Below are 57,671 nucleotides of genomic sequence, written 5' to 3'. Positions count from 1 at the left end.
TCCCGACCCAGACTCGCGTCACTTGCCGACTGGGACGCCACCGGGCGAATGGCCATGGGGCCCATCCAGGCGCTCTGGTAGAGGCCATCGCTCACCCGAACGCGCCAGTAGTAGATCGTGCCCCAGGTGAGCGCCCCGGAAGGCGGCTGCCAGGTCGTTCCGGACTGCCATCCCGAATCCGAGCAGGTGCCGGAGGCCGCGTCCGTCCCGGTGCAGAGCTGGAACTGGAAGGTGAGGGGATTGGGCGCGTTGTCGGGGTCGGTGCCACTGGCGGAGAGGGTCGGGCGCAGGCTCGAGACCTCGGTGCCGTTCGGCGGCGCGACGCCGGTGACGGAGGGCTGCGCGGCGTCGAGAGTGACCGGCGTGGCCATGTAGTCGACGCCCCAGGCCGAGAACCAGGCGACGCCCGACTGCTTCATGTCCCAGCGGATCTCGTATGTCCCGGCCGGGAGCGGGTCGATCGTGGCCAGCAGGTCTATCGTGCCCCCGGGGCTGACCGCGTTGGGCAGGTTGGTCTCGGCGCCATCCTGGTCGTAAAGGACGCCGTTCTGGTAGACGTGGTACGACAGCTTGAAGGCGCTGTTCGCCGCCCAGGTCGACTGACCGCTGTTCTTGACCCTGACCATGACCGTGCCGGGAGTCGTCGCCGTCGGCTTCGTCACCCACTGAGCGGCGCCGTTCGGGTACGAGTACTGGGCGCCGTTCGAGGACCAGTTGATCTCCAGCTTCGGCCGGAGGTCCGACGGCGGGTCGGCCGGATTGCACCAGCAGTTGGCCGTGTAGAACGCCTTGCGCGCGCTGTCGTTCGTCTCCGACGCCGTGACCGCCAGACCGAAGTTGGCGTATGCGTTGTGTGTCCACAGGTGGACCAGATCACGCAGGCGGTCGTCACCGTTGCCGATGAACTCCCATTCCGGAAGACAGGCGGAGTTGCCCTGGTCACGCGCAAAAGTCCCCTCGGCCACGACCGAGCCCATGGTCGCCCCGGGCCAGGTCATCGTGTAGCCGTCCCAGGGAATCAGCACCTGCCGCAGGTACACCGGATACGGCGTGCATCCCCCCGCCGAGTCATAGTTGTAGATCTTCAGGTGGGCATTGGTGATGTGGGCGTTCGTGAGCTCGGAGCGACCCGGGAAGTTGAGATAACCGCGCTGCACGTCCGTCAGGTACTTGCCGGCGTAGAACGCCGGAAGAGTCGAATAGTTCGTGGTCGACTGCAGAGAGGAGATGTAGGTGTCGTCACCGCCGACGTACACCGAGTCGCCGATGACCGCGGGATCGACCCGGACGGGAAAGACCCGCTCAGGATCACCCAGCCACGCGGAATCAAGCTCGACCCGCAGGATCTGGCCGCCGTCGTCGCCTTCGATCAGGCTGTAGGCGACGCCGTCCGAGGTAGCCGCCATACCGTCCTTCGTCCGCGAATCCTCCATCCAGCCGGGAGGAATTGCGCCGCGGGCCTTGCCGGCGGCGTCTTCCAGCACGACCTGGCGGCCGTCGACGCGGGCCGTGAGGCCCTCCATCTCCAGCGGGAACTCCCAGACCGTCGGCGCATCGGCCGACCGCAGGACGATGACCTCCTTCATTCCGCCCGCGACGGCACCGAGTTCCAGGTCAGCTGAGTCCCGGATGTCGGCGAAGGTCGCCTTGGGACCGTCCACCTGTGCCCGCGACGACGCGGCGTTCGCCAGTCCGAACGAGAACGACGTGCCCTCGCCCAGCTCGATGCGGCCCAGCCGCGGATCTTCCGCGTCCTGCGCGACCTCGACGAGATGCTCGGTCGAGGTCGAGCGGAGTCGGCCCTCGTCGGTCTGCTCCAATGCGGTGTCGATGTCGACCCACGCGCCGGAGGCGTCCTTGAAACGCTGCGGGCCCATCGATGACTCGGTCGTGAGTGTTCCGTCCGGGTTGCGGAACTCGCGCGTGCTCTCAGCGCGCCGTTCCACCAGCTCGCTCCGGCCCGCCTGCGGCTTGCCGTCACGGTTCGGGGCGCGGTCGGGCCGCACCGTTCGGGACTCGCCGAACTCCGCCCTTACCTCGCCTCCAGGCCGCGCGGCCGCGGATGAGGTCGCGGAGCCACTGACCGAGGCCGGCGGCGGCGACGGCTTGAGGGAGGCCTTCGGATCCGTGAGGCGCACATCGCCGAGCCCCGGGGTGGTCGGCACCGCGCCGGCCAGATCCGGCACCGCCCGATCGACTGCCGTTGGATCGGGAGCTTCGACCGCCTGGGTCGCCTCCGTGGGTACCTCGTGGTCGCGGCCGTCGGCGGAGCCCGAGCTGCTCTCCGGGAGATCCATGTCCCGGAACGGGTTCTCCTGCGAGATGGGGCGGCGTCCGTGGTCACCGGTGCGTTCGACGACGACCATCGCGACGACCATGATCACGGGGATCAGCAGGAGCGCCACCATCCGGAGCCGCCCTGGGCGCGTTCGACGGCGTCGGCGGCGGCTCGCGCTCGGGTGTGGGTCGGGCCGGGAGTTCGGGTCGGGGGCAGGTGCGGGCAGGTGCCGGCCTGGCATGGAGGGCTCCGAGATCCGAGAGGATGTCCGCGGGTGGGAGACATCTGCGATTGGGCACGGTGACGGGCCGTGCCGGGTGACAACGCGGGCACGGGTACGGGCCCGTAGCCGTCGCGGCGGCGGATCCGCGACGGCTACGGGTGGCCGGGACGGGCGGGCTCGTGGTCGCCCCGGCCGGCCGCGGGCACGGCGCGGCCGTGTGGGCACAGCGGCAGCGCCGTGGCCGCCCTACCGGAGAGGGGAACTCCGGTAGGGCGGCACGCGTGAGGACAGGCCTGCCACGGGAAACCCGAGGATTCCAGCAGGCGAACTCGATATGACGGGTCGGGAAAGAAGATCCGGCGAGAGGCGCCGGCGACCTGTCCGGAGCCGAGAACGCGGCAGATGACTCCGGGCAGCACAAAGTACGGTGGATGACGGGGTACGGGTGACGGAAATCCAGGCGCGGCCACCGCATCGTGAGCCAGCCGGTGATTACATGAAGCGCCAGCGCGTTCCAGCGCATGACTCCGCGCCAGTCAGCCGAACTCGCCGGCTTCAGGTAGCGGACCGATTGCGTCAGGCAGCATCGCACACTTGTCACAGAGCTGACAAGGAATCACACAATAACCGGTTCGCTGGACTGGGAGTTGACACTCAACAGCGGGCTCGCTATTTCGCGAGCGCGCTTGCTCTTCCCCTCGCGCCGTCGGGTCGCCTGGCCAGGGGTTTGGAGCTGGCCTCTCGAGCATCGGCTCGATGACCTCCGGACATCGAGCGCGCCCCCGACGAGATGGCCGGACCAGTCCACAGTAGAACGATCAAGGTGGCGGCAACCCCGGAGCACATGGGCTGCCAGCAGAACAGGCCTTCCCGTACAGGTGTGAGGCAGATTACAGAATCTCGCTAAATCTCCCGTTTCGGGAGCAAAGACCACCGACTTCAGGTCACCATTTGTCTCGCACAGCGCACGCACAGCACACATACAGGGCGCAGCGTGCCCATCCCGGGCGTTCCGGTGCCAGGATCGCCACCGCACCTGGGGACTACGGAGAGCGATGAACTGACGAGGATCGGATCCGCCTCGCATCAGAGGCCGTACCGGCTCGGCCCTCAGGCCGCCGCGCGGTTGCCGTCACGGCCGCGTGGCACCCGCCTGGTCCGGCGGTCAGCACCCGTCACTGAACGCCGGACCAGGTAGTGGGGCCGCGAGCCGGAAATTCCCCACGCTCCCCCTGCTTTCGATGCGCGGTGTTCCACGCATCGAATGTGCCGAGCCCAGGAGCCGCGTCCCGGTGAAACGTCATCGCCGAGCCCGTCAATCACCACCTGAAGGCCCTTCCGCACACGAACCAACATCCGAGATCATTGCAGGCCGCAATTACCGAAAGTCACCGGATTCGCCAGGTGATATCGCGGCGCCCTCCGTAGGGAGCGGAGTCTTCACCAAGGTCAGCAGGCCTGGATCGATCCCGCCGACCACGGTTCTCCCAGCGATCTCCTTGCCGGAATCCCCGCCGACGCCCAGACGATTTCGACGGCGCGCGGGTGCGCATCGCGGCAGCAGATCCCGCGGCATGTTCAAAGGAACCTCGGGCCGGCACCGGCGTCCCCGAACGCCCGCGCGGCCCGCACCGGTCGCTTCACCGGAGCCGAAACGAGCCAGAGCCGCACCCAGCGAGCCGGCGCGAGCCATCTGGCGTTCCGGTCTGGTGCGCACGACGGTGCTGCCCACCGCGGTCGCCGCCAGCCTGCTCTTCTTCTGCACCGCCGCCACCCCCGAAACCAGCGGCGACACCGGCGACCAGCTCGACACCACCAAGAACCCACCCGCCCGCGCCGGCGACTGGAAACTGCCCGACCTCGTCCCCAACACCCCACCCGAAACCAACCCCGCGGACCTCACCACCGACGAACTCGCCCAGGACGCCACCTCCGACAGCGACAGCCCCACCACCAGCATCACCCTCACCGACAGCGCCAAGAAGATCCCCACCCAGCTCCTCGCCGCCTACCAGAAGGCCGCCCAGCAACTCGCCGACGACAAACCCAGCTGCAACCTGCCCTGGGAACTACTCGCCGCCATCGGCAAGGTCGAGTCCAACCACGCCACCGGCCGCAGCATCACCACCGACGGCACCGTCACCAGCCCACTCATCCTCGGCCCCCGCCTCAACGGCACCGGCGGCAACGCCCTCATCCGCGACAGCGACAACGGCGCCCTCGACCACGACACCGTCTACGACCGCGCCGTCGGCCCCATGCAGTTCATCCCCACCACCTGGGCCGGCTCCGGCCGCGACGGCAACGGCGACGGCATCAAGAACCCACACAACATCCACGACGCCGACCTCGCCGCCGGCCACTACCTCTGCGCCCGCGACCGCGACCTCGACGACGCCGCCGACCTACGCGCCGCGATCCTGTCCTACAACCCCTCCGACGCCTACGTCCGCACCGTCCTCACCTGGCTCAACGGCTACCGCCAGGGCGGCGCCACCCCCACGGCCAGCGGCATCGGGACCAGCGGAACCGGAACCACGGGGAGGGCACCGGCCAACCACACCGCCGCGACGGCATCCGGCGGGAACGCCGCCAGCCCGACCGCCTCCACCGAGCCCACCCTCGGCGACATCCCCATCGTCACCATGACTCCAAGTCGAGCGCCTGCGGCGAGCAGCCCTCCCTCCCCCACACCCACCCCGGGCCCAGCCGTCCCCGCCGCGACGTCGTCTCCACCGACGATTGATCTTGCGCCAGAGGACTGTGATCCCATGCGGGCGGCCGACCTCGCCGTCGCCTTCACGGATCTCGACCCGGACACCGCCGGCGCCGAGGCGCTCGACCTCACCACCGCGCGCCTGCCCTGGCTGAACACCACCGTCACGGTCGAGGCCACCGCGACCACCGCGGGAGGCGTGCCTGTCGCGTCTGTCGCGACAACGCTTCAGGCGACCGACGACGCGCTCGCACCCATGGTGCTCGCCCGGATTCCGGGCGCAAGCCTCGCAACGGCAAGCCTGCCCCAGGACATGCTCATCCTCACCCTGAAGATCAGATCCGATGACCGGGACTGCCCGGCAGACTTCCGCGTAAGCATCCGAAACGTCCGGCCTGGCGCGTTCGCTTCCCACCTGCCGGAACCATCTCCAACAGTCTCGCCAACGCCGAGTGAGCCGGCGACACCGGCGACCACGCCGCCCGAAGCCGAGGCGCCTGCCACCGAGGCGCCGGGCATCACATCCGCCGAACCAACGCCCTCGCCGTCCGCCCCGCCGACGCCGTGAGCCCGCGCCATACCCGCGGAAAACCGGCTAACAAGCTGTCCCTTCAGGCCACAGCGTCGGCGTGCGGGTCGGTGACCGGCAGGCGCAAGGTCTGATCGCCGAAATCGGCGATCAGGTCGGGCACGCGGGCCACCCTGATGCCCATGCGGGCGGCGATGTCCTTCTGGATCAGCCCGGTCTGCCTGCGAGCCTCGGCGAGCTGGTGCCCCGCGCCTCGGCCAGCAGCCGGCGGGCCCCGGCCTCGATCTCTGCCGGCGTCGCACGGGCCGCGTACAACTCGGCTTCGAGCGTCTCCCGGTCCTGCAGAACGGGCATGATCGCTCCTGATCCCCGATGGTGTCGGCGATAGCCGGGTCGTAGTTCAGGCCGCGTGAACCGCCGGTCTCGGTGCCGTTGACCTGGGCCAAGTTTTCCTGAACGCGACCTACGCCTACACCGCGCGGGGCACCCTGGCCACCCGCGTCGAGGGCAGCACCACCACGACCACGACGTTCGACGCGTTCGACAAACTGATCTCCGACACCGCCGCGGGCACCACCACCAGCTACGGCTACGACGGACTCGGCCGCCTCGCCGTCCGCAACGGCACCCGGCTGATCTACGGCGGCCTGGAACACGAACCCGTCACCGACGGCACCTCCGCCTACTCCCGCGACCCCGACGGCGACCTCACCTCCGTCGGCGTCGCCAGCGGGAACTACGCCACCCTCACCAACACCCACGGCGACCTCGCCGCCGCCTTCCCCACCACCGGCGCGTCACTCGCCGACAACCGCTCCTACGACCCGTTCGGCACCCCCCTGACCACCGGCCTGGCCACCATCCGCACCGGCTACCAAGGCTCGTGGACCGACCCGACCACCGGCAAGGTCTCCGCCCAGGCCCGCTGGTACACCCCCGCCACCGGCGGCTTCACCTCCCGCGACCCGATGGACGTCCCCTTCGGCGGCTCCGCGTCCATCAACCGCTACACCTACGCCGGCGCCAACCCGCTGGCCTACAACGACCTTTCGGGCTACCTCGGCTTGCCGAGCGGGTTGCAGAGCCTCCAATCCGCGCTCGAGGGCACGGTCGGAAAAGCAGGCGACTTCCTTGCCGAGGGCACTGAAAAAGTCGGACGAACCGGCATCCACATCGTCGAGGAAACAGCCGGTGTCGTGGGCCGAACCGCCAGCACGGTCGGACGCGTCGCCGCCGGTGGAACAGTCGCCGTACTCACCCTCGGCTTCGTCGTCCTCATGGCGACCCCCGTCTCCGACCTCCCCTACGAACCCGCCACCGACCCGGCCGTCCGTGAAGGCGCCGGAGGCGGAAACGGTGGCGGCGGCGCCGGAGGCGGAAACGGCGGCGGTGGTGGCGGTGGCGCTGGTGGCCTCCCCGCCAGTGGCGGCGGCGGCGGAGGCGGCGGCGGCGGCGGTGTCACGGTTCTGGAAAAGACCGCGCAAACCGTCAACCTCGAATGGCTCAACGTCCCCCTCCTCTCCGCCACCAACCCCACCAACATCCCCGTCGACCGGCCCGCACGACCCAACCCCAACAGCGGCGGCCCCGGCCTCCACGCCGACCTCGGCGCAGGCACCAAAACCCCCTACACCATCCCCCAATGCGCCCCACCCCTCCGCTGCATCGGCGACACCCCACCCCCCACCACCGGAACCGGAACCAAAACCGACCCCGACAGCACCCCGCTCCCCGACACCGCCGCCGACGGCGTCACCGACAACACCTGCGCCACCACCCCCGCCGCCAGCGGCCTCGTCGACACCTGCCGCCAGGCACTCCCCGACCAGACCTGCACCCAGACCGGCAACCCCCACACCGACCGCTACGACCTCGGCAACACCCGCATCTGCCAACACGGCACAGACAGCCTCGCCGATGCCCTCGCAGATACCCACACCACCAGCTGCAACCCCGACGAAAAATGCTATACATCATATAAATTTTCACTTGATGCGCGAGGCGCGGTCGGCAGAGGAGATGCACCGGATTACCAGATCGCGCACGCTGGGGCCACTGAATACCGCGCCGTCGGTGGCGGCGAGAGGGTCTGGGCCGACGGTTTGGATCAAAATACGGGTGAACTTCTCGATGCAAAATTTATCGGAAATCCTGGTCGCAGTCCGTTCATCCCGGGGTCAGGTATCCCCGATTTTATTCGCAGTCAGATTGCAACCAAGACTGACGATGAATTCAGGAGATACTCCGCCGTAATCAATGATTCCTCTAACCCCTTGACGGGGCTGCGAGTGATCACCAATGCGCCGGGTGCGGTACCCTACTTCCAGGGATTGATGCGAAAATATAATATACCTGGGTCTGTGGTCGTGAGATAGGAGTATGTCCGTGACGTACCTTGCCGTCTTTGAGAGCGATGCCTGGCATTTGGAGCGAGATGCTCTGGCGAGAGCCCTTGCCAGTGACTGGCCACAGGCTCAGGTGAAGCTGGCTTCCCCGGGAACCATCGGGTCCGAGGTGCGTGATGTGGAATGGGTCTACCGCTCCGAACTGGGCGAGCTGGAGGGATATGCTCACGCGAACGGCAAGGGGATTTACCTGGAGGGCCCCATCGAAGTCGTGGCTGATTTTGTGGTCTGGTATCGCAGACTAGTTCCCGACGAGGAAAAGATTATCTTCTGTGACGATTCCTACAGTTTCGACGGGGCGGTTCCGATGAATGCGTCGAGGGGAGACATTATTGCAATTTCGGGGTAATTGGCTCCGATTCGAGGGGTGAGATAAAATCCCGAGAGGCCCCGCAGGAGAATCCTGCGGGGCCTCTCGCGTGCCTACCCGGGTCATCGAAAGGTGCGGTCTCTATCGAACCCGGGGCGGTTCAGTATGAGCAGCCACAATGTACATGGCGGGCAGGAGTAGCCAACCCGCCACCCCCGACGAAGGGTCTGTAAAGTTACCGGTGTAACTGTGGCGAATCGGACTACTTGCGACCTGCGGTAAGCCGGCCGTCGAACGCGACGTCGAAGGCGTTGAGAGCGCCCTTCCAGCGGATCACCCAGCGTTTGCGGCCCTGCCCGGTCGGGTCGAGGCTCATGACCGCCATGTAGACGCACTTCAACGCGGCGGTCTCGTTCGGGAAGTTCCCGTACACGCCAACCTTGGCCGATCGAAGGGCGATTCGTCTCGGTAGTCCGCGACGCCAACAATACTTGCAAGCCGCACGTTATTTTCTAGATGAATGGAGGTGAGTAGACGGTATGAGCGCTTCAGGCGTAGGGCCATTCGAGAACGACTCGGCGATGGATCTGCTCGATGAGCTGCGAGGACTCGACGAGGGCGAGGTAATCGACGCGCTGCGTGAGGCGTTGTCGTCCGCGACCGAAGTCGAGCCCGGAGGCTACCTTGATCGTGACTTGGGCGAGCCGGCGGTAGCTGCTTCGACCGTTGCTTTGGCGAAGGTCAAGGGAAGAGACAGCGTCCTCGAAGCGGTAAAGCTTTTGGACGCGTTCCCCGAGATTCCGTCCTCCTTCTTCTCGCTGGTTGTTTCGGCTCTTTCCAGGGTGCTGCAAGAGGATTCCGAGGCCTATGGCCTGTGGGTCGATGAAGGTCGCGGAGACGAGTGGAAAGCTGAAGTGGAACGCCTCCTGAATGAAGCCAGAGATGTCACCCAAGGGACATCAGGCTGACGCCGTCCTGGTCTTTCTGCTGCCTCATCTCGTCATGATTGGCGCAGAAAATCAGAAGCCCCACCGGATTCTCCGGTGGGGCTTCTGGCGCGTCTGACGGCAACGTCAGCGGACCACGGCACCTGGACAATCAACCAACAGCTCCCGATCTACATCACGCGGATGGGAGTCACTCACGACCGGCGGGCGAAATAGTCCCCCGTGCGGATGGCCTCGGACCTGTGCCGTCAACCGGTCACGAGCCACACATTACCGGCGGCACCGGAAAAGCCCCGCTCCGCCGCGGCCGGAACCGATCCCGCACAAGCAGTGCAAGCGACCGGCGGCCCTGTCTACCCAAGGAACGGGCTCGGGTGCTCGAGGTACTGCGCTCGGAGCGGTTCGTCAACGCCTCCCCCGGGCCCGTCACATCAGCCGGTGGCCCCGCCGCCGCCGCCAAGATCAACCTGAAATGGCTCACGCCCCCTTCCTCTCCGCCACCGACCCCACCAACATCCCCGCAGCCAGACCCGCACGCGCCAACAGCAACAGCGGCGGACCCGGCCTCCAAGCCGACCTCGACAACGGCACCACACAGCCGTTCCAGATCCCCCAGTGCAAACCACCCCTACGCTGCATCGGCGACACCCCCAACAACACCAACCAGAACCCGAACCGCCTCAAAGAACTCGGCAAAGAAGCCCTCAAGGAACTCGGCCGAGAACTCCTCGAAAACCAGGGACCGGACAACTGCGCCGACACCGAACCCGGCGGCGAAGGCCTGTACGGGAACTGCCGGCAAGCGACAACCGACGAGCACTGCACGCAGACCGGGAACCCCCACACCGACCGCTACGACCTCGGCGACACCCGCATCTGCCAACACGGCACAGACAGCCTCGCCGACACCCACGCGGACACACACACCACCCGACCACCCGACACCACCAGCTGCGAACCCAACAGCTTCGACCCCGACACCCCCGTCCTCCTCGCCGACGGCACCACCAAAAAAATCTCCGACATCCACGTCGGCGACCAGGTCTTCGCCACCAACCCCGACACCGGCCAAACCGAACCCCGCACCGTCACCCACCTCATCACCGGCACCGGCACCGGCACCGGCACCGGCACCAAACACCTCGTCGACATCACCATCACCACCCCCACCGGCCCCGCCACCCTCACCGCCACCAACCACCACCCCTTCTGGAACCCCGACACCCACCACTGGGAAAACGCCGACCAGCTCACCACCGGCGACCACCTCCAAACACCCACCGGCCAGCCCACCACCATCACCACCACCCACACCTACCAGCGCGTCGACACCGTCTACAACCTCACCATCGCCGACCTCCACACGTACTATGTACTCGCCGGCAACACCCCGATCCTCGTCCACAACAGCAACTGCAATATCATCGCGAGTGGTATTGATAACTCGGCGGCCCTGTCCTCTCACGGCGTGGGAGATGTATTTAGTGGAGTTTACGATCCCGTAGATGGACGTCTCGTGCTGCGGTTGAGCGTAGATGACGATGTAACCCCCCGGGCTCCGGGTTCAGTTATGAGATTCGGAGGGCACGGTCAGATTCTATTGGAAGACTTCGCAGGGTCCCGATCGGCGATCGGATTTACGGTCCACTTCGAACAGGATGGATTTTCCGTCGGATGGAAATCAAGGAGCGTCAACCGGCGCAACTTCGGGGATCCAATGGCCCCGCCGGGATCGCGAACTGAGATACTGGAAGCAATAGAAGCTACGATGGGAAGGCGGACGTGGAGTCGTTGAATCCTGAGGATCGGATTGTCATTGCGGGGCTTCCGCTCCCAGTAGCTCTCGCTGCCGCAATACTGGAAGGAAGATGGAAGGTGCCCGCACTGGCGGCGATGCGGAATGTATTCTACGAGGAGCCTGATCGGCCAAAATTCTACGACTTGAACGGGATTCGTGCGACCTCCGTGGCATGGCAAAGTGGTTACCCGGGAGTTGAGTTTCAAGAGTTCTATCTCGGCGTCGAAAATTCAGAGAAGCCTCCCGGAAATCTAACCCCGCACCAGTCTCTGATTATCGGTGACCTCGGGCCCGATATGCCTTTCGCGCTCGACTACCGGGCCTCCTGTAGTCGACCGGCGGTTGTTGAATTGACAACCTACGACAACTGGCGCTACGTGGCAGACGATATTGATGAGTTTCTTGAAAAACTTGGACTCGCATCGTAATTATTAGGATCTCTCCATTCGGTTTTGCTTGAAAGGTGGCAGAGGTTTTCGCATGAAGGCCTGTAAAGTTATCGGCTCTGCTGTCTGTAAGTCGGTGGTGACCGTGTATTAGTCGAGCAGGATACGGTGGTGTGATTCCAGTCGAGAGCAAGATCCGGACTGTATCATCGGTGCTCGCCGGCGAGGTGATGGTCATGGAGGCCGCGCAGCGGAACCTGGTGCCGGATACATCGGTGTTGAAGGGGAAGCAGGCGTTTCTGGAGCCCGGGAATCAGGGCCTGGCCGCCGGCGGCCTCGGGCGGGCGTCGTCGCGGGAGGAGACGCTCGCCGCCGAGGTCGAGGAACTCAAGACCGCGCTCGGTGAGGCGCACATCGAGATCCGGGTGTGGAAGAAGTCCGTAGCGCCGGCTGGGCCCTACGCGGACATCGAGGTGATCAGGCTCGACGCCGGGATGTCGACCGCGAGGTTCTGCCGGCTGCCCGACATCCCGCGCTGTTCCTACGCCCTTTTCCAGGCCCGGCAACGTGTGGGGGCGCCGGCGGGGAAGAGCCCGTGGCCGGCACTGTCGTGGACCCCTTGGAGTCGGCCGCAGCGAAGTACGCCGCGGACTGGCCGGCGTTGGGACACCGGAAGATCCACGTGATGATGGCCGTCGGCGACCATCTGGCGTCGGCGTCATCGGTCGAGCGGGCGTTACGCCGCCGTGGGCTGTTCCAACCGGTCGACTTAAGGCTAGGAAAGGCCCGGTGACTCGTTGCGATCTTGAGAATGAGGGGCGACGCCTTGCGCAGCGGCCCTCCGAGGATCCGATCAGCCTTCTTGGCTTGCTGGTAGTTAGGCCCGTAGTGGATGCCGACGCATATTCGGGCCGTCTCCGGAGTCTGATTGCTGCGGCCATCGAGATCTGCATGGCTGCTGACTTTGAGCACGACGACGTCTCGGAGGATGGGCTCCCATCCTGGTTCTTGAATCTGTCGGACGGCAGTGAGGATGAGGCATATGGCGACGCTGTCGGAAGCGCTGGGAAGAGTCGATACCTAGAGGTAAGGGATGACCGTGCCTGGGATGCTGGGGAGTGGATCTATTGCTTCGATCCCGATCTCAGGAAATGGTCATGGTGGGATATTACCGTTGTCGATGACGGGGTCGTCTGCGTCTGGGTTGACACCAAGGGTGAGGCGCACATTCCGTGTGAAGAACTATGGTGGGCGGTCTTCGTTGCTGGGGCTCAGGAGGTTCAAACGATGACGTTGGAGACCTCCAGCATCTGGAGTCAACAGGACAGTGTTGGCCTCCGGAAATAGCGCCGTTCTCTAAAGCATGAGGCCCCACTGGAACTGCTTCCAGTGGGGCCTCCGGGGCGTCCGGGTAGAGCCTTCCCCCCACTCGCCAGACGTTCATCTCGCCCACACAGGCCTCCTCGGAGGGCTATGAGGGTAGGCATCCCGAAACTGCGGACCGATTCATTTTTCCCGGCGCTGCCGGAACCCCGCCGGCGGATCGACATAGCGTTGCACGCGGTGGCGATGGAGGCCTATGTGCGCGGGGTGTCGACCCCTGAAGTCGACGACCTCGTCGCCGCGTTGGGTGTGGACACGCGGGTCTCGGAGTCGGAGGTGTCACGGATCTGCGCCGCTCTGGACCGGGAGGCAGACGCCTGGCGGTCCCGGCGGCCGGAGCACGTCGGGTTCCCGTACGTCTACCTGGACGCCACCTACTGCAAGGTCCGCCTCGACGGCGGAGTGTTTCCCAGGCGGTCGTAATGGCCACCCGCGTGTCCGCGGACGGCCGCCGGGAGGTCCTCGGTGTGCAGGTTGGGGACAGTGAGGGCGAAGCGTTCTGGACCGAGTTCCTGCGGCGGTCTACGCGACCGTGGCCTGGCCGTCGGTCCGAGCGGTGTGCGGCTGGTCCCGAGCGAACAGGCGCTGCGGCGATGTAGGAGTAGACGTACCTTTCCCGCCGCGTTCCAGGCCGACTCAACCGGGTCAGGGATCCGGTCCGCGGCAAGCTGGTCCGCGTGGCCGAGCGGGCATCGGAGCCGGGCCAGACCGCGGCGAATGGGCCGCCGGTGGACGCGGTGTCGGCATTGCGGTGCGCGCACGAGTGGCTCGTCACCGAGCCGCCGCACGACAACGAGATCACCGTCATGGCAGACCGCCTCCCCGTCGGCCCACGGCCACGCCCCCAGCATGATCTCGACGGTGTGGTGACGACGCCGCTGAGCGGCCGAGCAGACAGCGCCCGAGGAACTGCGCCGCAGCCCACGGGCACACACGCTGGTATCGGCGCTTCTGGACGCGAGCCGGCTGGTCCCGGTCTCCTCCGTTGTCAGCCGCTCGGCTACGATTCGGCGCAGCCTTGTACGACATACCACCCTGAGTGACTACAAAAAGTAAACATTCGGCCGATGGTTCGTGGGCCAGCCCGTGGCGGGCCCAGCTGTTCTGACGGGCCCCCTCCGCCGGTCGCTGTCCCGTACTCGACTGACATCAGGTGATCATGACTGACCCCTCATCGCCAGCTTCGCGTCATGCGACGATGTCCGGGCGGTACCTCGCCGGGCTGGCGAACCGTCTCGCCGACCGTCACCGGAAGGAGACGGCGGTCGTCGCCGTCGCCCGCGGCCACGCCGATCAGCTTCGTGCGCAGCTGGCACAGCGGGACACCCAGTTAGCGGAGTGCCAGCTGCAGCTTGGGCGCCTCCAGGAGCGGATCGGGGGACTGACCGCCGACCTCGCGCAGCGGGATCAGCGAGTCGCCGAGCAGGCTGAGATCATCGGTCAGCTGGAGAAGCGGCTGGAGGTCGCCGAGCAGGCGTTGGGGTTCATCTCCCACGAGGCGCTACCGGCGTTGATCGAGGGCACGTATGCGCCCGCGTTGCCGGCGGCCCTCGGCGGCGATGCCAACATCGTGGCCCGCTACGACGGCATCGCCGGCCAGATCGTCGAGCTGCGCGACGCGCTGCGACAGGCACAGGAGGCGCTGCGGATCGGTGAGCGACGGATCGCCGCCTGGGAGGAGGGTGTGCGATTCGTCATAGACCACCAGCTTCCCGCCCTGACCACCGGTGATCTGGTTCCCGCACTGCCGGATACCGCCGGTGACGAGGCGATCGTCGGAGTGCTGGACCGGATCGGCGTGGCCGTCGCGAAGCTGGTGGAGCAGGCCCACGATCGTTTCCGGGACCGCGAGGAGGCCCTGCGGACCGCGACGGTCGGGCTCGCGCGCAACGTGCAGGCCGTGTCCCACCGGGTGCAGGAAGAAGCCACAGCCATGGTGCTGGCGCATCCGACGACACCGGATGTGCTCGAGAGCGGCTACCGCGTGGATCATGCGGCCGCGCAGCAGGCCCGTTACGCGCAGAACCTCGCGGTGCTGTGCGGCGAATCGCCGGGCCAGCAGTGGCAGGAGCCAGTGGCCGTAGCCGACATCGTGACCGCGGCTGCCTCACGGATCATCGCCTATCAGCGGGTGCACGCGTCCGGCGGCCCGGACACCGCGGTTGTCGCTCACGTCGCCGAACCGCTCATCAGCGTCATCGCCGAGCTGTTGGCCAACGCGGCGCAGTCCTCGCCGTCGACGACCGAGGTGCTGGTCGCAATCCGGTCGGTGCAGCGCGGAGTGGTCTACGAGATCGACGACTGTGGCGTGGGCATGGAGGAGTTCCGCCTGAACCGAGCGCGGGAGATCGCCTCGGGACGCCTGCCAGTGCGGGTGGCGGATCTCGGCCAGACGCCGCAGACCGGCCTGGCGGTGGTCGGCGAGTACGTGCGCCGCCACGGGCTGCGGGTCGATCTCAGCGAGTCGGTCTACGGCGGCGTCCGGGCGGTGGTCTTCGTGCCCGACGAGCTGACCGAGCTGTTGACCCCCGCCACACGCCTTACCCGCGGCCACCACCGGGCCGGCTCTGCGGCCGTTGGCACACCCCCGGCACCCGGCGGCGTCTCCCTGCCGGACCCGGCCTCGGTCCCCCCTGGCGACCCGGCCTCGGCCGCGGGGGAAGATCGCCCGTCGAAACCGGTGCTCCCGCGACGCCGATCGCCCCGCCATGCCGCGCTCACCGAGAAGGTCCCGCCGCCCGTCACGCCATCCGCGAGCCCGCCCGCACCGCCGCCGTCAGCCGACGAAGCCGGATCGTTCCTCGCGGCGATTCTGAGCGTCTCGCCGGACGCCGCTTCCGGTGGTGACGTCGCTGACCCGGGCGACTCCACCCCGCCCTCGCCCCCGCTCGCTCCCGCAGAGGACACGGAATGACCCCCGATGCCACCGGTACTCTCCACACCGACCACTGGCGTGGGATCGACGCCAACCGCTGGATGGTGGAGGAAATCGAGACGACGCAGGGCGTACGGCACGCGTTCGTGTTCACCGCCGATGGCTTTGTGACCGCCGTCTCCAGCACCCTGGACCGCGACGGCGCCGAGAAGCTCGCCGCCGCGTGCTCGGCCATGGCGTCCCTGGGCAGGGCGGTTGCCGGAGACCACGGTGAGGGCGGCATTCCCAGCCACGTGGTGTACGAGCTCAACGGCGCCAAGCTGATGTTCCGCGGCGCCGGCGAACGCACCTACCTGGGCGTGATCACCGAGGCCGTGATCGACCCGGCGCTCGTCGCCCACCAGATGACCACGACGGTACGCAAGATCGGCGAGAAGTCGTTGAGCTCCGCCGAGCGCCCGCACTAAGCCGTGGTCGACCCCACGGACTACCTCGGCCCGGTTCGACCGTATGTGCTGACCGGTGGCCAGGCGCGCCCCAGCCGCAACACGGTCCGGCCGGAGACCCTGCTGGTGGCGAACACGGACGCCAGCCTGCCGCCCTCGGCCACGCGTCAGCATCGGTCACTGGTGCAGCTGTGCCGGGGAATGCTGTCGCTGGCCGAGGCCGCCGCCCATCTGAGAATCCCGGTGAGCGTCGCGGCGGTCATGGTCTCGGACCTGGTCGACAGCGGCCATCTCGCCGTGCGCACGGTGGGAGCCGATCCGGACGCCCCGAACCACGAGCTTCTCGAAAGGGTCCTGCATGGTCTCCGTAGCCTCTGATCACCGCAGGGCTGATCGTGACGAGGCGGACCGGTATGTCTCGCCGACGGTGCGCCAGTCGGTCAAGATTCTCGTCTCGGGCCCGTTCGGCGTCGGCAAGACCTCGTTGATCGACTCGGTGAGCGAGATCGTGCCGCTGCACACCGAAGAACAGATGACCCGGCAAAGCCTGGGGGTCGACTCGCTGGCGGGGGTCGAGCGCAAGACGTCGACGACGGTCGCCCTGGATTTCGGTCGGATCACCATCGGGGACGACATCGTGCTGTATCTCTATGGCACTCCCGGGCAACGACGATTCTGGGACCACTGGGCAGGGCTGGCCGAGGGCGCGATCGGCGCCCTGGTCCTGGTCGACACGCGCAGGCTGGAGGAGAGCTTCGAGGTTTTCGACCAGATGGAACTGAGTGACACGCCCTTCGCCGTGGCCGTGAACGTGTTCCCCGATACGCCGGATATCCCGCTGGACGAGGTCGTCGCCGCGCTGGACCTGCCCACCGATACGCCGATGACGTCCTGCCGGGCTCTGGACCGGCAGTCCTCGATCCAGGCGCTGATCACTCTGGTCGAGCACGCGACGGTGTCCTCCCGGCTGACGGGGGCGCATCGATGATTTCCACCCGCCATTCCCTGTCGGACTTCACGGGTCTGACTCCGCTGTCGGAGACCACCACCTGCGCCGACCCACAGGCCGCCTACCGGGTGCTGCGGGAGCGGTGGGGGCAGGTCGCACCGGTGGAGCTCGAACCCGGTGTACCGGCCTGGCTGGTCATGGGCTATTCCGAGATTCTTCACGTGGTGCGCAACGAGCGCCTGTTCGCCCGCAATCCCTCGCACTGGCGGCTGCTGTCCGACGGTGTCGTGCGCCCGGACTCCGGACTGGGACCGATGATGTTCCCGCGGGACAACGCCTACTTCGCGGACGGAGCACGGCATCGCCGGCTGCGGGCCCCACTCGACGAGGGCATCGCGGGCATGGACCAGCACGCCCTCCGGCGCTCGCTGCAGGCGACCTGCCGAGAGCTGATCCACGGGTTCGCGAAACGCGGCGAGGCCGACCTGGTCACCGAGTACGCGTCGGTCATTCCCATGCTGGCGGTCTCCAGCCTGTTCGGAATCTCCACCGAGCACGGCCATCAGCTGCGGGCCGGCCTGATCGCCCTGTTCGGCAGCGGCGAGGACTCGCAGGAGGGCAACCGCACCTTCGAACGCATCCTCACCGAGGTCATGCAGTCGCACGCGGCCAGCCCGGCCGAGGACCTCACCACCGCCTTCCTGGCGCACCCGAACCTGCACGACAGCGACGAGGTCGTGCAGTCCATCGTTCTGATGATCTCGGCCGGCTACGAGACGACGACCTCGTGGATCGCGCAGACCATCCGGCTGATGCTCACCGACCCCCGGTTCGCCGGGCGCCTGCACGGCGGCCGTCTGGGCGTGGATGACGCGCTCGACGAGGTGCTGTTCCGCGACCCGCCCATGGCCAACATGCCCGCCCGGTACGCGCTCGCCGACACCGAGCTCGCCGGGCAGCCCGTCCGTGCGGGCGATGCCCTGATCCTCGGCCTGGGCGCGGCCAACGCCGACGCGCGCATGCACACCGACGACCCCTGGCTGGAGACCGGCAACCGTTCGCACCTGGCGTTCTCCGCCGGCCCGCACACCTGCCCGGCCCTGGACCCCAGCCGTCTGATCACCCGCACAGCCGTCACGACCGTCCTGACAGAACTGCACGACCTCACCCTGGCCATCCTGCCGGATGAGATCGAGCTGTTGCCCTCGCCGTGGACCCGCTGCCCGGCAAGCCTTCCAGTGCGTTTCGCCGCATCCGACGTGCCCATCGTTGAGCAGGAGGTCTCGCATGGCTGACTCGACCGCCATCCCGCTGGTTCCCCTGGACCCCTTCGGCGCCGATCACCACGGCGAACAACGCCGGCTGCGGGAGGCGGGTCCGGTGGTGCAGGCCGAGCTGCCCGGCGGCATCCGCGTGTGGGTGGTCACCGACCACGCTCTGCTCGCCGACCTGGTGGCGGACGAGCGGGTGAGCAAGAACTGGCGGAACTGGAGCGCCATCCAGGACGGGACGATCACCGACGACTGGCCGCTGGTCGGCATGATCAAGGTGACCAACATGGTGACCAGCGACGGCATCACGCACTCCCGCCTGCGCCGACCGGTGACCCGGGTGTTCACGCGCGGCCGGGTGGAACAGCTCCGTCCCCGCCTCAACCAGATCGTCGCCGAGCTGCTGGACGAGCTCCCCTCCCATGCCGGCCCCGACGGATCGGTGGATCTGCGGTCGCATTACGCCTACCCGGTGCCGATGCAGGTGATCTGCGAGCTGCTGGGCGTCCCGCGGGAGTGGCGCGCCGAGCTCCGCCGGCTCGTCGACAGCATCTTCCGCACGGACACCAGCAGCGAGGAGGCCGTGGCCACCGAGCGGCAGCGCCTGGCCCTGCTCGCCGAGCTGGTGCGGCTGCGTCGCGACGAGCCCGGTGAGGACCTCACCAGCGCGTTGATCAAGCTGCGTGAGGAGGATGAGGAGGCGCTGACCACCGAGGAGCTCGTCGACACCATCTGGTTGCTGCTCACCGCCGGCCACGAGACCACGCTGAGCCTCATCACCAACGGCGTACGCGCCTTGCTCACGCATCCGGACCAGAAGGCCATCGCCGTCGCCGGTGACGCCGCGACCTGGTCCAGTGTGGTCGAGGAGGTGCTGCGCTGGGACGCGCCGATCGGGAACTTCCCCGCCCGCTACCCGCTCGAGGATGTCACGATCGCGGGCGTCACGATCGCGAAGGGCGACGCGATTCTCGCCGCGTACAGCGGTGTCGGGCGGGACCCCCGCCAGTACGGCGCCGACGCCGACCAGTTCGACGTCACCCGCGCCCCCCAGCGGCATCTGTCCTTCGGCGGCGGACCGCACCTGTGCCTGGGCGCGCACCTGGCGCGGCTGGAGGCAGGCGTCGCCCTGCCCGCTCTGTTCGCCCGGTACCCGGACCTGCGCCTGGCGGCCGACCCCGCGACCCTGCCGCCGGTTCCGTCATTCTTCTCCAACAGCGCCGCTGTGCTGCCGGTCCAGCTCGGTCAGGCCGCCGTGGCCCCGCCCTTCGTTCCCTGAGAGACGCTCGGGGGACCAGACTCGCAACTGCCCGACGGGACCGCCCGCCTGGTCGACGCACTCATCGAGTGGACGGGCGGTTCCCTCGGCGACGACATCGCGCTCGTCGCCATGGAACGCCTGGATTCGAGACGCGGGGCGAGCACCAGCTGATTCGTTGCCTCACGGGGAGGTACGTGGCCGGCGCCGCTGCGGCCGGGCTACGACGACTGGCCCTCGGTGGAGGTCGGCGTGTCGCCCTGCCGTTGCTGCGGTGGGGCCGTGGTGGCGGTGGCGGCCGGGGCGGGTTTCACCCCGTTGAGGCGTGCCAGGTAGGCGTTGTAGGCGTCGAGCTGCTCGTCGACCCCCAGCGTGTCGACCCGCCGCTCGCGGTTGCGGGCGCGGCGCTCGTCGGTGCGCGCCCACTGCACCGCGAGCACGAGCATCACGATCAGGGTCGGGACCTCGCCGAACGACCACGCGATGCCACCGGCGGTGCCCTGGTCGCCCAGCGGGCTGTCACCCCACGGCCGGACGAGGACGTCGTACCAGCCGCTGCCCAGCACCGTCGTCGTGCTCATCATCGTCAGCCCGAGGAAGGCGTGGAACGGGATGACCGCGACCAGCATGAGCACCCGCCCCGGATGCGGTGGGCGTTTCGGCAGCGGGTCGACGCCGATCAGCACCTCGAAGAAGTAGAAGCCCGTCATGAGGAAATGGGCGTTCATGAAGAGGTGGCCGAGGTGGTTGTTCATCAGGTCACCGAGCAGCGAGCTCAGGTAGATCACGTAAAGGCTGCCGGCGAAGTTCGCCGTGACGAACAGCGGGTGGGTCAGGATCCGGGCCGGCCACGAATGCAGGGCGGCGACCAGCCATTCCCGCGGCCCGCTGCGGTAGGGCGCGGGTGCGGTCCGCAGCGCCCGCAGCGCGAGGGTGATCGGCGCGCCGAGAACCAGCGGTATCGGCGCCAGCATGGTGAGGATCATGTGCTGGGCCATGTGCACGCTGAGCAGCACCGGCCCGTAGCGCCCAAGGCCGCCGGACGTCACCACGACGACCAGCAGGAGCCCACCGAGGAACCCGATGGTGCGCCCGACCGGCCACCGGTCGCCCCGGCGCGCCAGCCGGATCACGCCGGCGATGTAGAGCCCGGCGGCGAGCACGCACAGCCCGATGAACACCCAGTCGGGACGCCAGTCGGCCAGCAGCCGCCACGGGGTCGGCGCCGGCGGCATCGGGTAGCCCAGCAGTGCCTCGGTGGCGTCCTTCGGCACCGCCGCGTCGTTGACCGGGGTCGACGTCCGGGAGAGGGCTGCGGCCAGGCCGAACGTCGCCGCGAGGACGCAGCTCTCGATCAGCGCGAGCCGGCGGAACAGCTGACGCCGGGCCAGCTGTCCGCCCTCGGCGGTGGCTTCGCTCCCACCCTCGGCGGTGGCTTCGCTGTCGGCGTCGGCGGTGGTCGCGGTCGCGATGATCCGGCGGCGGGTCAGGCCGCCGAGGGCCACCGCGGCCAGCAGACCAGCGGCCTTGCCGAGGACCATCAGGCCGTACCGGTCGTCGAACAGCGGGCCGAAGCCGCCGAGACGGATCGCGGCGCTGGCGATCCCGCCGACGGCGGTGAACGCGGCGGCGCCGGCGGCGACCCGGGAGTAGCGGCGCAGGGCGGCGGTGAACGGGGCGTCCGCCACCGCTCGCATGGTCAGCAGCGCCAGCAGGCCGCCCAGCCAGACGACCGCCGCCAGGATGTGCACGCCGAGCGCGACGACGGCCAGCGCGTGCTGCGACGACCCGGCGGCGTGACCGGTGAAGACCGGCGGGAGCAGCGCGACGCCGGCCAGCGCCAGCAGCCAGCCGGCGGCCACCGTCGACATCAGTGTCGGCGCGATCAGCACGATGACCAGCGCGCCCGCGGCCACGCCGACCAGGGCCTTGCCCTGCGACGTCGCGCTCACGAACGAGCGCAGCGCGGACGGGTCGAGGACGTCGCCGGCCGGGCGGGCGGAGATGTCGGAGGCGGTGAAGACGAGCTCCGCCAGCGTCGCGGCCAGCCAGACCGCGGCGGCGAGGGCGGCGGCGCGGGCGTGCCCGCGGGCGGCGGCGCCGAGCCGGCCGTCCCTGGACGGAATGAGAACCGCCGCGGCCAGCAGCCAGCCGACCACGCCGACCGAGGCGATCTCCCCCACGACCCGGGAGAGCGGCAGGCCCCAGTGGGTGAGCGTGCCGGCGTCCGGCAGACCGGGCAGGGTCGCCACGGTGGGATTGGTGGCGACCGTCACCAGGACCGCGATCAGTGCAAGCAGGGCGCCCAGGGCGAGCAGCGGAGCGGTCATCGGGCTACTCCCGCTTCCGTCGCCGGAACACCACGTACGCGCCGCCCAGGGCGACCAGTGCGGCGATGAGGAGGCCGATGATCCACCAGTCCTCGCCCTCCTTCGGGGGAGCCGGTTGCGCCGGCGGTGTCGTGGCGGCGGCCCCCGCGGCCACCGACGTCGACACAGGTGCGGACGCGGAGGCCGATGCGCTCGTGGCCGGCCCTGCGGTCGCCGTCGCGGTCGTGCTCGCGGCCGGGCCCGCGGCGGTGGCCGTGAAGGAGAACTCGCCGGTGATCGGGTGACCGTCGGCGGAGACCACGCGCCACGTTACGTGGTATTCGCCAGGTGTGGCGCCGCGCAGCGGCACCGTCAGGGTTGTCTCGATGACCTGCGGCGGGCCGGTCTGCAGGGTCCGGCCGTCGCTGCCGGTCACCACGACCGTCGCGTAGTCCGTCCAGACGGGTTCGTTGAAGACGAGGGAGATCCGGTCGGGCGGCGCGTTGACGGTGGAGCCGTCGCCTGGCTCCGTGCGCAGCACCGTCGAGTGCGCCCACGCGGCGCGAGGCGCCGCGAGCAGGGCTGCGAGGACCAGCAGGAGCAGCGCGGTCAGTGCCGCGGGTGCCGGGCGGGAAGCCGGGGCGAACGATCCTCGTTGCACCGGGCAGAGTCTACGTTCTACCAGCGGTAGAAGGACGGACGGTACGACCGCCGGGTGCCCGCGCCGCCGGCGACCCGTCGGGCCCGGCCGGCCCCGACGGCCCCGGCCGGCCCCGACGAGCCCTCAGCCCACACCGAACCCGGCCGGTGCGGCCCGCAGCGCGCTCAGCAGGCGTTCCAGCCGCCCCCGCGGCGTCTCCACCAGGGTCAACGTCAGGACGTCCTGCTCGGCCTCGCCCACCAGGGCGCGGACGACGGCCCGGGCCTCGTTCTTCGACAGTGCTCGCCCGTCCCGCGCCGCGACGCGGATGACACCTTCACGCAGGACGTTCCCGATCCGGCCGTGGGCACGTTCCAGCAACCACCGGGCGAGGAGATCGGCGCTGGCGGCCCCCTCTGGGTCGATCAACGCCGCCTCGACGGTCACGTGCCGCGCACCGCCCGACGAGGGCGACGACGACGGCGGGAAGCTCAGCCGGTATTTCGCGGCCAGCAGATCCGCGAGCTGGGCGCGGGCGGCCGGGGTGGAGACGTCGGGATGGTCCGCCGGCACCAGGAACCGAGCATGCGCCCCGGTCACGGCCAGCAGCCCACGCAGGAGCAACGGCCCGGGATCCGCGGTGAGGTCGACCTCGAAGGCCGCATCGGCATCGAGATCGCGCAGATAGTCCGAACCGGCGAAAAGCACCCGTAGCCCCAGCCGGCGGGCTCCCGGCGGCCCGGCCGTCTCGCCGATCACCGTGGCCGGCCTGGATGCACTCGAAGGCGGCGAAGCGGGTGCAGCAGGTGACGCGGGTGATGCGGACGGCGCGGAGGCCCGGGTCGCCGTGGAGCCGCCGTCTCCAGCGGCCCGGTCCGCGCCGGCGGCGCTTTCCACCGACTGGCGGCCGTGGGTGTAGATGCGGGTCCCGAAACCTTCGGACACCCGGTCGAGGACCTTCCAGGTCCGGCTGGTCGGCGCGCACACGTACAGGTCACTCGCGCTGCCCACCGCCTGCGCCCCGTGGTAGCGGTTGAAGGCCGGGAGAATTGTCTCGAAAACAACGCCGAGCTGCTGCGCGGACTGCTGGACCTGAAATCCCAGCATCGGATGGAGGCGGCTGTGCCCGTAGGCGACGACCACCACGCCGTTCACCTTGTCCCGCAGGCCCGAAAGGCCGCGCCCCAGAAACAGCCCGACACCATCCGGCGTGTACGGAGGGTCGGTGAAGACGAGATCCGCCCATTCCCGTGCCGCGGGCGGGAGCATGAATCGCAGGTCACCGAAAAGGGTACGGATCGGGAGGCCTTCCGAACGGGCTGTCGCGTCGATGTACGCAAGGGTCCGTTCGTCGAGGTCGACCACGGTGATGTCGGCCCGCGGGCAGACCCGGGCCAGCGCGACCGAGGTCAGATCATGGTCGCCGACGAACAGCACCCGCCGACCGGCGAGATCGTAGGTGGAGCACAGCCAGCTCGCGCGGCGGGCCAGGGTCGGCGCCGTGGCGGCGACATGGTCGAGGTCACGGCGCGGAGCGGGCGCCCCCTCGATCAGCGCGGCCAGCGCCCGCACCCGCGCGGCGGACTCGGGATCCGCGGCGGGGCCGACCCCGTCGGTGGCGTCGAGGCCTTCGGCGGGGCCGAGGCCCGCGGCCCGCGCGGTGCCGGCCAGTTGGTCGTCGGCTGGCACGGCCAGCTCGCCCAGCCCGAAGAATTCTCGGTACCGGGCGGTGAGCTCCGGTCGGATGCGCAGCCCTTCGGGACTTTCTTCGAGGTCGCCCCCAATACTGCGCAGAAGGTCCTCCACAGCCCTTCGCGGGGTCGCCGTCAGGGCGATGAGCGCCTCGATCGGCTGGCTGCCCCGGGTCAACAGCGAGAGAATTTCGCGGAGCGGTCGCGAACGCACACCGAAGCCGCCGACAAAGGCCGCGACAGCATCCACCGTGGACTTTTCGCCGGTCATGTCGACAGTCATATCATTCGAGGGGGCAACCGTGGTCAGGTCGGTCCCGGGCACGCGGGAGGTCCCGACGTCCGCCGCCGTTCGGACATCCGCCACCGTTCGGACATCCACTGCCCCGACGCCCACCTGGCCGGTGGCCCGCGGGCGGGAGCAGGTGGCCAGGCCCCGGGTGGTCGTGCTCGGCGGCGGCTTCGCCGGGCTGCGCCTGCTGCGCCGGCTCGAGGCGCTGTTGCCCGCCGACCGGGCCGAGCTGATCGTGGTCTCCCCGGTGGATCACCTGCTGTACACCTCGCTGGTACCTCAGGTCTGTGCCAGCACGGTCGAGCCCCGTCATCTCGCCGTGTCGCTGCCCGCCGTGCTGCGGCGGACCCTGCTGTGCCTCGGTGACGCGGTCGCGGCGGATCTGGCGGCGCCGGCCGATGCGCAGGCCTCGGCTGACCTGGCAGCCCCGGCTGGCGGCATCGCCGCCCCGGCTGGCCTCACAGCCCCGGCCGCGATGGCAGCCCCGGCTGCGACAGCGGCCAGCGTCGGCCGGCGGACGGTGACCGTGCGTGCCGCCGACGGGTCGACCCGGGCGATCGCCTGGGACCGGCTGGTCATCGCCGCCGGTTCGGTGACGGCGACACCGGACGTTCCGGGACTCGCCGAGCATGCCCTGGGCCTGAAGAACCTCGACGAGGCCGTGGCGCTGCGTGACCACGTGTTGTCCCGGCTGGAGCTCGCCGACGCCACCGACGACCCGCGCCGGCGCGGCGCGCTGTGCACGTTCGTCGTGGTCGGCGGCGGCTACACCGGCACGGAGCTGGCCGCGCAGATGGCGGCGTTCACCCGGCGGGCCGCGGCGGCCTACCGACGCCTGCGGCCGGCGGACGTCCGCTGGCTGCTGGTGGACCACTCCCCCCACCTGTTGCACGATCTCGCCCCGGCGCTCGGTCGGCGCGCGGCACGGGTGCTGTCCCGGCGCGGGATCGAGCTGCGTCTGGGCACGTCGGCCGTGCGGATCGGCCCGGACTCGGTCACCCTCGCCGAGGGCGGGTCCGGCGTCCGCCGGCACACCCGGGTCGCGACCCACACCGTCGTATGGTGCGCCGGTGTGTGCGCCAGCCCGCTCGCCGCGGCGCTCGGCCTGCCGACCGTGCACGGCCGGATCGTGACCGACGAGTTCTTCCGGGTGCCGTCGGTCGAGGATGTCTTCGCTCTCGGTGACATCGCCGCGGTGCCGGACTCGGCCCGCGGCGGTGCGCCCGCCGGTCAGACCGCCCAGCACGCCGTCCGCCAGGGCGCGGCGGCGGCCCGCAACGTCGCGGCGTCGCTCGGCGTCGGGTCGCCGCGCCCCTACCGACATCGTGACCTGGGCTTCGTCGTGGATCTCGGTGGCCGTGACGCGGTGGCGAACCCTTTCGGTGTCACGCTGAGCGGGCCACCCGCGGCCCTGCTGACCCGCGGCTACCACCTGGCGTCACTCCCGGCGACCGCGAACCGGCTGCGGGTGGCGACCGACTGGCTGCTCAACGCCGCCTTCGGCCAGGAGATCACCCACTACGTTCCGTCCGGCACGCAGCAGGAGACGATCGCCACTGCCGAACACACCGGGATCTACCGCACGCCGACCGACACCGAGCCCTAGCCTCTGCCACTGCGCCGTCGGTACGCCGTCAGCGCGCCGCGCCCTGGCGTGCGGCGGGCCTGCGGCCGGCGGCCTCGCCAGCGGTGGCGCGGTCGAGACGGCGGCGGATGAAGATCCAGGCGATCTCCAGGAGCAGCCCGGCCCCGGCGGCGATCGCCACCCCCGTCCACGGCCCGGTGGTGCCCACCAGCGACAGCTGGAAGAACTCCTGGCCGAACGGCACCACCAGTACCAGCGCGAACGCCCCCGCCATCACGGCGACCAGCAGGATCCGCCACCACGTGTACGGACGAGCCACGATCGCCAGCGCCCACAGCGCCACCAGGAACAGCGTCAGGGTCGCCATGGACGTCTCGGCGTCCAGATCGTCGTAGATCGAACGGCCGACGAAGTAGGAGATCAGGGTCGCCGTCCCGGCGATGATGCCGGCCGGCAGCGCGAACGACAGGACCCGGCCGACGAAGTCCGGGCGGGCCCGTTCCGCGTTCGGGGCCAGGGCCAGAAAGAAGGCAGGAATGCCGATCGTCAGGGAGCCCAGCAGCGTCAGATGCCGGGGCAGGAACGGATACGGCACCTGGGTGATCACGACGACGATCGCGAGCAGCACCGAGTAGACCGTCTTGGTCAGGAAGAGGTTCGCGACCCGCTCGATGTTGCCGATGACCCGCCGCCCCTCCCCCACGACCGAGGGCAGGGTGGCGAAGCTGTTGTTCAGCAGGACGATCTGCGCGACCGCCCGGGTCGCCTGGCTGCCGGAGCCCATCGACACGCCGATGTCGGCGTCCTTGAGCGCCAGCACGTCGTTGACGCCGTCACCGGTCATCGCGACGGCATGCCCCCGGGACTGCAGGGCGGCGACCATCTCCCGCTTCTGGTTCGGGCTGACCCGACCGAAGATCGAATGGGTTTCCAGGACGTCCGCCAGGGCGTCGCGGTCCTCGGGAAGGGTCCGGGCGTCCACGGGGTCGTCCGCGCCGGGCAGGCCGAGCGTGCGGGCGACGGCGCCGACGGACAGCGCGTTGTCCCCGGAGATGACCTTCGCGGCGACACCCTGCTCGGCGAAGTAGCGCAGCGTGTCCGACGCCTCGGGGCGCAGCCGCTGCGCGATGACGACCAGCGCCACCGGCGTGGTGCGGTCGGGAACGCCGCCCGGATCGTCGGCCGCCGCGGCGAGGTCGTCGCCGAACCGGGCCAGCAGCAGCACCCGCAGGCCCCGCGCGCCGAACTCGTCGACCTCGGAGAGCGCCGGGTGGCCGGCGGGCAGCAGGACGTCCGGTGCGCCGATGAGCCAGGCGGTCACCGCGCCGGTGGGGTCGGCGATCGCCGCACCGCTCCACTTGCGTGCCGAGGAGAACGGCACGTCGCCGCGGACGGTCCAGCCGTCCTGGGCGGGGTAGGAGTCGATGATGGCCTGCATGCTCGGGTTGGGCCGTCTGTCCGCGGCACCGAGCGCGCCGAGCACGGCGCCGACCGTCGCACGCGTCACCGCTGCGCCCGTGGCCGGCGCATCCGACGTCGTTCCCTCCGAGGCCGGCGCATCCGTGGTCGGCGCATCCGTGGTCGGCGCATCCGGCGCGGTCTCGTCCGAGGGCGACGCCTCCGGTGGGGCCGCGTCCGAGGGCGACGCCTCCGAGGGCGTCGGGCCGGGGTCGACGAGGCGCAGCTCGGCGACGTCCATCGCCGCCTCGGTGAGGGTCCCGGTCTTGTCGAGGCAGACGACGTCGACCCGGGCCAGCCCCTCGATCGCCGGGAGCTCCTGAACGAGGCACTGCCGGCGCCCGAGCCGCACCACGCCGACCGCGAACGCGACGGAGGTGAGCAGCACGAGTCCCTCGGGCACCATCGGGACGAGCCCGGCGACCATCCGCCGGATCCCCTCCGCCAGATCGTCGTCGTTCACCGTGATCTGGCTGATGACCAGCGCGATCCCGGTGGGAATGATCATCCAGGTGACGACCCGCAGGATCGTGTTGATGCCGTTGCGGAGCTGGGAGTTGACCAGGGTGAAGCGGCTCGCCTCCTCGGCGAGCTGCGCGGCGTAGGCGGCCCGGCCGACCCGGGTCGCGCGGAACGCACCCGTGCCCGCCACCACGAAGCTGCCGGACATCACCTGGTCAGCGGGCTGCTTGTGGACGGGGTCGGCCTCACCGGTGAGCAGCGACTCGTCGACCTCGAGGCTGCCCGCCTCCAGCACGAGACCGTCCACCGCGATCTTGTCGCCCGGACCGAGCTCGATCACGTCGTCGAGCACGATCTCGGCCGCCGCCAGCTCCGCGGCGACGCCGTCGCGGCGCACGAGCGGCCGTGCCTCCCCGACGACGGCGAGCTGGTCCAGGGTCCGCTTCGCGCGGATCTCCTGGATGACACCGATCAGCGTGTTGGCGATGATCACGCCACCGAACAGCGCGTCCTGGATCGGGCCCACGATCGCGATGAACACGAAGAGCACACCGATGATCGCGTTGATCCGGGTGAGGACGTTCGCCCGGATGATCTCGCCGACCGACCGGCTGGACCGGACCGGAACGTCGTTGACCCGGCCGTCCGCGACCCGCTCCGCGACCTCGGCGGCGTTCAGCCCCCGCGCGGAGAGCTCCGCGGCGCCACCGGCGCCGTCGACGTCACCGCTGGTCGCCCCGTCCGGCTCCTCGGCCCCGTCACCGGCGGCGGTGGGCCCGGTGGAGTCGGGCGACGTGGCCACTGGGCGGTCCATCAGCTACCTCCGGAGGGGACTGGTCGGCGCTCAGGCTAGGCGGGTGCCCCCGCCGACCCCACCGTATTGGACGCCCCACCGACGCCACTCGCCCACTCATCGCGACGAACCCGTTCATCGCGACGATGCCGCCCGACCAGTCGACGCCCGACCGGCCGGCACTCGGCCGGCCCGCCCGCCCAGGAACCGGAGGGCGCATCGCTGGGAGGCATCCGGTCAGATCCAGCCCTCTTCCCAGGCGATGTGCGCGGCCCGGTGGCTCCCATCAGGCCGTGGCGCCGCCGTCGATCACGTGGTCGTGGCCGACGACGTAGCTCGACTCCTCCGAGGCGAGCCACAGCACGGCGTTGGCGATCTCCTGTGGGTCCGCGACCCGGCCGAGCGGCACGGTCGGCGAGAGTCGGGCGTCCCGCTGCTCGCGGTTCTCGCCCGCCAGGTAGGACATCGGGGTGTCGATCGGCCCGGGGCTGATGGAGTTGATGCGCACCCCTCGCCCGATGTACTCCAGCGCGGCGGTACGGGTCAGGAAGCTGACTCCCGCCTTGGACGTCGCGTAGGCGCTCATTCCGGCCAGCCGCCAGTGGGCGCCCAGGTTGGAGGCGGTGTTCACGATGGTGCCGCCGCCGTTGGCTGCCAGGTAGGCGGTCTCGTACTTCATCGCGAGGAAGACACCGGTCAGGTTGACCGCCAGGACCTGGTTCCACACGTCCTCGTCGTGGTCACCGACCGGCGTGCCACCGCCGAGCACGCCGGCGTTGTTGAACGCGACATGCAGGCCACCGTGCCGGGCGACCACCGTGTCCACCATGGCCTTCACGCTTTCGGACCTGGTGACGTCGACGACGACGCCGGAGGCCTTCCCACCGTTGGCCTCGATCAGGCTCACGGTCTCCTTCGCCGAGCCCTCGGTGCGGGCGGCGACGGCCACGGTCGCGCCCTCGCCCGCGAACGACAGCGCGGCCGCCCGGCCCAGGGCTCCGCCGCCGCCGGTGACGAGGACGACCTTGTCGGTGAAACGTGCGCCCATGACGCAACTCCTTCGTCCTGGCGGACCTGGCGGACCTGGCGGGCGATGCCAGCCGGCACCTCAGCAGCAAGGGTCCACATAAGAGAACAGACATTCCACTATTCGGGGTGCGGCAGCACGCTCGAGCTGCATAACCACGCGAGCGCACGGTAACACGATCCGAAACGATCGGTCTAGAACCCATCCACAAGCCCAGGCCGGGCCCGGACAGTGATCAACACCGGCGACGGGAGCGGACACCGCCCACGCGCTGCGGCAGATCGACGCGGCCAGTACCCCGAAAGCCAGACCGGACGCTCTCATCACCCCGGCCACGACCTTTTCTTGACCGCTCGGTCTTGTTAGTCTCGCGTCCATGGGCAGGACGAGGGAATTCGACCCCGACGTGGTGCTCGAGCGCGCGATGGACCTCTTCTGGGCACGGGGATTCGAGGCGACCTCGATGACGGACCTCGTCGAGCATCTCGGGATCGGTCGCGCCAGCCTGTACGCCACGTTCGGTAGCAAGCACGATCTGTACCTGGCCGCCCTGCGGCGCTATCTGCTCCGCAGCGAGGCGGGTTTCGTCACCGCCCTCGCCCAGCCTGGGCCGGCCCTGCCGGCGGTGCGCGCGTTCGTCCGGAGCTGGATCGACGAGGCACTCACCGACCCGGACCGGCGTGGCTGCCTGGTGGTGAACGCCGCCGTCGAACTCGCCCCACGCGAACCCGAGGTCGCCCGTCAGGTGGCGGTCAGCTGGACCGTGGTGGAGACGGCGCTGCTGTCCTCCCTGCTACGAGCCCAGGCGCAGGGCGAGCTCGCCCCGGACAAGGACGCGCATGAGATCGCCAACTTCCTGCTCGTCGTGATGCAGGGCGTCCGTGTCGTCGCGCGGGCAGCGCCGGACGCGGACCGGCTTCGGGCCGCCGCCCGTCTCGCGCTGGCCGCGCTGGACTGAGCCGCACCGGCCCCAACCCCGATCACGCGGCCGGGATGGCCTCGGTCCGTCCGGCGAGCACGAGGGCCAGGAGCAGCAGCCCCAGGCCGACGCGGTACGCGACGAAGGGCGTGAAGTCGTTCCCGCCCACGTACCGCAGGAACCAGGCGATCGCCGCGTACCCGACGAGGAACGCCACCACGCTCGCACCCGCCAGCGGGCCCCAGGCCACGGTGGACGTCGGTTGCCTCGCCTCACGGTAGAGCCGGTGCAGCCCGAACGCCCCCGACACCGCGACCGCGGGGACGGCGAGCAGGAAGGAGAAGCGCGACGCGGCCTCACGCGAGTACCGCAGCACCAGCCCGCCGCCGATGGTCGCGCCGGACCGTGACACTCCGGGAATCAGCGCGGTGGCCTGCGCCAGCCCGATCAGCAGGCCGTCGCGGGCGGACAGCTCCGCCAGGGGCTTGCGATCACCGGGCCGGCGATCCGCCCAGCGGTCCGCGGCGCCGAGCAGCAGGCCGACGCCGGCCAGGGCGCCGGCCATCAGCCGCAGGTCACGCAGCCGGCCCTTCACCACATCCTCGAAGAGGTAGCCGCAGGCTCCGATGGGAACGGTGCCGAACGCGATCAGCCAGGCGAGCCGGGCATCGGCGGCCTGAGCCTCGGTGTCCCGAGCGTCGGCCCCGGTGCTGCCCGCCGACAGGGGCAGCGATCCGAACCAGGCACGACCGAGGCGGGCTATGTCCGAACGCAGGTAGACGATCACCGCCGCCGCCGTGCCGATCTGGGTCACGGCGGTGAAGGCCGCACCGGGGTCGTCCCAGCCGGCCAGCGCCGCCACGACCCGCAGATGCGCGCTCGACGAGACCGGCAGGAACTCGGTGAGTCCCTGGACCAGCCCGAGGATCGTGCCTTCGGTCCAGTTCACCGCGAGGTCCCGTGCATGGACACGACGTTATCGGTGCGCCGTCGCCGTCGCGCGCGTGCGCTGGGCCACGTAGCTTCCCGCGGCGAGCGCGGCCGCGATCGGCCACTCGATCGCCTCGACCGCCGCGAGTGTCCCCAGCCCGATGTAGTACGCCGTCATCTTCGCCGAGGGGATCGGGACGGGCCCGAGGTGGCGCCCGTCGTCCTTCGGCGGCGGTGCCATCTCCAGCCGGGCGGTGACGTAGGGCAGATGCAGCACCACCACCCGCTCGTCGTGATTCGGCCGACGGCTGCGGACGGCGGATCCGATCGCGCCGCCCACCGCGCTCCCGATCGTGTTCGCGGCGGACCCCGTCGCCCCGGACCCCACCGAGGCGACAGAAGCGATCCTGGACGCGACCGACCTCGGGAAGCCGGCCGTCACCGACACGTGACGCGCGGTGCGGGCGGCACCGGCCGACGTCCGCGCCTTCGCGGCGCTCCGGGGGGCGGTCGTGCGCGTCGTCGCCGTGAGGGAGGGCGTGGCACGGGACGTCGTGGCCCGCGCAACCGCGGAGCGTGACGCACCGGCCCGCGGCGTCGTGGCGCGAGTCGTCGCAGTCCGCGCCGGCGCGGTGCGGCTCGACGTCGCCCGGGGTGCCGTCGCTCGGATCGTTGTGGACCGGGACGTTGTGGACCGGGAGGCGGAGCCTCCGGGAGCGGAGGCAGCGGAGGCGGATCGCCGCTTCGCAAGCGCCTCGGTAGCGGCGGATTTCCCTGTCGGGGAGGCAGTCGAGCTACCGGTCGACGCCGTCATGGGCTGGGCCGGGCTCCCACCGACGCGCGCCGCGGGCACCGTCTTCGCGCCACCTGATGTCGCCTTCGCCGGCCCCGAGGGCGCCCCGGTGCCGGTCGTCGCCCCGGGAGCGCTGGTCGCCTTGACCTTGGTCGCCTTGGTCTTGGCGGCGGAGGGCTTGGCGGCGGAGGGCTTGGCAGGCACGGGCTTGCCGGCCGACGCTTTGCCCGACGCCGATTTGGCCGCCGCGGACTTGGTAGCGGCGGGCTTGGCGGTCGACGCCTTGTTGGCGGACGCCTTGGCGGCCGCGGGCTTGGCGGCCGAGGACTTGCTGGCCGACGACTTGGCGGCCGCGGGCTTGGCGGCCGAGGTGGCCCCGGCAGCCGAGGTCTCCCTGGGCACCGTCACCGCCGCGGAAGCGCCGGTCGACTTCGAGGCGGTGACGGGCTTCGAAGCGCTGGCGGGCTTCGAGGTGCTCGGGGGAACCTGCTCGGCGCCGTTGGTCGACCCGGCTGCCCCGGCGGCCTTCCTCGTCTCCGCGCTGGACGTCGCCGCGGACCCGCCGGTCGCAGGTGCGGCCGGAGCCACGGCGGTCGGAGCGGTGAAGGTCGGCATCGGACCGGGCCGGTGCGCGAGGCCGCCCACGGCGCCCGCACCGTTACTGGACGCGCTGGTCTCCGATGAACTGGTCGCCATGGGGCCGTTCCCTCCGTCGTGCGCCATGAAGCAACGAGCCCGAGCAGCTCATTGTCACTGAGCGTATATTACTCGTGACTCCAGGGGCGGGGCGGTAGCCGTCTCGCCGGGCACGCGCAGCCATGCGGCCCAACCGCCACTCCCGGCGACGACCCCGGAACATCAGCGCCCAGATCGGACGCGGCCCCCACGCCTGGCCCGACAAACCGTTCCATCCGCGGATCACGGCGAAAAGAGGAGAGCCGATCCCTTGACGCCGTCGAACACATCAACCGTTTCGACGACAGGAGAAGATTTACGCAGAAATCACGCGGCGCCACCGGATCATCCCTCGGGGGTGACTGGAAGCAGCACGACCTGTCGCCGCCTAGAATGCCCCGACGGCCTCGACGAAACGTAGCCTGCTGATTACGGCATACCCGGCCCGATAAAGCGGGGAAAGGCTGTGGCCGGGTTCACGGAGGTCCTTCTCGGCCGCCTCGGCGTATCGGCGCCCGCCGTAGGTCAGCGCCCTGAACACGATGCGGCCCGCCGCCGGTGCCGGCGCTCGCTCGCCGTCCGCCTCGAAGCTGGTCAGGTGTGCTTCCGTCACCTGCAGGAAGCGGCGGGTGGCGGCGACCACCGTGCCGTGGGCACCGCCCCCGACCGCACCGCCGCCAGCACTCGCGTACAGGCTCGTGGTGCCGTCGGCCAACGAGACGACCGTTACCGTTCCCTCCGCGGCGCCGATTTCCATCAGCGCACCCCACACAATCGTGCCAGCCGTGTGACCGAGCATTCCCTCAACGACCGGATCGAGCGTAAGAACCCCCTCACGGAGCCGGTGGAACAATGCCGCACCGTTGTCTGAACGACGAAGCCCACTCGCAACGATCATCGTCCAAATCGTAGTGGCGAACTCCGGATCCGTCCTCGGCAAGAGGAAATATCGGCGAAGAGGATCAGTGCTGACTACACTTTCGGTGGTCCAGGTTGGCGACATCCGGACCAGCTCGGGACCATAACTACTGACTGATGCGGACCGAGCAGATATCGGTCACGACCCTCGGCTCAGCTGTCGGTCACCGCGGCACGGCGACGCCAGGTCGGCGGCTCGCCCGCACGCTCCGCGACCACGCCGCGGCGCTCCAGGGCGCGCAGGTGCGCCAGCGCCTCGGCCACGGCGCTGCGTTTCATGAAGCCCTCGATCTCGTCCCAGGGCCGTGACCACTCCATCCGGCTCGCGACCTCCCAGGCGGTCGCCGGACCATCGTCCAACGTGGCCAGCACCTCGCCGAAGCGCTGGTCGTGATGCCTGCGCAGCTGCGCGACCCGGTCCGTCAGGCCGTCGAAGCGGTATTCGTGCGCGGGGAGCGTGGCCTCGGCGGGCAGGGCGTCGACCTTGTCCAGGGAGCGCAGGTAGTCCCCCAGCGGATCATCCCCGACCGCGGCGCCGAACGGGATGTTCGGCGTGATGCGGGGCAGCACGTGATCGCCGGAGAGCAGCAGCCGGTTGGCCGGCTCCCAGAAGCACAGATGCCCCGGGGAGTGCCCCGGTGTCCAGACGGCCCGCAGGTCCCAGCCGGGGACGTCCGGGCGGTCGCCGTCGTCGAGGAGGATGTCCGGGCTGGCAGCGGCCGGGAACGGACCGGGTGGCAGCTTCTCGACGGTGAACGCGCGCATGGCGCTCGGCGGTGCGCCCGCACGCAGCATCTCCGCGTTGAGGTTCCGGAACAGATCCGCCGGTTCGAGCGGGTGCGCGCGCAGCAGCGCGGCGTCCGCGGGATGCAACGCGATCCAGGCCCCGGACGCCTCCCGCAGCCGCCCGGCGAGTCCGTAGTGGTCGGGATGCATGTGGGTGGGCATGATGCCGCGCAGATCCGTGACGGAGTATCCGGCGACGGCCAGCCCCGCCTCGACGGCGGCGAAGGCCGCGTCGGTGTCCCAGCCGGAGTCGATCACGTAGGCACCGCGATCGGTCTCGAACAGATACATGAAGACGTGGGTCAGCCCGGCGGTCGGCAGCGGGACCGGGATGCTCCACAGACCCGGCCGGAGCCGTTCCACCGGGGGCAGTTGCGGGCCCGACGGACGCGCCACCCCGGTCACGCGCTGATCACACTGGTACGACGGTCAGCTTCCTTCATCCGGTCACGCCTCCCTGCGCTGCGCGTTCGCGGGCGGCTCGACCGGTGCCCCACAGGAGCCAGGGCCGCGCACCGCGCACTCACGGTCACCGGCGCCGTCACGATCACCCGGCCAACCAGGGCCCACGCGGTCGACGCCAGCAGGACGCGACGACATTATTCGATATATCTTTACTACTAATCGAACGGTAGCCCAAACAGACCGCCGGTGCAGAAGGCGGGATGGCCGATCATCCGCCCGACCAAAGTTTCGCGATCTCGGTCCGATGGCGTGCCGCCCACCGCGGCACCGACGTGCCCGGGCCCGTCGGTGGCTCGTCGAACCAGCCGAACACCTCCCAGCCGATCACCTCGGTGAAGACATCCCGCCCCCGGCCCACCTCGCCGAGGGCCACCAGGTCCAGCGCAAGCTGCAGAGCGGCGTCCAGGGTCTGAGGGTGCTCGTAGCCGAGCTGTCGCCGAGCCCATGCCAATACCCGCTCATGGAGAACACGGGCCTCGCATGGCAGACCGAGACCACGCAGAGCCACCCCCAGGACGAGTGCGGTGGTCTGGGTGTCCAGGTGGTCGGTGCCACACCGGCGGGCTCGCCGAGCATGGGTGTCCCGAAGCAGGACGTCAGCCTCCGCGAACTCCCCGAGCCGGGCCAGGATGTCGCCGAGGCCGTGCGCCGACCGCAACGTGTCGGGATCGTCCGGGCCGAACCGGTCGCGCTGGCGGCCAAGCGTGTCCCGGTACAGCCGCACCGCCTCGCCGCGGTCACCGATCTCGCCGTGTGCGCGGGCGAGGCTGCTCGCCACGACGAGCACCTCGCGATGGTCCGGGCCAAGTGTCCGCAGCCGGCGGCTGTGCGCCTGCGTCAGAAGCATCTGCGCGGTCACCGCCGCGGCCGTCACAGCCGGTGCTGTTGGCCCTGCTGCTGGTACCGGTCCTGCCGACGGCGCCGCCGCGCCACCGAAGCCGGTTTCGGTGGCGCGGCCGCCGTCCACGCCAAGGCCGTCCACGCCAAGGCCGTCCAGCAGGATCGAGGCCTCGACCACAGCGGCGGTGAGCACATCCGGGTGATCCGGCCCGAGGTCCCTGGCCCAGCGGCATCGCACGGGCCCGCTCAGCCCGCGGCCGTCCTCGTACCGCCCCGAGCGACGCAGAAAACCCACGACGAGCAACGTCAGCCGACGGAACTCCGCGCTTTCCACCTCGGCCCCGGCCGGGCCGGCCGTGTCCATCCAGGCCGAGACGGCACGTACGTGCGGCTCGAGCCGCGTGAGATGGGACCAGTGACCCGCCTCAGCGCCGTCGTGAAGATCGCGGCCGGCGAGGGTGAGCAGCCGCAGCGCGCCGCGCAGCGCTCGGCGCCGCCGATCCTCGCCCCCGAGCCCTGCCCGGAGCCATCTCCGCACCAGCGGGTGCACCCGGATCCCGGCCTCGTCGCGCCAGACCAGCCCGAGCCGGAGCAGCTCACCGCCGATCACGTCGACGCCGTCGGCAACCACGAGAGGAAACGGGGCGGTCGCGAGGAACGCCAGTCCGTCCAGGATCTCTGCCGTGGCCGGACTGTCACGTTCCAGCCAGGCACGGCTGGTGGCCACGATCCTGGGCAGACCGCCGCCGCCGGAGGCCTCGCTCGCAGCCCCAGCCGCCCCAGCCGCCTCGGCTGCCTCGGCTGCCTCGGCCGTCCCGGGCACGTGCCGCTCGTCGAGCAGGCGCAGGTAGGCCGCGATCGACAGCCCTGTCCCGGCCAGGAAGCGACCGGCCTGCGCGAGCGCGAGCGGCAGATCCCCGACGGTGGCCGCGAGCAGGGCCGCCTCCGCTTCACCGGCCCGGGTGTCATGTCGCCGCAGCAGCCGGATCGAATCGGCCCGCTCGAGGTCACCGAGCTCCACCAGGGTCGGCATGAGCCGGCCGACCTCGGGCGCACGGCCGATCATGATGACGTGCCCCGTGTCGGGCGGTGCGGCGATCCCCAGGTCCAGCGGCGCGTCGACGTCGTCGTAGATCAGCAGCCAGTCCGCGCGCCGGGCCAGCTCGGCCCAGAGCCCCCGCAGCACGGTGGTACCCGGCCCCGTCACGGCCGGCACGAGGATCGCGGCCAGGCCCAGCAGACACGACTCGGCCCGCGCCGGGGTCTGCGCGTCCACCCACCACACCAGGCGGTAGCAGCCGTGGTAGCGATGGGCGTACTCGACGGCCAGCTCGGAGCGGCCGACTCCGCCGGCCTCGTCCGCCCCGGCGGCGCAGACAATGCCGACGCCGCGTGCTCCCACGGCGCCGTCGGGCGTAGCCGCCCCGCGCAGCGCCCGATGGATGCGGACGAGCTCGTCGTCCCGCCCCACGAAATGCGGATCGCGTTGCCGCACGTTCCACACCGGCGGCAGCCGGCCGGAATCGCCGGCCCCCTGCATCGTCTCTGGCGCCGTCAAGATGTTCGCCCGTCTTTCAACACCGACAATGAGGCTTTTCCGTCTCACGGTGCGCCGCCGGGGACGCCTTTGGCCCGGACCTGCGACGGAAAAGGACCAATCCACCACAACATGCGCGTTGCCGCTCCCCACTTCCGATCGTTTCGTGGCGCGTGGCACCGGTAGCGGAACCCGGCCGCGGGGACGGCACCGCGTGCGGAGTCCCATTACCCAACGCCTCGAACGACACTCCTCCTTCCCCGACACAGCCGGCACAGGATGAAAGCCGGCAGCAGCCGGGCCGGTGTTCCTGTCCGGACTCCCCCACAGGCCTGCGAATGGTAAGGCTGGTCGTCCCGGAAATCCCGCCATGAACACGGGTACCGGGCCGGCGGGATTCGCGGGCCGCCGGACGTGGGCACGATGGGGCCGCGGCGGTCATCCGCCGCACGCTGGACAGCCGGCCGCGAGGGACCGGGCCTCGATACCCGGGCCGGAACCCGGGCCCTCCTTGGCCAGCTCACGGAACGTGCGAGTTGGCGGCCACGGTCACCCGGCGCGGAGATCCGAGTCACCGTCAGTCCACCGAACCGGCGTCGATGCCACCCGGGCCGGGACTCGCCGAGCGGTGGACTAATCGTTCTGATGCATGTCCTCATAAATGCTCGTATCGTCCGCGACGTCCCCCGTGGGCATTCCGCACGAGGGACCGGGACCCACCCATTTCCAACCGGGCCACCGACACCGGAGTAGGGCTGCCACGCCGTCGCCGGTCCGGTGCCCAGAAAGGTCGATGATGAGTAATCCGCGCACCCAATTGTCTCGGGCAGCCACCATGACCGCCGCGGTGGGACTCTCACTCGCGCTGGCGGCCTGCGGCGGAGGCGGCGAGGGCGCCGAAAAGCCCACCGCCACCGCGGCCGCGAACCGCCTGGCGGCCGGCTCCAGCAACGGTCTCGAGTCCAGGCCAGCCAGCGAGATCGTCGCGACCGCGGCCCAGGCGCTGAAAACGACCAGCAGCGTGCGGTATGTCGGCCGCGGCACCGAGGACGGCTCACCCTCGTCAGCCGAGTTACGGATGACCGCGGATGGCACGGTCACCGGCGTACTCGACGGAAACGGGCAACGGGTCGAGATTCTGCGGGTCGCCGGGGTCGCGTACGTCCGCGGCCCGAGCGCCGCCGGGCCGTATCCGGGTGCCAGGACCGATCAGTGGATCAACACCGGCCCGGTCGGTGCGGCCGACGACGACCTGTCGATCAGCAGCGCGGCCGACGCGATCCTGGACCTGAAGGCCGACATCGACGGAGGTGAGGACGCGACCGTCGAGCAGATGACCGAACAGGGCCAGCCCGCGGTACGGGTCGCCACGAAGACGGCCTCGTTGTACGTCGCGAATGTCGGCCAGCCCGTACCGCTGCGGCAGGTCTTCAACGACGCGAACGACAGGTTCGAGGTCACCTTCACGGAATACGGCAGTCCGGTGCCCGCGGCGGTCCCGACCGACGCCTTCCAGCCCCGGACCACACCGACATCCTGACCACTCCTTGACCACCTGGCGCACCCGACCCACCTGGCCTCCTCGCCCGCACGGCTCGCCCGGCCCGCCGGACTCCCGCAGACCCCCGCGTCACCGAAATCACATGTTTCCCGTTGAATTCCAAACAGTCGACTCCGCACCGCGGAAGAACCGCGAGTGAGCATTTTCCGTCGTCGACTCGGACCCGACCCATCCCTGACTACAGGCCGTGAGACGGAAACGGCCCAGTGACACTGCGCCGCCGGATGACCCAACGATCGCGCGGCGCAGGTCACACCCACAGCGGTCACTGTGAAAAGCGCCATCACGGCCAGGGGACGGATTCGCCGGTAGCGCGCCATACCCTTGGGTCCGGATAGCCGCGCCCACCATGGACTCGAAGTCGCGTCCGTCGAATACGGGTTCATGGAACGCGGGCCGCGGGAAGCCGCGCCGGTCGGATGCGGGCGGCAGGAAGCAGTGATCGGAGTATGCGCATGGCGCACGGTCAGACGGCACCTTCGGCCGCCCAGGCATCTCCTCTCAGGCCGGCGCCCGGCCGACCCGTTCCTCGCGTGCCGTCCACCGGCCGGCCCCGCTCCGTCGAGGACGGCACCAGGCCCGGTGGCGTCGGGGTCCGGCACGCCGCCACCGGCCGTCGCCCGGTCACCGCCGCACCGGACGACGCAGCACCGGACGACACAGGGCTGTGGCCCGGCACCACCGGCTCGGTTCACGGCACGCCGGCGCGCCAGCCCGGCTCCGTCCGGCGGACGATCTCGGTCATGATGGAGCGCCCGCAGGGCCTCACCGGCCTGCTGCATCTGACCAGCACCGGCCGCGATCTGATGACCACCTCGGCCGGCGGCGCCACCGTGCTCGGCGAGGCTCGGCTGCGCCTCGTGATCGACTACATGGCGGCGCCCGGGACGATCCTGGAGATCGAATCCGAGCCGGCGGTGCCCGGCCTGGCGAGCCTGGTCGGTACCTCGTCGCGCGCCGGCTTCCGCGCCGCCGCCCGCCAGGTGCTCGCGGCCCGGCCTGACAGCACGGCCCATCCGGAGGACAGCGCGCAGGGCACGGCCCGCATGGCCATGGCCCGTCTGCTGCTCGGCCAGCTCCTGGACGACGTCCCGGTCACGGTGCTCGTGTCGGGGGCGGCGCTGGGGCGCAACGGCATCCACCGCTCGGAGTCCCGACCGAACGCAGGGGCGGAGTCGGGTGGCAATCCGATGATCGATGTCTGCGCCGGGTGGCAGCGTGAGGGGCTGCTCGCGCGTCTGTCCGCCGAGCGGCGAGCCGATCGGGACGCCGGCGGCAGCGGGGACCAGGCCACCGGCGATCGAACGTCTCCGGCCCGCCCGATCAGTGTCCCGGCCGGCGATCTCGCCGTGGCGGAGGATCCCCTCGGGTGGCATCCGTTGCCGCCGATGTCGACGCACGCCATGCGGCGGCTGCGCCGCATCGACGTCATCCCGGCCCAGGGCACGCCCGGGGTCGCGGTCAGGGTCGACGCGCTGCTGCGTGACTCCTACCTGGAGGCACCCGGACGTGAGTTCGTCGTGCACGAGTACGGTGTCGACGCCGATGTGGACGAGGCGGGTCTGTTCACTCGTTCGGAGGCCCGGGCGGGGGTGCTTCCGGGAGCCGAGTGCCCCGAAGCTCTCGGCAGTGCCGGGCGCATCGTGGGGATGCCCGCCACCGACCTGCGCCGCACGATCGGCCGGACCTTCGTCGGAACCTCGACCTGCACGCATCTCAATGACACTCTGCGCGCGCTCGGCGACCTGCCCGTACTGATCGGGTTTCTCGGAGAACCCAGTACCGACTGAGCTGACATGTCATGGCTGCCAGCCCGGGAGCGGATATTCGTGGACAGGCCGGAGGGGCGCTGCGAAACGCACACCATGTCACTGTGTCTTTCGATATCAGGACACCCGGACAAAAGTCCTGCCCACGGGGGTCCATACCGGCTGACCTGCTCGCCGGGCGCCCGACAGGCGCCTTCGGGCGAGTAGTTTCTTGATCATGACTGGAGTTCGCGTCTTCCTCCTGGACGATCACGAAATCGTCCGCCGGGGCATCCGCGAGATGTTGGAGGACTCCGGGGACATCGAGGTCGTCGGTGAGGCCTCCACCGCGGCCTCCGCCCTGCGGCGCATACCGGCCGCCCGGCCCGATGTCGCAGTACTCGACGCCCGACTGCCCGACGGCAACGGCATCGAGGTGTGCCGCGAGATCCGTTCCACACAGCCGACCGTCGGCTGCCTCATCCTCACCTCCTATGACGACGACGACGCACTGTTCGCGGCGATCATGGCGGGCGCGTCCGGGTACCTGTTGAAACAGATCAGAGGCAACGACCTCGTGGGGGCGATCCGAACGATCGCGGCCGGCCGGTCGCTGCTCGACCCGGCCGTCACCCAGAAGGTCCTGGCCCGCCTGCGGGACGAGCCCGTCGAGGACGAGCAGCTCTCCGCGCTCGGCGCACGGGAACGGCAGATTCTCCGGCTGATCGCCGAGGGCATGACGAACCGACAGATCGCCGCGTGCGTCCATCTGTCGGAGAAGACGGTGAAGAACTACGTGTCCGCGATTCTGGGCAAGCTCGGGCTTACCAGCAGAACCCAGGCCGCCGTGTTCGCCGCACGCCTCAAGGCCTGAGCCCGGAAAGGCCTGATCTCAGACCTCCGGAGAACCCTCGACTTCGGCCACGTAATGCGATCAGCCTGGTGCTGCACGTAGCGTCTGGAGGTGTGCTGAACGGTGAGTCCGCCCTGCGGACCTGCGACACCTGCGGAAACGAGTACTGGATGGCCTTCGAGGTGCGTGTGGTCTCCGGGGAGACCTACCACTTCGACTGCTTCGAATGCGCCGTGCAGAAGCTGGCGCCTCGATGTGAGCACTGCGACTGCCGGGTCATCGGCCACGGCGTGGAGGTGTCCGGGCGCTTCTTCTGCTGCGCGCACTGCGCCCGCCAGAGCGGCGGCATCGGACGCGAGATCCGCAGCGCCGTGGGCGCGCATCCGACCTGACACCCGCCCACGGCGCGGTATCGATCAGCGCTGATCAGCCGGCCCGCTCTTGATCGCCTCGACGAGCGCGCCGATCTTCTCGCCGGGGAGGTTCCTGGCGAGGTCCGCCTCGCTGATCATGCCGACGAGCCGCTTGTTGTCGATGACCGGCATTCGCATCACGCGATGCGAGATCATCTGGTCGAGCACGGTATCCAGATCGGCGTCGGCGCCCACGTAGAAGGGCTTGCCCTGGCCCAGGTCGCCGGCGCAGACCTTCGCCGGGTCCTTCCCCTCCGCCAGACAGTGGATGACGATGTCCCGGTCGGTGATGATCCCGCCCAGCCGGTCGTCGGCGCCGCAGATCGGCAGCGCCCCGACACCGAGGTCACGCATCATGCGGGCGGCATCGGTAAGCGACTCGTCCGCCCCGATGCACCGTGCCTCGCCGTGCATGATGTCTCGAGCCGTCGTCATGGGAGTTCCCCCTCCGTCGGTACTGCCCGGTCCTTCGCGCTGCGCCGAGTCATGGCGCGTTCGTCCCGCGCGACTTCCGACCATGACATACCCAAAGTAATCACATGCACACGATCAGGATGCGATGCCGAGGGCGAGCCGCCCATCGCGCACTGCCTTGTCGAGTGAGAGGCGGGCGTCGAAGCTGTCGAGCTCGATGAGGTCCGACCAGGTCCGCACGGCGACGGCGGCCGCCTCCTTCCGCGCCTCGGCCTCCGACCAGCGTGCCTGCACGATCACACTGTCGCCGCGCTCCAGCGCCTCACGTGCCCGGCGCAGCAGCTCGGCATGGACCTCGTCATCCGAGCCGAACTCACGTGCCGGGCCCGAGTCCGACGCCGCCTCCGCGTCCGCGTCCGCCGGGCCCTCGCGGCGCGCCCCGGCGCCGGGTGGCACAAGCTCGCGTTCCACCGCGAGCTCACCGCGGATGGCGTCCGAGGCGAGGAGCACCCAGCCGTCCTCGTCCCGGATGAGACGCTCCGCGAAGGCGGCTCTGACACTTCCGGGCGCTCCGCCGACCAGGACGAGCCGCACCCGGGCCCGGCGCAGATGCTCCAAGGCGATCCGGACCAGGCGCCGGGCCTCGCCCGCCGCGGTCTCATCCCCCAGGTGGGCGCGTACCGCGGACTCCCCGGCAAGCAGGATCGCCCGGTGCGCCATGTAGAAGTGGGTGAGCGAGGGCGGGTGGGTCTCCCCCGCGAACTCCACGAACCACCGGAAGAACGGGCCGGTCAGCTGCGGCGCGCCGCGCAGCTCGAGATCCACGGCCAGCATGGACGCGTCCGCCAGGACGTCGGCGATGCGCCGGCCGTCGTCGGCCGAGAGCCGGTCCAGGATCCGCGGCCCGTCATCCAGGCAGAAGACGTGCTCGGCGAGCAGGTTGCCGTGCCCGTCACGGATCCGTCCGCAGGCGGCCCGCCCGTCGATCAACGGCCGGCGCCCACGCAGGTAGCGCTGGCCCAGCTCGTCGATCTCGGCGATCTCCGCCGCGTCCAGCATGGTCGCCTGGAAGGGTGTGAGCCCCTCGATCGCCGCCAGCCAGGCGGCTTCCAGATCCCGCAGCCGCCCGTGCTCGGCGATCTCGGCGGACGTCTCGCACTGCTCGTGGAAGGTGACGAGGGCCCGCGCGACCTCCCGCAGCGGCTCGTCGACCGGCTCGCCGCGTGCGAGCAGCTCCGAGAGCCGGCGTTCGCTGGGCAGCCGGCGCATGACCACCATGTGCTCGACCGGCGCGCCCGCGCTGTCCCGGACGTCGGCGACCCCCAGATAGACCCCGGGCGCGAACGGGCGGTTCCGGACGATCTCCGCGCGGCAGGCCTCCTCACGCGCCTCCCGGCGGCGCAGATCCGCCTTGCCGACAGCCGCGCGTTTGGGCATCTTGAAGACACGGTCGGAGACGAAGAACAGGGTCGAGTGCGCGGTCTCGACCGTGGACATGGTGGTCTGGTGTCCCCCGCCGCCGCGCCGGGTCGCCCCGGGCGGCGGCGCGACGTCGGCCTGCTGGCCGGACGTCCTGGACGTCGTCGAGCTGTTCACCTGGTTCTCCCTCGGCTCGAACGGACAAGCCCCGTACCTGGGGTGTGCCCGTCCGGAAGCCGGGTGGAGCGGTCGCCCGGACATCCGCCGGCGACCGGCATGTCAGTGGCGGTGCGCCGGAACCATCCTGGTCGCGTGCCGGGTCATCACCGCGCGGACACCACAGGGGTCGCTGCCGGTCGGCGCACACGGCTCGCACTCGGTCTCCACCGTGGCGTGCTCGACGCCGTACTTGTCGGCCAGCATCACCTTGACGCGGCCGGCGACCGTACGGGCTTCCTCCAGCGTCGGATGCCCGGCCACCTCGATGTGGGCGCTGGCCGCGAAGACCCGGTCCGACAGGCTCCAGACGTGCATGTCATGCACCCCGGTGACACCGTCCACCGCGAGCACGTCCCCGTGGACGGCGGCCAGGTCCAGGCCGGCAGGAGTCGCCTCGAGCAGCACCCGGGACGTCTGCGCCAGCAGGCGCAGGCCCTGGACGCCGATCAGCGCCGCGACCACGAGCGAGAGCACCGGGTCGAGCCAGTACCAGCCGTCCGTCAGCCAGATGACGAGACCTGCCCCGGCCACCGCAACCGAGACCAGGCAGTCGGAAGCCAGGTGGATGACGGCCGCACGGGTGTTGAGGTCGCCGTGCCGCTCGTGGACGAGCAGTGCGCTGAGGCCGTTGCCGGCGGCCGCTACCAGCGCGACCACCAGCACCACGAATCCGTCGATGCGCCCGGGATGGGCGAGCCGGCTGACCGCCTCGACACAGACGAGCGTGGTGGCCACCAGCACGCTGGCGGCGTTGGCCTGGGCAGCGAGCACGGGCCAGCGCAACCCGCCGAAGGTGCGGGTGGCGGACGGTTCCTGGCGAGCCAGTCTCAGTGCGACCAGGGCGAACGCGACGCCCGCGGCATCGGCGAGGTTGTGCGCCGCGTCCGCGAACAGTGCGACCGAACCGATGATCAGGCCGGCAGCGCCCTGGCCGATGACGATCGCGACGTTCGCCGCGGTCGCGATCGCCAGCCTGCGGGCCTGGGCGGTGTAGCTGCGTGCCGAGCGCCCGTCGGCACCATGCCCGTGGGCACCGTGCTCATCGGCGTGGTGCTCATTGGCGTGGTGCTCATCGGCGTGGTGCCCGCCGGCGTGGTGCCCGCCGGCGTGGTGCCCGCCGGCATCGTGGGCGGGCCCGCGGAGGCCGTGCGTGTGCCCTCCGTGGCCATGGCCGTCTCCGCCGTGCGCCGCGGCTTCGCCGCCCGCCGGAGCCGTCAGACCCGTCGGTGCCGCAGCTCCAATGCCCCGGGGCTGCCTCGGAACATGGTCGTGAACGTCACGCCGCCGACGGGCCTCGGAGTCGGAGGAGCTCACCGGTCCGGCCGATCGTCACGGCCGGGCTCGGCCCCGGCCACGGCGGCCGGGGAGAACTCCGCCGTCGACAGCTCCACGTGATGCGGCGCGGGTGCGTCGAGCGGATCGTCATGGGCATGGTCGTCATGGGCGTGGTCGGGATCCACGGCGAGGACCACGCTGAGCAGGTCGTCCAACGCGTGCGCGAGAGCGGAGTCCGCCAGTTCGTACCTCAGCCGCCGGCCCTCGGACACCGCGACCACGAGGCCGCAGCCCCGAAGGCACGCCAGATGGTTCGACAGGTTCGTCCTGCTCACCGAAAGGATCTCGGCGAGTTCCGTGGGATAGGAGGGACCCTTGCGTAGCACCAGAAGGAGCCGTGCCCTGGTCGGGTCGGACAGCGCGTGCCCGAACCTCGCCAGCACCTCTCCATGCGCCACAAGCTTCACCATGTACTGAACAGTACAGCGGACGCTGACATCAGGCGACCCTGAACTATCTCCTGATGCGGACGGGCCACCCGGCACGCGCCGGCAGGCCCATCCGCCCAGTACCACACCCGGGAGCACCGCCCGGGTCCGCGCTCAGCCGTCGATGTCGTCGATGTCGTCGATGCGGTCGATGCGGTCGATGAGCTCCTCGATGAACAGGAGAACGCGGGCCGGCACGCAGCGCCGACCCGGCCCGGCCAGCACCGAGTGCCCGCCCGGGACCACGGTGAGCTCCGCACGGGTGGCCGTCCGGGTCGTCATCCGCACCAGCGAAAGCGGACTGATCTGATCATCTCGGCCATGCACGAGGAGTATGGGGATGTCGGGCAGCACCCGCGGCGGCGGATCCGCGACCGGGATACCCGCGACGGGCACATGCAGCAGCGGCAGCCCGAGCAGGGCGAGCCCGTCGGGGCGCACGGCCGGTGAGCCTGCCATCGCCAGCGCGGCCAGTGCCCCCGAGTCGGAGCCGAGCAGGACGAAGGGCAGCCCTGGCCGGCGGACCTCACCGACGGCACGAGCGACGTTGACGCCGCCCGGCACGATCGCGGCGCTGTAGCCGTCGAGCGCGAGCCGTGCGGCGAGCCACTCGTAGGGCTTCGGACTCTCCCCCCGGCCCATGAGCATGGCGACGGTGGCCCGGACGGCCTCTCCGGCGAGGCGACTGGCCGGGTCCATGTCGTGTTCGGCCAGCCGGGGGCTGATTGTTGCGGTCAGGGGCGTCATGAAGCCGTGTTCTCCTTCTCTGGCGCTCCGTTGCGCCGTCGCGGCCCACGGCGGGGCATGACGCTCACAACAACGTGTGAGCGCGGATCTTTCCGGCCAGGCACACTATCCCCCTCGGCCGGACGCCACGGCAGCACGCACACGAGGTAGTCCGTGTCCGGCGGACGACACCCCGGATCGCCTCCACACCACCGGTCGGCGCTGCCCGAAATCCCGGGCAGCGCCGACCGCACCGTGGCCGCGCAGAACCGCGCCCGGCCACGCGCTCCGCCCCAGGAGCGCCGGCCGGGCGCAGGAGCAGCTTCCCGGCCTGACCGGGCGCCCCGCGCCGCTCAGCTCTCGTGGATCTGCTGAGTCAGGTAGTTCGTCGCGCCGAGCTGCTCGATGAGCGTGAGCTGGGCGTCCAGCCAGTCGATGTGCTCTTCTTCGGAGACCAGGATCTTCTCCAGCAGAACGGCCGATCCCACGTCGTTCTTCGAACGACACAACGCGATTCCGCCGCGGAGCAGTTCCACGGCCTCGTCCTCCTGCGAGCGGTCGGTCTCGAGCTGCTCGGGCACCGTCTCACCAATCCGCAGGGAGTGCAGCCGCTGCAGATTGGGTAGACCGTCCAGATAGAGCACGCGCTCAATCAGAGCGTCTGCGTGTCGCATCTCGTCGATCGACTCGTGGTAGTAGTACTCAGCCATGCGCCGATAACCCCAGTTCCGCTGCATCCGGGAATGCAGGAAGTACTGGTTGATGGCTGTCAGTTCGTTCGTCAGTACCCGGTTCAACAGGTCGATGATGTCCTTGTCGCCACGCACCTTCGCCATCTCCCTCACTCGCCTCTCGCGTCAGCCGACCACGGACGACGCCCTCCCGGACGGCCGCGCCCGCGACCGCCCTGAACGGACTACCTCGGCGTGCCCGGCACGGCAAGCCAGTTGGCCGCCGTCACCGCCCACCGCGAAATAGCCCAGGAAACAGGAAACCACACAGATGGGCGGAACACATAACGGCAGGAGAGCCGCGAAGGTCACATCGACACCCGTTTAGGCTAGCCTTTCCTCAGTTAGGGAAGGCTTCGCTGACCGGTCCTGGCGCACCTGAACCGAACGGGATTCACCACGCCCTCGCAGCGATAACAGGCCACCGGCCCGACCGGGCCGATCTGTTGCCGGCCACTCCCATAACGAGGACGTAAGCGTACGCAAGCGCCCTGTCGCGACACGGTCCAGCCGGGCCGGTTTCACGGGGCGCCAATTGCGGCACCCATCCGGAACGCGCGACGAGCGGTGCGCCCGGCCACGAACGCCAACCGCACCTCAAGGCAGGCCACCGGACCCTGCGGGAGCGCGAAGAGTTACAGACATGCGACGCTCTGCGGGTAGCAGGTTCCCCGGAACCCCGTCGACAGGTGGAGTGGTCCCGATGCAGCGCGGTACGAACATGGGTGGTGCCCTGTTCGTCTGCTGCGCGCTCGCCAACGCCCTGGGCCTGCTGGGGCTGGTACGCGCCTTCGGCTACCCGTATCTGCTCAACGAGCCGGCCGAGGCGACCCTCGCGGACCTGGGCGCGCACCTGAGCACGCTCATCCCCTTCGCCGCACTCGCCGCGACCGCCGCATTCCTTCTTGTCCCCCTGACAGCGAGACTCATCCGGCCCTCGCCGAGGGATCCGCTGCCCACACAGCCCGTCACCGGCACCGCCGACGGCGGCCGGCACACCGGGCCCCTCGGCACCGGGCCCCTCGACACCGGCCCGTCGAGCCCCGCCCACTCCACCCCCCACCTGGACGGCAGGCGGCGCACCCGCCGACTGCTCCTGTGGGTCAGCCTGGCGACAAGCACGATGATGATCTTCGAGTGGTCAATCTGGCTGGTCGGGGTCCCCCTGCTCGCTCGCCCGACCGAGGTACCCGGGCGGATCCCCCCCGAGGTGATCACCTTCGACCTGCTGCGCGTCACGGCCGGCGTCGTGTCCGGGGAGACACTCGGGGCCCTCCTGCTCGCGGCCTGGACGACACTCGTAGCCACCCATTTCATCGACCCGATCTTCGACGGGTGGTGGCCATTCGGCCCGCTGCGCCCGATCGGGCGTGGCGTGACCCGCCACAGCGGCCCCTTCGGCCCTCTCATCGCGATCATCCGGGCCTGGGTCGACTCGCTTCGCGTGCGCGGCATGCTGTGGTCGCGTCCGGCTCTCGTGGGCGGGGGATTCGTCTGCGCCGCGCTGCTCGTCGGCGGTGCGGCGGCCACGGCGGGGCTGGTGCCCCTGGCACCGTTGCCGTTGTTCGCGCGGATGGTGTGGAGCCTGTGGCTGGCGGCGGTCGGTGTGGCGATCTGGATCGCCGGCACACCTGCACGCACCGTGGCCGTGCGGATGCGCAGACCCCGGCTGATCACACTGCGCCGCTCCCCGCAGTCCACCGGACCGCACGCCAGCGACCGACCGTCCCACTTCGAGCGGCTTCCCTACCGGTTCGCCGCCTACGACGCGGCGCTGCGGCGAGGCCAGACCGGGCCCCGGCCAGTGCGGCCCTCACCGGACGACCTCACGGCCGACGCCGTCACAGTGGCCGGCGACGAGGTCGTGCTGCAGATGCCGGCCCCGCAGCCCGGCACCGACGGTCACCGTGCCACGGCCGCCGCGTCCGAGACCGGCCGACACGACGCTGACGCCGACGCCGGCTCCGGCTCCGGGACAGGGGCTGGGGCTGGGGCTGGGCGAGGCCAGGTCAACACCGACCCCGGGAAGGATGTCGACCCGCCCACCGAGATCGTCGGCGCACAGGGAGACCACGACCGACCCGTATGAACACGATCGCTCCGCCTGAAACAGCACGTCGGGGAGCGCCGCCCGAGCCAGGCCCGGTTCGTCTGGCTGCCGCTGCTGCCGACCAAGATCTGAGGATCGTGGTCACCTGGGAGCGCCCAGCGAAATCCCGACCAACAGCAATAAACAGGACACGGAGTAATTTGACAATCCGCAAGAAGTGCGGATTCCGGTTGCTGCACCCATTCCTTGCTCAGAAGCAGGCAGCGGAAGCGAGGGGCTCGGGGCCGGAACCTGGCAGCCCGGGTTCATCCGCCAGCGGCGGTTTCAGCCGCGCAGCTGCGGAGGCCGCGGGGGACGCACCGGAGCCTGCCGGCCGGCCTGGTGCACCGTCCAGCCGAGCTCATCCGAGCCGGTTACCTCCCACGGCGGTTCGCCCTGCTCATGGGCTCCCCTCGCTCGGCTTCCGCCGCCCCCACCGCCCCCACCGCGCACACCGCTGCGCGGGCCGGCGACGAACGCCGCGACGTCACGCATCGCCACGTCCACCAGCGCTCCCCGGCCACCGGCCCGGCAGAGCACGACCGCCAACGCACCGAAGAGTCCAGCCAGCGGATCCGCGATCGCGTCGCCGCAGAAGACCGGCACCGGGCCACCCGGCGCCATCTGGTCCCAGGCCACCAGGCCCCCACCCACCGCCGCGTCATCGCCGAAGGCGACCGGCCCCGCGCCGTCGGCCTGCGCGGCGACACGCCGCCCGTACCCGGTGATGCTCAGCCAGACCCGCCCGGGCCGGGCCGCGACCCAGGCCTGCGCGTCCAGCCCGAGCTGGGCCAGCGCACGTGGCCGGGACCCCTCGATGACGACATCCGCCTGCTCGACCAGGTCTTGCAGGGCCGCGCGCCCGGCCGGCTCGTGGAAGTCGAAACGGGTTTCGTCCTGGCCCATGTGCAGCCACCGGTAGAAGTCCGGATCACCGCGGCGCGCCCCGTCCGGGCGGTGCACGCTCTCGACTTTGATCACTCGCAGGCCCAGCTGCCCCAGCAGTCGCGCGGCCAGCGGACCGGCCCACAGCGACGACAGGTCGACCACGAGCGGGGCGGGAGCCGACGTCGGCCCAGGCGACCCAGGTGGGCCGTCCGACGACGGACGGCGCCCGGTCGCTCCACCGGACACTCGGACCACCGCGAAACCGGACCCTGGATCGAGGCCGCCAGCGTCAGCACCGCCAGCGCCGCCATCACCAGCGCCACCAGCACCAGCACCAGCGGCGGCGGCGGAAGGCAACGGTGCCACCGGCAGGCCCAGCAACCAGGCGCGCTCCACCAGGTCACGGCTGCGCCACCGCGGCAATGCCGCGGCCAGCGCGTCCCAGACGTCATCCGTGATCTCGGCACCGAGCAGTGCGGGGACTGCGTCGACGTCGTCCGGGCGAGCGAGGTTGACCGCGACCCAGCCGTCGGCGGCCCGCATCAACCGACAGCTGCCGTTCGCGGAGACAGTGCCGCCACGGCGCAGGCCGAGGAGGGCGGCCCGGCCGCCGAGGATCTCCGCGACATCGGCGAACACCGGCGAGCCCAGCCAGGTCGACACTGCTGTCAGCAGCTCGGCGGCGGCGCGGGCACGGTCGAGCACCGGGGCTGCCGGGACGACCGGTGGCCGCCCCGGTTGGCCGGTGAGAGCCATCAGCCCGGACTCCGCCCAGTCCAGGGCACTGTGCGTCGGCGTCGGCGCCACCGGCATCGGCATCGGCCGACTCCCGGGGCCACCGCCACCGGTCGTGGCCTCCGCCGGCACGGGAAGGCCCGCGGCGCGCAGGGCGTCGCCGAGCTCGACCAGCGCCCACGGGGCTGCCGCCACCACCGCAGGCCCCGTCCGCGAATGGCGACCGTCAGCCGCTCGGTTCGGCACCACGGGCCGGAATCTCACCACACTGGACCACCACGAAACCACCCCGCCCGGTGTACTCGATCTGCGCGAGCTCCCCGGACGAGCGGCCGAACAGATTTCCGATCTTGAAGGAGGACACGACCCGGGTACGAACGCCTGCAGTCCAGGCGACGGCCGCGTCCCGGTCGACGCACACGGGCTCGTCGGTCGACAGGACCAGCGGGCTGCCCAGGCACAGCACCGCGACGCCGCCGGTGCCCGACACCTCGGTGTTGAACACGCCTCCCGCGATCATCGCGCCGACACCCCCCGACGTCGTCGTGATCTTGTAGCGGATGCCGGACTCCAGGGCAAGCAGACTGCGGCCGTTCACGGTCAGGCGGTCGTTGTCCAGGTGAAAGATCGAGATGTGGCTTCCGGACTCGGCGAACCAGGCCGTGCCACGCCCCTTGACCCGCATCAGGTCCTGGCCCTCGCCGGTCACCGCACGCCGAAGGTAGCCGCCGACGCCCTGGCCCTTGTAGGCGAAATCGATCTGGCCGCGGTAGGCGACCATCGACCCCTGCTTCGCGTACATCTCGCCACCGTCGAGGCGAACCCGCAGCATCCGGTCGCCCGATTCCAGGCCGAACGGCTGCCCACCGTCATTTCCTGCCGCATGCTGCCCGAGTGGTTGATTCACGGACACCATTGAGCCTTTTCCATCTCACGTTTGTCGAGTGCCGCAGCCACCGGCCAGACAGCGCGAGCCGCGGTCAGCTCCGGCGGTGGATGCTGACCGCGTAGCCGTCACCCGGTGCGCTCGGGGCGCCTTCCCAGGTGGCGAGGCGGCGTTCCAGGGCCAGCCCCGCCTGTGCGCACCACGAGTCGTACTCGGCGAGCCCGAAGGGCGCCTCGGGCAGTGGAAGGTGCGCGGCGTCCAGACCGAACCCGGCCACAAGCAGACCACCAGGCCGCACCCGCTCCGCAAGGGCCCGCACCACACGCGCCTCGGAGCCCTCGGCCAGGAGTGGTATGACGTTCCCCGCGGCGACGACCAGGTCGAACTGGCCGTCCGGATCCGCGAGGCCCACGAGATCGGCGAGATCGGCGAGGACCCACGAGACGGAGTCGGAGGCGGCCCGCGCCCGCGCCAGCATCGACGGGTCGACGTCGACGCCGGTGCAGGCATAGCCCAGTTCGGCCAGGCGGATCGCCACCCGCCCGGTACCGCATCCGGCGTCGAGGATCCGTCCGCCCGGCGGGACCAGGGCTGCGCAGAGAGCGGCCTCGCCGTGCACATCCATCCCAGCAGCGGCCAGTTCGGCGAACCGCCGCTCATAACGCTCGCCCAGGCCGCCGGAGGCCGCGGCGGACCGGCGGTCATTCGTTCCGCTGGTTCCGCCCGTTGCGTGCAGGCTGGCCCAGCGGCTGGGCCGCCCGCCGGGACCGAGCCCGGGCCCACCCGCGCCGTCAACGGCGGCGGTGTCACTCATCGCCACGCCCCACGGCCGCCCGCCGCGCCGGCGAGGCCCGGCCCGCTCACCAGGCCGGGCGCGCCGGCCAAACCCTGAACCACCACCGGCCGAGGCTATCGGAGCAGCGAGGCTGTCGGAGCAGCTGGAAGCCGGTGTTACACCGCCGCTCCGTGCCATGCCGGCACCCGGTCGGTGAGCCAGCCCTCGATCACCGCACGCAGGCTGGCCGGACGCAGGTCGAGCCCGTGCAGGCTGCTGAGCGTGACCGCGGTCAGGTCGACGTCGAACTCCCAACTGCCGATCTGCGCGCCCCACGGCAGGTCCGCCGCGAACAGCACGTTGATCTCCTGGTAGCGGACGCCCTTCTCGACGTACACATGCTCGGCGCAGCCGATGAACTCCAGGTCGGCGACCTCGAATCCAGCCTGTTCGCGGGTCTCCCGCCGCAGCGCGGCCTCCACGGTCTCGCCGGGGTCCACGTTCCCGCCGGGCAGGTAGAACCAGGACTGCCCGCGGCGGTTCGCCAGCAGGACTCGGTCGTGCCGGAGGAACAGCACCCGGGCGCTGATCTCGACAGGGGCAGCGGCGGTCATGAACGCTCCAGGAGGGCTAGACACATCGGTGCGGATCCGAGCAGGGGGTGGGCCTCGGCGGCCGGTGGCCGGTGGAGGCTGCTGCGGCGGCGGTCAGTCGCCACGGGTGGCCGGCAGCGAGGCCGGGGCGAACTCCGCGGGATCGAGCCCGAGCACGTTCACCGCGTCCAGCACCACTGCCTGCTCACTGACGACGAACTCACCGTCGACCCGGCCGATGACCTCACCCAGCGCGATCACCGCCGCCGCTTCGGCCGGCCGGTTCCGGACCTTCGCGATCTCGGCCAGTGCGGTCGCGCGACCCTGCGTCGGATCGCTGACGAGCCGGGTGAGGTGGGCGTCGAACAGCGCCTCCAGCTCGTCCGGGGCGAAGTGCGACATCACCGGATCGCTGGCGACGAAGGCACGCAGCCCCTCGCGCTCGGCCGGATCCACCCGGCCGTCGGCGGCCGTCACCAGCGCGCACATCGCCACGGCCGCGTCGCGGAAGGCGTTGCCGCGCAGTTCCTCGCGCCTGGCGGCGAGCTGCGCCTTCAGCGACGCGACGCTCAGCCGGCGGCCGAGGCGCCCGACGTCCCCGACACCGGACGCCATCCCGCGCCACAGCGGCCACTCGTCCAGCACCCACCGGCGCACCGCCGTGGCCACCGGAAGCGGACGGAGCCGGGTCGCGACGAGCAGGCCCGCGTCGACCAGGACCAGCTCGCGCCCCTGCCAGGTGGGCGGGACGGGCGCCCCGTCGGACCAGTCGGCGGCGAACAGGATGGTCAGGGTGTGCGCGACCTGCGGGGCGGCGGCGTTGCCGAGCGCGTCGCCGGCGTGTTCGGCGGCACCGAGAAAACGCCAGCCGCCCGACGGCCCCACGGCCGCCGGTCCGCCGAGGACGACACCTCCGGCAAGGCCGGCCAGCTCACGGGCCAACGCACGTTCGGTGTTATCCCCCGGCGGCACCGGGCCGCCGGGCAGCTCATGCCAGTCGTCACCCGGTGAGCGGGCCAGCAGGACGCTGTCACCAACCCGGACAAGCAGGCGAGCCTCAAGCCGGATCAGGGCAGGCGGGGACATCGCGGAGTACCTCCCGACGGGGGCGAGGACGAGGAGTCACGGTGTCCGTTCGGAGGACACGCGTCCTACATCATCCCCCAGACGGGGGAGGGCCGGGCAGCGCATCGCCTACCCGCGCCCGGACCGATGTGGTCCGGTCGGCGACATCCGTCCGAGGGCGCCGCCTCACCTGCCGCGGACGCCGCCCTACCTGCGGTAGGAGACGTAGATCCGGGCCCGGTATCCCGTCGCGGCCAGCCGGCGGTGCTCACGGCGCGGGGTGCCACGCACCGTCTGGAACTCGAAGCTGTCCGGGTGGCGCCCGGCCCGCGCGGCGAGCCGGGTGGTCAGCGCCATCAGCCGCGGGTCCTGGGTAGCGATCATCGGATAGCCCGGCCCGGCCATGAGGATCCCCAGACAGGCCGCGAACCCACGGCGCTGGTCATGAAACGCGGGATCCGCCGTCGCCACCGACCGCCGGACCAGGTGCCAGCCGGGCCGCAGCCGCAGCCGCACCCGGGCGCCCGACCGGGCCAGCTCCCGGCAGTCGGCCGGGGTGCGGCGCAGATCGGCGCGCAGCGTCACCCCGGTCGTCGGCGCCGCACGGCGCAGGTCCGCCAGGGCCGCCAGAACCTCGTCCACCGAAGCCGGATCATCGATGTCGCCGTCGGTCGCCAGCGTGACGGTCGCGCCGACGGCCCGGGCCCGGGCACAGATCTCGGCGGCGTTGTCACGGGCCCTCTTCTCGCCGTCGTGCGGGATCTCTCGCCCGATCGCGGGCAGCCGCAGACAGATGTCGAGATCCTCGGCGATACCCGCGCGATCGGCGAGGTCCAGCAGGGTCAGATACGCCCTGGTGGCGGCGTCGGCGGCAGCGCTGTCCGCCGCGGCCGGGCCGAGCCGGTCGATGGTCGCCAGAATCCGGTCGTCGGCCGCCAGCGCGGCGCGCGCGAGCGCGTCCATCGGGCCGCCGCCGAAGGACGATCGAGACTGCCTGGACACATAAAGTAGCCTCACGTAGCGGCTCGGCGGTGTCCAACCGACCAGTCACCTCGATGTCGACGGGGCGGGTCGGCGGCAGCCGGCCGCGGGAGCCGGTCCTTCGCCTCCCCGCACCCCCCGCTCGGACGGCGCCGGCAGAAACAGGTACCGACAGATGATCGCCACGATGGGACGGCGGACCCGATGAGCAAGCTCCTCCTCGGCCCGCTGCACCGCTACGCCGACGACCGTCACGCGACCGTCTGGGTGGAGACCGACGAGCCCTGCACCGTCGAGGTACGGGCCGAGGAGGGACCGCGCGCTGCGGCACCGACCTTCACCATCGCGGGCCACCATTTCGCCCTGGTCACGGTGGGCGACCTGGAACCGGGCCGGGCCTACCCCTACGAGGTCTGGCTCACCCGGGCCACCCCACCGGACGAGGCCGCCGCGGGTGACGACGCACCGCCCGGCCGGGCGGTGCTGGTCTGGCCGGAACCCGGCTCCGCCCAGCCACCGAGCCTGCTGCGGCCGCTCGGCGCCGAACGGCCGGTGCGGCTCGCCTTCGGCTCATGCCGGGTGACCGCCCCGCAGACGAGGCCGTACACCCTGTCCCCCGAGGCTGATCCACGCGGGCTCGGCACCGACGCGCTGCACGCGCTCGCGCTACGCCTGGCTACGACGCCACCGCAGGGCTGGCCGGACGTCCTGCTCCTGCTCGGCGACCAGGTGTACGCCGACCACGTGTCGCCGGACACCGCCGAACGGATCCGGCGCCGCCGCGACGTCGGCGTACCGCCCGGCACGGAGATCGCCGACTTCACCGAATACGCCTGGCTGTACCAGGAGGCCTGGTCACAGCCGGAGATCCGATGGCTGCTCTCCACGATCCCCACCGCCATGATCGGCGATGACCACGACGTTCGCGACGACTGGAACATCTCCGCCTCCTGGCGCGCCGAGATCCGCGCACAGCCGTGGTGGGACGCCCGGATCACCAGCGGGATCATGGCCTACTGGGTCTACCAGCACCTGGGCAACCTGGACCCGCGGACGCTGGCCACGGATCCGACGTACGCCGCGGTGGCCGCCGTACCCGACGGCGAGAACGTCGTACCCGACGGCGAGAACGTCGTCCGGGCCTTCGCCCGCCGCGTCGACCGGCTGCCGGACCTCGCCGCCCTGGCCGACCTGCCCGCGGTCGACCTCACCGGTGCGGCCGACGGCGCCCCGGCCGACGGCGCCCCGGCCGATGACATCGCCGCCGGCGCGTGCCCACCGGTGCCGCCCCGCTGGAGCTTCCGATGGGATCTCGGGCGCACCCGGCTGATCGTCATCGACTCCCGGCTGGGCCGGGTCGTGGCCCCCGACGGAACCCGCGCGATGGTGAACGACACGGAATGGTCCTGGATCCGCGAGCAGACGTTCCAGCAGGGCGAGGTCGACCATCTCCTGCTCGGGACGTCGGTGCCGTTCCTGCTGACACCGACCATCCACCATGTCGAGGCGATGAGTGAGCGGCTCGCGTCCACGCGGTTCGGTGAGCGGCTCGGCGGGCGGCTCGGTCGGCTCTGCCAGTGGTTCGCGCGGACTGTCACGCGCCCGGTGGAACGGGTGCGGCGAACGCTCGACCTGGAGCACTGGGCGGCGTTCAGCCGGTCCTTCACGCAGATGTCGCAGCTGCTCGACGCGGTCGCCAGCGGCGAGCACGGGCCCGCACCGGCCAGCGTCGTCGTCCTGTCCGGGGATGTGCACCACGCCTATCTCGCCCGGGTCGGCTCCGATCGGGCGATGTCGCCGGTGTGGCAGGCGGTGTGCTCGCCGTTGCGCAACCCGCTCGGGCCGGGGATCCGCCGCATCGACGCGCTGTCCCGCCGCGCGGCGTTCGCCACCGTCTCCGGCTGGCTGGCCCGCCTCC

47 protein-coding genes and 2 pseudogenes (2 of these 49 cut by a window edge) are annotated in these 57,671 nt (G+C 70.5%); 24 read left to right on the top strand and 25 right to left on the bottom strand.

Annotated elements, in window-relative coordinates; all coding sequences use genetic code 11:
* Positions 1-2,408 carry part of the coding region annotated (locus ACG83_RS17570) for a DNRLRE domain-containing protein (protein WP_054567210.1) on the bottom strand (this coding region is incomplete at its 3' end). 5,523 nt of the annotated region lie to the left of the window's left edge, so 2,408 of the 7,931 annotated nt are shown.
* Between the two features lie 1,802 nt (positions 2,409-4,210).
* Between ACG83_RS17570 and ACG83_RS17565 the strand changes: the two genes are divergently transcribed.
* Positions 4,211-5,785 carry a lytic transglycosylase domain-containing protein gene (locus ACG83_RS17565; protein WP_054567209.1) on the top strand — a complete coding sequence of 525 codons (1,575 nt, stop codon included), beginning with the start codon at positions 4,211-4,213 and terminating at the stop codon, positions 5,783-5,785.
* Between the two features lie 168 nt (positions 5,786-5,953).
* Here the strand turns inward: ACG83_RS17565 and ACG83_RS46080 are convergent, their stop codons facing one another.
* A complete protein-coding gene (locus tag ACG83_RS46080) occupies positions 5,954-6,100 on the bottom strand; it encodes a hypothetical protein (protein WP_200931330.1) in 147 nt (48 codons plus the stop codon).
* 194 nt (positions 6,101-6,294) lie between these two features.
* On the opposite strand from ACG83_RS46080, the gene ACG83_RS46075 reads away from it, so the two are divergent.
* Together ACG83_RS46075 and ACG83_RS17550 are read left to right on the top strand one after the other, a co-directional pair.
* Positions 6,295-8,121: an RHS repeat-associated core domain-containing protein gene (locus ACG83_RS46075; protein ID WP_369812896.1), complete on the top strand. Its 1,827-nt coding sequence runs from the start codon at positions 6,295-6,297 to the stop codon at positions 8,119-8,121.
* A gap of 10 nt (positions 8,122-8,131) precedes the next feature.
* Entirely contained in the window at positions 8,132-8,500 is a 369-nt protein-coding gene (locus ACG83_RS17550) for a hypothetical protein (protein ID WP_152991413.1), read from the top strand.
* Positions 8,501-8,723: 223 nt separating this feature from the next.
* Here the strand turns inward: ACG83_RS17550 and ACG83_RS42500 are convergent.
* Positions 8,724-8,888: pseudogene (locus ACG83_RS42500) on the bottom strand (IS256 family transposase); the annotation flags it as partial.
* Between the two features lie 112 nt (positions 8,889-9,000).
* Here ACG83_RS42500 and ACG83_RS42495 point away from each other — a divergent pair.
* The 12 genes and pseudogenes from ACG83_RS42495 (at position 9,001) to ACG83_RS17490 (ending at position 19,795) form a co-directional block, all read left to right on the top strand.
* The gene (locus tag ACG83_RS42495) at positions 9,001-9,429 is read left to right on the top strand and encodes a DUF4259 domain-containing protein (RefSeq protein ID WP_083473313.1); all 429 of its coding nucleotides are present in this window, start codon (positions 9,001-9,003) and stop codon (positions 9,427-9,429) included.
* Positions 9,430-9,880: 451 nt separating this feature from the next.
* On the top strand, positions 9,881-11,203 hold the full coding sequence (locus tag ACG83_RS17540) for a polymorphic toxin-type HINT domain-containing protein (protein WP_054567204.1): 1,323 nt from the start codon (positions 9,881-9,883) through the stop codon (positions 11,201-11,203).
* Positions 11,204-11,283: 80 nt separating this feature from the next.
* Complete coding sequence (locus ACG83_RS44290; protein ID WP_152991412.1) at positions 11,284-11,634, top strand: SMI1/KNR4 family protein; 351 nt, start codon at positions 11,284-11,286, stop codon at positions 11,632-11,634.
* Between the two features lie 131 nt (positions 11,635-11,765).
* Positions 11,766-12,278 (top strand): hypothetical protein, encoded by a 513-nt coding sequence (locus ACG83_RS46750; RefSeq protein ID WP_235497964.1) that lies wholly within the window; start codon positions 11,766-11,768, stop codon positions 12,276-12,278.
* Positions 12,279-12,543: 265 nt separating this feature from the next.
* A complete protein-coding gene (locus tag ACG83_RS17525; RefSeq protein ID WP_152991411.1) occupies positions 12,544-12,939 on the top strand; it encodes a hypothetical protein in 396 nt (131 codons plus the stop codon).
* A 138-nt stretch (positions 12,940-13,077) separates the two neighbouring features.
* Positions 13,078-13,554 (top strand): annotated as a pseudogene (locus ACG83_RS17520) (transposase); the annotation flags it as partial.
* A gap of 580 nt (positions 13,555-14,134) precedes the next feature.
* Positions 14,135-15,889 carry an ATP-binding protein gene (locus ACG83_RS17515; protein ID WP_235497963.1) on the top strand — a complete coding sequence of 585 codons (1,755 nt, stop codon included), beginning with the start codon at positions 14,135-14,137 and terminating at the stop codon, positions 15,887-15,889.
* Positions 15,886-16,317 (top strand): roadblock/LC7 domain-containing protein, encoded by a 432-nt coding sequence (locus ACG83_RS17510; protein WP_054567199.1) that lies wholly within the window; start codon positions 15,886-15,888, stop codon positions 16,315-16,317. The genes ACG83_RS17515 and ACG83_RS17510 overlap by 4 nt, the downstream gene beginning before the upstream one ends.
* A gap of 3 nt (positions 16,318-16,320) precedes the next feature.
* Positions 16,321-16,674: a DUF742 domain-containing protein gene (locus ACG83_RS17505; protein WP_054567198.1), complete on the top strand. Its 354-nt coding sequence runs from the start codon at positions 16,321-16,323 to the stop codon at positions 16,672-16,674.
* Entirely contained in the window at positions 16,655-17,284 is a 630-nt protein-coding gene (locus ACG83_RS17500) for an ATP/GTP-binding protein (RefSeq protein WP_054567197.1), read from the top strand. Before ACG83_RS17505 ends, ACG83_RS17500 begins: the two co-directional genes overlap by 20 nt.
* Positions 17,281-18,540 carry a cytochrome P450 gene (locus tag ACG83_RS17495; protein WP_054567196.1) on the top strand — a complete coding sequence of 420 codons (1,260 nt, stop codon included), beginning with the start codon at positions 17,281-17,283 and terminating at the stop codon, positions 18,538-18,540. Before ACG83_RS17500 ends, ACG83_RS17495 begins: the two co-directional genes overlap by 4 nt.
* Positions 18,533-19,795: a cytochrome P450 gene (locus tag ACG83_RS17490; protein ID WP_054567195.1), complete on the top strand. Its 1,263-nt coding sequence runs from the start codon at positions 18,533-18,535 to the stop codon at positions 19,793-19,795. The genes ACG83_RS17495 and ACG83_RS17490 overlap by 8 nt, the downstream gene beginning before the upstream one ends.
* A 200-nt stretch (positions 19,796-19,995) precedes the next feature.
* On the opposite strand, the gene ACG83_RS17485 is transcribed toward ACG83_RS17490, so the two are convergent.
* The 3 genes from ACG83_RS17485 to ACG83_RS17475 all read right to left on the bottom strand — a co-directional run bounded on the left by ACG83_RS17485 (position 19,996) and on the right by ACG83_RS17475 (position 24,685).
* The gene (locus ACG83_RS17485) at positions 19,996-22,104 is read right to left on the bottom strand and encodes a cytochrome c oxidase assembly protein (RefSeq protein WP_054567194.1); all 2,109 of its coding nucleotides are present in this window, start codon (positions 22,102-22,104) and stop codon (positions 19,996-19,998) included.
* 4 nt (positions 22,105-22,108) lie between these two features.
* Entirely contained in the window at positions 22,109-22,744 is a 636-nt protein-coding gene (locus tag ACG83_RS17480) for a copper resistance CopC family protein (protein WP_054567193.1), read from the bottom strand.
* A gap of 123 nt (positions 22,745-22,867) precedes the next feature.
* Positions 22,868-24,685: a bis-aminopropyl spermidine synthase family protein gene (locus tag ACG83_RS17475; RefSeq protein WP_235497962.1), complete on the bottom strand. Its 1,818-nt coding sequence runs from the start codon at positions 24,683-24,685 to the stop codon at positions 22,868-22,870.
* Positions 24,686-24,839: 154 nt separating this feature from the next.
* Between ACG83_RS17475 and ACG83_RS17470 the strand changes: the two genes are divergently transcribed.
* Positions 24,840-26,312 (top strand): NAD(P)/FAD-dependent oxidoreductase, encoded by a 1,473-nt coding sequence (locus tag ACG83_RS17470; protein ID WP_063793109.1) that lies wholly within the window; start codon positions 24,840-24,842, stop codon positions 26,310-26,312.
* A gap of 28 nt (positions 26,313-26,340) precedes the next feature.
* On the opposite strand, the gene ACG83_RS17465 is transcribed toward ACG83_RS17470, so the two are convergent.
* Together ACG83_RS17465 and ACG83_RS17460 are read right to left on the bottom strand one after the other, a co-directional pair.
* Positions 26,341-29,025 (bottom strand): cation-translocating P-type ATPase, encoded by a 2,685-nt coding sequence (locus ACG83_RS17465; protein ID WP_054567191.1) that lies wholly within the window; start codon positions 29,023-29,025, stop codon positions 26,341-26,343.
* A 265-nt stretch (positions 29,026-29,290) separates the two neighbouring features.
* A complete protein-coding gene (locus tag ACG83_RS17460) occupies positions 29,291-30,052 on the bottom strand; it encodes an SDR family NAD(P)-dependent oxidoreductase (RefSeq protein WP_054567190.1) in 762 nt (253 codons plus the stop codon).
* A gap of 355 nt (positions 30,053-30,407) precedes the next feature.
* On the opposite strand from ACG83_RS17460, the gene ACG83_RS17455 reads away from it, so the two are divergent.
* Positions 30,408-30,989, top strand: a complete 582-nt coding sequence (locus ACG83_RS17455; protein ID WP_054567189.1) for a TetR/AcrR family transcriptional regulator — start codon at positions 30,408-30,410, stop codon at positions 30,987-30,989.
* A gap of 22 nt (positions 30,990-31,011) precedes the next feature.
* Here the strand turns inward: ACG83_RS17455 and ACG83_RS17450 are convergent, their stop codons facing one another.
* The gene (locus tag ACG83_RS17450; protein ID WP_054567188.1) at positions 31,012-31,899 is read right to left on the bottom strand and encodes an undecaprenyl-diphosphate phosphatase; all 888 of its coding nucleotides are present in this window, start codon (positions 31,897-31,899) and stop codon (positions 31,012-31,014) included.
* A 27-nt stretch (positions 31,900-31,926) separates the two neighbouring features.
* Positions 31,927-32,220 (bottom strand): hypothetical protein, encoded by a 294-nt coding sequence (locus ACG83_RS17445; protein ID WP_083473331.1) that lies wholly within the window; start codon positions 32,218-32,220, stop codon positions 31,927-31,929.
* 118 nt (positions 32,221-32,338) lie between these two features.
* Here ACG83_RS17445 and ACG83_RS45430 point away from each other — a divergent pair, with 118 nt between their 5' ends.
* Positions 32,339-33,430: a hypothetical protein gene (locus tag ACG83_RS45430; protein ID WP_054567187.1), complete on the top strand. Its 1,092-nt coding sequence runs from the start codon at positions 32,339-32,341 to the stop codon at positions 33,428-33,430.
* 306 nt (positions 33,431-33,736) lie between these two features.
* Here the strand turns inward: ACG83_RS45430 and ACG83_RS17435 are convergent, their stop codons facing one another.
* The 3 genes from ACG83_RS17435 to ACG83_RS17425 form a co-directional block, all read right to left on the bottom strand.
* A complete protein-coding gene (locus tag ACG83_RS17435) occupies positions 33,737-34,105 on the bottom strand; it encodes a hypothetical protein (RefSeq protein WP_235497961.1) in 369 nt (122 codons plus the stop codon).
* Between the two features lie 314 nt (positions 34,106-34,419).
* Positions 34,420-35,457, bottom strand: a complete 1,038-nt coding sequence (locus tag ACG83_RS17430) for an MBL fold metallo-hydrolase (protein WP_054567185.1) — start codon at positions 35,455-35,457, stop codon at positions 34,420-34,422.
* Between the two features lie 268 nt (positions 35,458-35,725).
* Positions 35,726-37,915, bottom strand: coding sequence for a tetratricopeptide repeat protein (locus tag ACG83_RS17425; RefSeq protein ID WP_152991410.1), 2,190 nt, complete (start codon positions 37,913-37,915; stop codon positions 35,726-35,728).
* Positions 37,916-38,729: 814 nt separating this feature from the next.
* Between ACG83_RS17425 and ACG83_RS17420 the strand changes: the two genes are divergently transcribed.
* The 4 genes from ACG83_RS17420 (at position 38,730) to ACG83_RS17405 (ending at position 42,448) form a co-directional block, all read left to right on the top strand.
* Positions 38,730-39,434 carry a hypothetical protein gene (locus tag ACG83_RS17420; protein WP_235497960.1) on the top strand — a complete coding sequence of 235 codons (705 nt, stop codon included), beginning with the start codon at positions 38,730-38,732 and terminating at the stop codon, positions 39,432-39,434.
* Between the two features lie 554 nt (positions 39,435-39,988).
* Positions 39,989-41,245, top strand: a complete 1,257-nt coding sequence (locus tag ACG83_RS17415; protein ID WP_235497959.1) for a DUF2889 domain-containing protein — start codon at positions 39,989-39,991, stop codon at positions 41,243-41,245.
* A gap of 196 nt (positions 41,246-41,441) precedes the next feature.
* On the top strand, positions 41,442-42,077 hold the full coding sequence (locus ACG83_RS17410; RefSeq protein WP_006538133.1) for a response regulator transcription factor: 636 nt from the start codon (positions 41,442-41,444) through the stop codon (positions 42,075-42,077).
* Between the two features lie 113 nt (positions 42,078-42,190).
* Positions 42,191-42,448, top strand: a complete 258-nt coding sequence (locus ACG83_RS17405; protein ID WP_035948607.1) for a hypothetical protein — start codon at positions 42,191-42,193, stop codon at positions 42,446-42,448.
* A gap of 24 nt (positions 42,449-42,472) precedes the next feature.
* Here ACG83_RS17405 and ACG83_RS17400 read toward each other — a convergent pair whose 3' ends face one another.
* The 6 genes from ACG83_RS17400 to bfr form a co-directional block, all read right to left on the bottom strand.
* Entirely contained in the window at positions 42,473-42,904 is a 432-nt protein-coding gene (locus ACG83_RS17400; protein ID WP_054567183.1) for a CBS domain-containing protein, read from the bottom strand.
* A 114-nt stretch (positions 42,905-43,018) separates the two neighbouring features.
* Entirely contained in the window at positions 43,019-44,479 is a 1,461-nt protein-coding gene (locus ACG83_RS17395) for an AAA family ATPase (RefSeq protein ID WP_054567182.1), read from the bottom strand.
* A 102-nt stretch (positions 44,480-44,581) separates the two neighbouring features.
* Positions 44,582-45,835: a cation diffusion facilitator family transporter gene (locus ACG83_RS17390; RefSeq protein ID WP_054567181.1), complete on the bottom strand. Its 1,254-nt coding sequence runs from the start codon at positions 45,833-45,835 to the stop codon at positions 44,582-44,584.
* Positions 45,832-46,266 carry a helix-turn-helix transcriptional regulator gene (locus tag ACG83_RS17385; protein ID WP_054567180.1) on the bottom strand — a complete coding sequence of 145 codons (435 nt, stop codon included), beginning with the start codon at positions 46,264-46,266 and terminating at the stop codon, positions 45,832-45,834. The genes ACG83_RS17390 and ACG83_RS17385 overlap by 4 nt, the downstream gene beginning before the upstream one ends.
* A 132-nt stretch (positions 46,267-46,398) precedes the next feature.
* The gene (locus ACG83_RS17380) at positions 46,399-47,031 is read right to left on the bottom strand and encodes an alpha/beta hydrolase (protein ID WP_054567179.1); all 633 of its coding nucleotides are present in this window, start codon (positions 47,029-47,031) and stop codon (positions 46,399-46,401) included.
* A 332-nt stretch (positions 47,032-47,363) separates the two neighbouring features.
* Positions 47,364-47,846, bottom strand: coding sequence for a bacterioferritin (gene bfr / locus ACG83_RS17375; RefSeq protein WP_054567178.1), 483 nt, complete (start codon positions 47,844-47,846; stop codon positions 47,364-47,366).
* 598 nt (positions 47,847-48,444) lie between these two features.
* Between bfr and ACG83_RS17370 the strand changes: the two genes are divergently transcribed.
* Positions 48,445-49,830, top strand: coding sequence for a hypothetical protein (locus ACG83_RS17370; protein ID WP_054567177.1), 1,386 nt, complete (start codon positions 48,445-48,447; stop codon positions 49,828-49,830).
* A 285-nt stretch (positions 49,831-50,115) separates the two neighbouring features.
* Here ACG83_RS17370 and ACG83_RS17365 read toward each other — a convergent pair whose 3' ends face one another.
* From ACG83_RS17365 to ACG83_RS17340, 6 genes are all read right to left on the bottom strand, one after another.
* Entirely contained in the window at positions 50,116-51,651 is a 1,536-nt protein-coding gene (locus ACG83_RS17365; protein WP_235497958.1) for a CoA transferase, read from the bottom strand.
* Between the two features lie 28 nt (positions 51,652-51,679).
* Positions 51,680-52,369 carry an AIM24 family protein gene (locus ACG83_RS17360; RefSeq protein ID WP_054567176.1) on the bottom strand — a complete coding sequence of 230 codons (690 nt, stop codon included), beginning with the start codon at positions 52,367-52,369 and terminating at the stop codon, positions 51,680-51,682.
* Positions 52,370-52,433: 64 nt separating this feature from the next.
* On the bottom strand, positions 52,434-53,153 hold the full coding sequence (locus ACG83_RS17355) for a bifunctional 2-polyprenyl-6-hydroxyphenol methylase/3-demethylubiquinol 3-O-methyltransferase UbiG (RefSeq protein WP_235497957.1): 720 nt from the start codon (positions 53,151-53,153) through the stop codon (positions 52,434-52,436).
* Positions 53,154-53,290: 137 nt separating this feature from the next.
* Positions 53,291-53,728: an NUDIX domain-containing protein gene (locus tag ACG83_RS17350; RefSeq protein ID WP_054567175.1), complete on the bottom strand. Its 438-nt coding sequence runs from the start codon at positions 53,726-53,728 to the stop codon at positions 53,291-53,293.
* A gap of 93 nt (positions 53,729-53,821) precedes the next feature.
* Positions 53,822-54,793: a TerB family tellurite resistance protein gene (locus tag ACG83_RS17345; protein ID WP_054567174.1), complete on the bottom strand. Its 972-nt coding sequence runs from the start codon at positions 54,791-54,793 to the stop codon at positions 53,822-53,824.
* A gap of 186 nt (positions 54,794-54,979) precedes the next feature.
* Positions 54,980-55,774: a proline dehydrogenase gene (locus ACG83_RS17340; protein WP_054567173.1), complete on the bottom strand. Its 795-nt coding sequence runs from the start codon at positions 55,772-55,774 to the stop codon at positions 54,980-54,982.
* A 183-nt stretch (positions 55,775-55,957) separates the two neighbouring features.
* Here ACG83_RS17340 and ACG83_RS17335 point away from each other — a divergent pair, with 183 nt between their 5' ends.
* On the top strand, positions 55,958-57,671 hold the 5' portion of the coding sequence (locus ACG83_RS17335; protein ID WP_054567172.1) for an alkaline phosphatase D family protein. The gene runs 182 nt beyond the window's last position; the window shows 1,714 of its 1,896 coding nt (coding positions 1-1,714); its start codon is at positions 55,958-55,960; its stop codon lies off the right edge, out of view.

The sequence above is a fragment of the Frankia sp. R43 genome, assembly GCF_001306465.1.
Taxonomy (GTDB): Bacteria; Actinomycetota; Actinomycetes; order Frankiales; family Frankiaceae; genus Parafrankia; species Parafrankia irregularis.
This window is presented reverse-complemented; position numbering and strand designations above follow the sequence as displayed.

Excerpts from the sequence above, each read along its gene's own strand:
- ACG83_RS46080 (WP_200931330.1), bottom strand. The coding sequence starts at position 6,100 with ATGCCCGTTCTGCAGGACCGGGAGACGCTCGAAGCCGAGTTGTACGCG.
- ACG83_RS42495 (WP_083473313.1), top strand. The coding sequence starts at position 9,001 with ATGAGCGCTTCAGGCGTAGGGCCATTCGAGAACGACTCGGCGATGGAT.
- ACG83_RS17540 (WP_054567204.1), top strand. The coding sequence starts at position 9,881 with ATGGCTCACGCCCCCTTCCTCTCCGCCACCGACCCCACCAACATCCCC.
- ACG83_RS17525 (WP_152991411.1), top strand. The coding sequence starts at position 12,544 with ATGGCTGCTGACTTTGAGCACGACGACGTCTCGGAGGATGGGCTCCCA.
- ACG83_RS17515 (WP_235497963.1), top strand. The coding sequence starts at position 14,135 with ATGACTGACCCCTCATCGCCAGCTTCGCGTCATGCGACGATGTCCGGG.
- ACG83_RS17510 (WP_054567199.1), top strand. The coding sequence starts at position 15,886 with ATGACCCCCGATGCCACCGGTACTCTCCACACCGACCACTGGCGTGGG.
- ACG83_RS17500 (WP_054567197.1), top strand. The coding sequence starts at position 16,655 with ATGGTCTCCGTAGCCTCTGATCACCGCAGGGCTGATCGTGACGAGGCG.
- ACG83_RS17495 (WP_054567196.1), top strand. The coding sequence starts at position 17,281 with ATGATTTCCACCCGCCATTCCCTGTCGGACTTCACGGGTCTGACTCCG.
- ACG83_RS17490 (WP_054567195.1), top strand. The coding sequence starts at position 18,533 with ATGGCTGACTCGACCGCCATCCCGCTGGTTCCCCTGGACCCCTTCGGC.
- ACG83_RS17485 (WP_054567194.1), bottom strand. The coding sequence starts at position 22,104 with ATGACCGCTCCGCTGCTCGCCCTGGGCGCCCTGCTTGCACTGATCGCG.
- ACG83_RS17475 (WP_235497962.1), bottom strand. The coding sequence starts at position 24,685 with ATGACCGGCGAAAAGTCCACGGTGGATGCTGTCGCGGCCTTTGTCGGC.
- ACG83_RS17465 (WP_054567191.1), bottom strand. The coding sequence starts at position 29,025 with ATGGACCGCCCAGTGGCCACGTCGCCCGACTCCACCGGGCCCACCGCC.
- ACG83_RS17460 (WP_054567190.1), bottom strand. The coding sequence starts at position 30,052 with ATGGGCGCACGTTTCACCGACAAGGTCGTCCTCGTCACCGGCGGCGGC.
- ACG83_RS17455 (WP_054567189.1), top strand. The coding sequence starts at position 30,408 with ATGGGCAGGACGAGGGAATTCGACCCCGACGTGGTGCTCGAGCGCGCG.
- ACG83_RS17435 (WP_235497961.1), bottom strand. The coding sequence starts at position 34,105 with ATGGAAATCGGCGCCGCGGAGGGAACGGTAACGGTCGTCTCGTTGGCC.
- ACG83_RS17420 (WP_235497960.1), top strand. The coding sequence starts at position 38,730 with ATGACCGCCGCGGTGGGACTCTCACTCGCGCTGGCGGCCTGCGGCGGA.
- ACG83_RS17410 (WP_006538133.1), top strand. The coding sequence starts at position 41,442 with ATGACTGGAGTTCGCGTCTTCCTCCTGGACGATCACGAAATCGTCCGC.
- ACG83_RS17400 (WP_054567183.1), bottom strand. The coding sequence starts at position 42,904 with ATGACGACGGCTCGAGACATCATGCACGGCGAGGCACGGTGCATCGGG.
- ACG83_RS17385 (WP_054567180.1), bottom strand. The coding sequence starts at position 46,266 with ATGGTGAAGCTTGTGGCGCATGGAGAGGTGCTGGCGAGGTTCGGGCAC.
- ACG83_RS17380 (WP_054567179.1), bottom strand. The coding sequence starts at position 47,031 with ATGACGCCCCTGACCGCAACAATCAGCCCCCGGCTGGCCGAACACGAC.
- bfr (WP_054567178.1), bottom strand. The coding sequence starts at position 47,846 with ATGGCGAAGGTGCGTGGCGACAAGGACATCATCGACCTGTTGAACCGG.
- ACG83_RS17370 (WP_054567177.1), top strand. The coding sequence starts at position 48,445 with ATGCAGCGCGGTACGAACATGGGTGGTGCCCTGTTCGTCTGCTGCGCG.
- ACG83_RS17360 (WP_054567176.1), bottom strand. The coding sequence starts at position 52,369 with ATGGTGTCCGTGAATCAACCACTCGGGCAGCATGCGGCAGGAAATGAC.
- ACG83_RS17355 (WP_235497957.1), bottom strand. The coding sequence starts at position 53,153 with ATGAGTGACACCGCCGCCGTTGACGGCGCGGGTGGGCCCGGGCTCGGT.
- ACG83_RS17350 (WP_054567175.1), bottom strand. The coding sequence starts at position 53,728 with ATGACCGCCGCTGCCCCTGTCGAGATCAGCGCCCGGGTGCTGTTCCTC.
- ACG83_RS17345 (WP_054567174.1), bottom strand. The coding sequence starts at position 54,793 with ATGTCCCCGCCTGCCCTGATCCGGCTTGAGGCTCGCCTGCTTGTCCGG.